This window comes from Achromobacter sp. D7-1, assembly GCF_059760445.1.
The window spans coordinates 56,106-99,740 of the sequence record NZ_JCBAMT010000014.1; the positions used below are offsets into that span (position 1 = coordinate 56,106).

Here is a 43,635-nt window from a genome sequence, read left to right on the forward strand (position 1 = left end):
CTCCTGGTTGCTGACCTCGGGTACGACGGCATGAACGCGTATCCGGAAGGCAGCCTGCGCCAGCGCATGGCCTGGCTGCACACCTGGGTCGGCCTGCTGTTCGGCTGGCTGACGTTTTCAATATTCCTGACCGGCGCGCTCAGCGTCTATGCGCCGGAGATCAGCCGCTGGATGAAGCCCGAGATTTCGGCTGCCGGCAAGGCCAGCCAGGCCCAGGCCCTGGAATTGGCGCAAGACTGGCTGGAGCGGAACGCCGGGGGCGCGGCTGCATGGCGGATCGAATTGCCGGATGCCCGCCGCCCCTTGCTGGCGCTGTCGTGGGAAGATGCAGACGGCGGCGGCGCCGTGATGCTAGATCCGGCTGGCGGGCGCAAGATCGTGCCGCGCGACACAGAGGGCGGCGATTTCCTGGTCGAGTTCCATTACAGCCTGCACGCGGGACAGGCCGGTATCTGGCTGGTCGGCGCCTGTACCGTGGCGCTGCTGGTCGCGCTGGTTTCCGGCGTCATCGTGCACCGGCGCTTTTTCGCGGATTTCTTCGTGTTCAGGCCGCGCGCCTCACCGGGCCGCGCCTGGCTCGATGCGCACAACGTGCTGTCGGTGCTGCCGCTGCCGTTCCATTGCATGATCCTGTTCACCGCCTTGAGCACGCTGCTGCTGGGCTATTTGCCTGCCGGGGTGCAAAGCCGCTATGGCGGCGACGTGGCGGCGATGGTGGCCGAGGTGTTTCCGCAGCCGCCAGCCGCGCCGCGGCCAGGCGGCGCGACGGAGATGCTGCCGTTGAGCACGCTGGCCTTGCGCGCCGAGCCGGAATTGGGCGCGGGCAAGATCGCCGCGATCGGGATCAGGCAGCCCGGCACGCAAGGCGCGCTTGCGGATGTCTGGCGCCGCTACGACGATCGCCTGCTGGCGTTTCCCGACCGCGTGTCCCTGCTGGCGGCGAGCGGCGAGGTCGTCGACGTGCAAACAAGCTATCCCGGATCCTTGCAGCTGATCCGGACGCTGGGCGGACTGCATTATGGCTACTACGCCGCACCGCTATTGCGCGCGCTGTACTTCCTGCTGGCCTTGTCAGGCGCAGCCATGATCGCGACGGGACTGGTGTTGTATACGGTGCGGCCGGTGACGGCCGCCTCCCGCTTCGGTCGGGCGGCGCACCGGCTGAACGTGGCGATGGTATGCGGCCCGGCATGCGCCTGCGCCGCCTATCTGCTGGCCAACCGCCTGGCGTGGCCCGGGTCGGAGGGCTTGCATGAGCGCGAGGTGGCGGCTTTCTTTCTGGCGTGGATCGCCTGCGGCGTGCACGCCTTGGCGCGCGACGAACGTCGCTTGTGGCCGGAGCAATGGGGGGCCGCGGGGCTGCTATGGCTGGCCGTGGCGCCGGTTGATCTGCTGACCATGGCCTCCGACGCCGGCCTGAGGACGGCCCTGGCGATGCCGCTGCATCATGCGGTCTGGGGCGCGAGCATCGCGGCCGCCTGCGTTTTCGCCTGCGTGGCGCATCGTTCCAGAACCAAGCCCATTTCAAGCCTTGGATCCTGAGGCTGGCGACCCGCATTGCAGTTCTTCCCAAGACCAATCCGCCTGGCCATGGCCTTGAGTGGACGGCATCGACTCGGCCTTGCCTTCCTGAATAGAATGGGCTTCCCGTTCCCCGTTCCGGAGTCGTCCCATGAACTTGCAGCTACGAATTTTTTCGTTTTTTGTCATGTCTGTGATGTCAGCCGGCGCCGCGGCTGAAACGCCGCCAGTGGTCCAGTTCATTGCCACGGGCGGGACGATCGCGATGAAGGTGGATCCGGTCACCAAGGGGGTGGTACCCGCCATCTCGGGCGATGATCTGATGCAGACGGTGCCCGACGCCGCCAAGTACGCCCGCATAGAGGTCAACAACTTCTCGGCCATGTCGGCCAACTATGTCGAGCCCAAGTGGTGGACGCGTTTGACCAAGTCGGTGGATGACGCCTTGGCCCGGCCTGAGGTGGCCGGCGTGGTCATCGCCCATGGCACGGACACGATGGAGGAGACCGCGTACTGGCTCGATCTGACCGTGAAATCCGACAAGCCCGTCATCCTGATCGGCGCGCAACGCAATGCGTCGTCTCCGGATTTCGACGGGCCGCGCAATCTGCTCAATGCCATTCGGATCGCCACGGCGCCGGACGCCAAGGGCAAGGGGGTGATGATCGCGATGAACAACCAGATCAACGCCGCGCGCACGGCGACCAAGACCCATACCGCGGATGTCGAGACCTTCAAGTCGGGCGATTTCGGCTTTCTCGGCGAGGTCTGGTCGGATCGCGTGCAATTCTCGCGCACGCCCTTGCGGCGGCAGCACATCGATATCGGCGCGGGCGACATGCCGCGCGTGGAAATCCTGCCGATGTTCGGCGGCGCGGACGGCGATCTGCTGCGCTATGCCGTGGACCAGGGCGCGAAGGGCATCGTGGTCCAGGCCGTGGGCATGGGCAACATGAACGTTTCGATGTTCGAGGCCGTGAAGTATGCGCTGGGCAAGGATGTGCCGGTGGTCATATCGACGCGCGTGCCCAATGGCCGGACGATGCCGGTCTACGGTTTCCCTGGCGGCGGGAAAACCACTTTCGACGCCGGCGCGGTCATGGCGGGCGACCTCAGCCCGCAGAAGGCCCGGCTGCTGCTGATGCTGCTGTTGCATCAGGGGCAGCACAGCAAGGAAGCGCTGCAGGCTGCATTTGATCGTTGATCGTTGCGGGCAGGATTCGCAGCTCCCTCGGCGCTGGCCTTCCGAACCAGGGCCAGGCGCCGCGCGGCTGCGTTCAACGTCTTCTTGTCCTAGGGGATACCAACGTCTGTGTTCAGTCGATCCGCGAATCCCAGATCATCCTTTGGAGCGCAAGACTGGGTGTTGCGCCTGCATCCTGCATTCTTTTCGGCAGGCGGAACGCGGATAGGTGTAGACACCTATTAAGAAAATCCTGCCGCATGCCGTATCGCTAGGAGGTTGCGTCTACTTAAAAAGGATGTGTCATGGTCGCCAGGAATTGCCCGCGCACGGGATGGTTGAAGTCGGCTGCCCTCGTTTTCTACGCGGCGAACTTCGCCTATCCCGCAAACGCCCAATCGGTTTCCGGCACTGGCGACGTTCAACCCGCGCCGGTCCAGACGCCGCATTGGACTGTCAGCAGCCCTCTGACGGGCAGCGATCTGACGGTTGGAGATACCCTCACAGGGGAACTGGTCATCGATGCGGGCGGTTCCGTAGTCAATGACTTGGCATACATTGGAAACTTCAATGGCGCCGTAGGCACCGTGACCGTGTCGGGCCGTGACGGCAATGGCGTCGCTTCCACCTGGACCAGCCTCGGTTCAGTGCAGCTCGGCCTCGACACCGGCGCCAGCGGCACGGTGAAAATCCTGGACGGGGGCTTGGCGCAAAGCGATTCGGCCAGCATCGGCTTCGAGACCGGCGGCGTCGGGAACGTTCTTGTTTCCGGACCGGGGTCCACCTGGAATCTCTCCACGGGCAACGCGTTCGTGATCGGCGGGCGCGGCCAGGGCTCGCTGCGGATCGACAATGGCGGCGCCGTGCACAGCGGCCAGTCGATCATCGGCTGGGAAGCCGGCAGCGAGGGCAGCGCCACGGTGTCGGGCGCGGCAACGGTCTGGGACCCGCTAAACAACATCTACGTGGGACTCGACGGAACGGGCGAGCTTCGCGTCCTGGATGGCGCCACCGTTGGCACGGTCGGATCGACTGCGCCAGGCGCCGCCGCAACGGTTTACATCGGCGAGAGCGCGGCCGGGGTCGGCACGGTGACGGTGTCGAGCGCAACGGCCGATGTTTCGACGCTCTCGGCAAGCGACCGCATCGAAATCGGTTCTGCAGGCACAGGAACATTGACCATCGAAAAAGGCGGGAAGGCCATCGCCGCCAGTGATACATGGCTTACCGTGGCGGCCTCCGCCACCGGCACGCTGAACCTGACCGGCGATGCCAGCGGCCGCGGCATGCTAGAGACCGGCTCGGTGATCAAGGGCGCCGGCGACGCCACTTTCAACCTGGACGGCGGCATCCTGCGCGCCAATCGCAATGAGGCCAACTTCCTGAAAGGCTTCTCCACGCAGGCGGTGGGCAGTGGCGGCGCCGGGTTTGATACCAACGGCCACGAAGTGGGCGTGACGACCGCGTTCTCAGGGACGTCACGCTTGAATAAGCTGGGCGCGGGCACGTTGACCTTGTCGGGCAACAGCGCGGCGTTCACCGGCAATACCGATGTTCAGGCTGGAACGCTGCAGGTGGATGGCATCCTCGGCGGGCCGGTGACCGTGCTTGCGGCAGCGCGACTGACCGGCACGGGACGCGTGGGCGCAACGGCCAACCAGGGCACGATCGCGCCGGGTCCGCGCAGCGGTTTCGGCTCCCTCACGATTGCTGGCAATTATGCGGCGCAGGGCGGCAACCTGGAAATCCGTACACAGCTTGGCGCCGATGACTCGCCGACGGACAAGCTGGTGATTACCGGCGACAGCGCTGGCACCACGCCGGTCACGGTGAAGAACATGGGAGGCGCTGGCGCGCAGACTCAACGGGGGATACAAGTCGTGCAGGTCTACGGCCTGTCGGCGGGAAAATTCGATCTGGCCAATGGCGACTACGTCATCGGGGGGCGTCCGGCTCTGGTCGCCGGCGCCTATGGCTATGTGCTGCAACAGGACCCAGCCGACGGCGGCTGGTACTTGCGATCGTCCCTGACCAATCCAGTCACTACCCCGACGGATCCTGGTACCACTCCGACGGATCCGGGTACGACCCCGACCGATCCAGGCACCACCCCGACCAATCCGGGCACTCCCTCGCCCGGTGGCGGTTCGCCGGGCGCCGAACCGCCCTTGCTCTATCAGCCCGGCGTGCCGGTCTACGAGGCCTATGCCAATACGCTGCTCCACCTGAGCCAGTTGCCTACCCTGCGCCAGCGGGTCGGCAATCGCCTCTATGATCCGGCGGACGCCGGCCGCAATGGCGTATGGAGCCGCGTCGAGGGCACGACAGGACGGCTCGATCCTGCGGCATCCACCACCGGCGCGCGTCAGAACGTCGATAGCTGGAAGGCGCAATTCGGCGTTGACCGCATCCTGGCCGGTAAAGAAGAGGGATCCCGTCTGGTGGGCGGCCTGGCCTTTCACTACGGCAAGGCCGACTCTCGGGTGTCGTCGATCTACGGCAACGGCACGATCGACACCACTTCCTATGGCCTGACGCCGACACTGACCTGGTACGGCAAGAATGGCCTGTATATCGACACCCAGGCTCAGGCGACCTGGTTCGACAGCGACCTGAACTCAGGGCTGGCCGGCAAATTGAAGGGCGGCCAGAAGGCCCAGAGCTATGGCTTGGGTATCGAAGCGGGCAAGGCTTTCGGATTGTCAGAGGAGCTGGCCCTGATCCCGCAGGCGCAGCTGACATACGTATCGACCCGCTTCGACAGCTTCAACGACAAATTCGGCGCGCGCGTCGAAAGCGACAAGGGCGACAGCCTGCTGGGCCGTTTCGGCATCGCCCTGGACTACAAGAGAAATTGGCAAACGGCCGGCGTGAAACGGGAATCCAGCGTCTACGGCGTCGTCAACGTGAAGCATGAGTTCCTGGACGGCACCAGTGTCCGCGTCGCCGGCGTGCCGGCGGCCAGTCGCATGGCGCGAACCTGGGGCAGCATCGGAGCGGGGGCAAATTTTGGTTGGGGGGAGCGCTACGCCATCTACGGCCAGGTCGAAGCCGACGCGGATTTCTCCGGCAGCTATATCGTCACCGCTACCGCGGGTTTCAGGATGGCTTTCTAGAGTGGGCGATGGTGACCGGCCGACGCTCTGCAAATCTGCTTTTCTTCAAGGGAGTCTCCGACTCATGGAGACTCCGCCGGCTGGCGCCTGCCTGAGGCGGGAGCCTACGTCCACTACGGAGCTTTCATCTCCTGCTCCTTCTCCTTCTTCTCCTTTTTTTCTCCATCGTAGTGAGACTTGATGGCGAGAAACATGCCCGTACCCAACACGAGGAGCTTGAACGTACCGAAGACTACAGGGACCCAGAAATTCATCATTTCCTCAAAACGCTGCTTCAGCAGTTTCACTAAATACTCGCGGACTGATCCGCGTCGATGCTAGTGATCGGGCTGCCATGAGCCCCCGACCTGTTGTCGGAGGCAGTATTTCCGGGCGAATTCGCCCGGTGTTAGATCTTTCAAAGCCATGTGAGGCCGAGCGTCATTGTAGTCCTGGCGCCAAGCCTCGCTACGCAACTGCAATTGTTCATCGGCATACCGCCGATAGACTCGGTTGCAGCTGACCTGCCAGCCTGGTCTTGCCCGCCAAAGGGCGCCGTCTTGACCGCGCAGCATCTCGACCAGCGACCTGCTTGTCCTGGGCTATGTCCGTTATCGGCCAGGAACGGTCGCGGGGTCGATCATCCGACGATCGGAGCGAACATCAATCGCCCCCGCGAGGGCATTCAGGCGGTCAGGAAGCGCGTGACTTCGGCCCAGTCGTTAGTCGACAGGGCGACGTCTTCGAAGTCGCCAGCTTCCTCGTCGTAGCGCGAAACGCAGAAGCGCTGGCTTCTGCCGGATTCGCGGTCGGCATAGTTGGCGTAGTCGACATACACCTTCAAGCCGCGCTCCTTGTTCTCGAATGAAGGAGCTGCGTCGATGTAGCTCGACGAGTCGAAATACCCTTCGGGTAGGGGCGGGAGGGTGGTTATGTCGAAGTCAGGAAATTCGCGGCGGAGTCGTTCGAGGTTCATAAGGGAAGCATTTGGAGGCAGGAAGCCTGACATTTTACGTTGCTTGGTGTCGGCTGGTTTTGCCCGCCAAAGCCAAAAGGCGAACCTCAACGCAAAAGGCGAACTTTGTTCCCGCCACTCCGGGTTTTCCCTAAACTTGTTTTCCTTGCGGAAAATCAATCTCCTATAGGACACTTCGTGTCATGATGGTGCCGATAGGCGGCGCCCGTAGGGGGATGACATGAAGATTTCGGGAATTGCCGGCGCGCTGGCGTTGGTTGCGGCCATGGCGGGCAGTGGCGCCCAGGCGGCGTATCCGGACCGGCCGATCCGGTTGGTGGTGCCTTTCGGCGCGGGCGGGATCACGGATATCGTGGCGCGCCAGGTGGGCAAGGGCATGGGCGATACCTTGGGACAGAGCATCGTGATCGAGAACCGGCCGGGCGCGGGCGGGGTGATTGCGGCGCAGGTGGCCGCCACCGCGCCGGCCGACGGCTATACGATCTTCATGGGCACGGTCGGGACGCAGGTGGTCAACCCGCTGATCTACAGCAAGCTCAGCTACGACGCGGACAAGTTCGCGCCGGTGGGCATGGTGTCGGGGTCGCCGTATCTGCTGGCGGTCCGGGAGGGCGTGCCGGCGCAGACCTTCAGCGAGTTCGTAGCCTATGCCAAGGCCAACCCGGCCAAGCTGAATTTCGGTTCGGCAGGCAACGCGAGTTCTCCGCACCTGGGTCTGGAACTATTGAAGCTGACGGCCGGCGTGGATATTGTGCATGTGCCGTTCAAGAGCGGTAGCGAAGCGGTGAACGCCGCCATCGGCGCGCAGGTGGACGTGGTGATGGACGCCAGTCCGGTGATCATGCCGCATGCGGCGTCGGGCAAACTGCGTGCGCTGGCGGTAGCCGCCGACAAGCGGCTGCCCTCCGCGCCGGACGTGCCCGCCAGCAGCGAGGTGGGTGACGCGGCCCTGCAGATCAGTTCGTGGAACGCGTTCTTCGCGCCCGCGGGCACGCCGCCCGAAGTATTGGAAAAGCTGAACGCCGCGCTGCAGAAGACCCTGGCGTCGCCGGAACTGAAGGAGCGGCTCGCGTCCCAGGGCACGCAGCTGTACACGGGCAAGCCGGATGAGTATCAGCGCTTCATCGCCGGCGAAAAGGCCAAGTGGACCGAGATCGTGAAGCGCGCCAACATCAAGATGGACTGACGATGAACCAGACACCGCATCCGCTGGCGGGCAAGCCGCTGGAACTGGCCGATACGCTGCGTTCGGGCAATGCCTGGAAGATCCGGCTGGCTTGCGGCTACATGGGCCTGCCGATCAAGCGGCGCACCTTCGACATCGTGCAGGGCGACCTGGAGACGGAGGCGTTCGCGCGCATCAATCCGTGGCGCCAGGTGCCGGCCCTGCTGACACCGGAGGGCGAGTGGCTGGCCGAGTCGCAGGCCATCCTCTGGTATCTGGGACTGGGCACGCCCTGGCTGCCCGCTGGCCGCCTGGAGCAGTCGCAGGTCAGCAGCTGGCTCAGCTTCGAGCAGACCCAGCACATGCACGCCTTTGCGCAGCCGCGGCTGCTGATCCACTTGCGCCGCACGGCGCAGGTGGATGATCCGGCCATGCAGGCGTGGCGCGAGATCGGCATGAAGGCGGCCGCGCTGATGGATGCGCATCTGGCGGGCCGCGATTATCTGGTGGGAACCGCGCCTACCATCGCCGACATCGCGCTGTTCCCTTATACGAGCATGGCGGCCGAGGGCGGTTACGACCTGTCCGGCTTCGCCCATATCGACGCCTGGCTGGCGCGCATGCGCGCCTTGCCCGGCTTTACGCCGCTGATCGCAGCGGCATGACACGAACACAATCTTAGGAGTGACGACGATGGCCGATACGATGCACCTGGGCAAGGACGAACTGATCGCGCGGGCGAAAGCCGAAATGCAGCGCCAGTTCGAGACGCCCGAATGGAGCCTGCGCGAACGCCTGGCGCTGACCTGCCGCATCCTGTTCGACGGCGGGCATGATTCCGGCCTGGCCGGGCAGATCACGGCGCGCGCGCCGGAGCCGAACCGGTATTTCACGCAGCGCCTGGGCCTGGGCTTTGACGAGATTACCGCCAGCAACCTGCTGCTGGTCGACGAGGACCTGCGCGTGCAGGAAGGCGGCGGCATGCCGAATCCGGCCAATCGCTTCCACTCTTGGGTCTACCGCGCGCGTCCGGACGTGAACTGCATCATCCATACGCATCCACTGCATGTCGCGTCGCTGTCGATGCTGGAGGTGCCGTTGGAAGTCTCGCATATGGACAACTGCACGCTGTACGACGACGTGGCCTTCCTGAAGGATTGGCCCGGCGTGCCGGTGGGTAATGAGGAAGGCGAGATCATTTCGGCGGCGCTGGGTTCCAAGCGCGCCATCCTGCTGTCGCACCACGGCATGCTGATCGCGGCGGGCTCGGTGGAAGAGGCTTGCGTGCTGGCCTTGCAGTTCGAGCGCGCCGCCCGCATGCAGCTGCTGGCCATGGCTGCGGGCAAGATCCAGCCCATTCCGCCGGCCCTGGGCCGCGAGGCGCATGACTGGATCCTGACGCCGAAGCGTTCGCAGGTCGGATTCTCGTACTATGCGCGGCGCGCGTTGCGGGCGCATCCCGACGTGCTGGCCTGATGACCGCTGCGGGCGGGGCCGGCTCGACGGCGGGGCCGGATTAGGGCATGCTTACCGGTCGTATTCCGCGACCGTATTTCGCATCTTCGCCCGCAACCCCGCCGATGATAGACCTGCCGCACCGCCTGCGCGCCCTGCGCCGCCAGCAAACCCTGTCCCTGGAACAGCTGGCGCAGCGCACCGGATTGACCAAGAGCTACCTCTCCAAACTGGAGCGGGGCCTGAGCGAGCCCTCCATTTCCACCGTGCTGCGGCTGGCGGAAGCGTACGGCCTGGGCGTGTCGGAACTGGTGGGCACGGACGACGCCGCGCAGGAGGAAGTCGTCAGCGTGGTGCGGGTGGCGGACCGCGAGGCCTTGCAGCGCCGGGGACTGGGCAGCGAGTATCACTACGAATCACTGGCTGGCCGTCGCAAGGTCAAGGCGATGGAGCCTTTCGTGGTGCATCCGCCGCGCGAATTTCCCGATGCGACCGCGGTGTTTCCGCACCCCGGCGAGGAATTCCTGCTGGTGCTCAAGGGCGCCATCGAGGTTCACGTGGGCGAGCGCCAGTTACGCCTGGAGACCGGGGATTCCGTCTATTTCGATTCCGAACTGCCGCACCGCATGCGCACCGTCAGCCGGGCCATGGCCGAAGTGCTGGTGGTGGCCGCGCACTGAGCAGGCCTCCGGATTCATCATCTATCCGCATACAGGAACCGCCATGAAGAACGACCAATCGCGGCTCGTCCGCATCGACGCCGGCCCCATGAAGAATCCGGTGCCCGGCAAGCCGCGCCGTCCGCTCTCGGGCGACGCCGCGTTCCGCACCGTGACCGCTTTCGAAGGCAATGGTGGCAAGGCAGAGGCCGGCGTCTGGGAAAGCACCGCCGGCGTGTTCCAGTCCAACACCACCGGCTACATCGAGTTCGGCTACATCGTTGAAGGCTCGGCGCGCCTGGTCGACCCGGATGGCACCGTGCACGAGCTGACAGTGGGCGAAGCCTTCGTCATGCCCGAGGGCTATACCGGCCGCTGGGAAGTCGACCAGTTCGTCAAGAAGATCTATTTCATCACCCGCATGTAGCGCCGCGTAAACCGCGGCAGCCAGGAGCCAGCCCCATGAGCGCAATCCCCGCCGTTACCGCGCAGGTGGATATCGTTTCCGTCCAATCCCAGGTCGTGTATGGCTGCGTCGGCAATAACGCCGCCATGCCGGTCTTCCGCAAGGCGGGCCTGCACGCGATCGCGGTGCCCACCGTCATCCTGAGCAACACGCCGCACTATCCGACCTTGCACGGCGGCGCGGTGCCGCTGGACTGGTTCGAAGGGCTGTTGCAGGGGCTGGACGAGCGCGGCGTCAGCAGGACGGCGCGGGCGGTGGTGTGCGGATATCTGGGCCAGCCCGGGCAGGCCGAGTTGCTTGCCGATTGGCTGGCCGCGCTGCGCGCCGCGCGGCCGGACGTGAAAATCCATATCGATCCCGTCATGGGCGACCGCAACGACGGCCTGTACGTGAACGAAGGACTGGTCGAGCAATACCGGGACCTGCTGGTGCCGCTGGCCAACGGTATGACGCCGAACCACTTCGAGCTGGAATTGCTGGTGGGGCGCGCCCTGTCATCAATTGACGACGTGGTGGCCGCGGCGCGCGAACTGATCGCGCGCGGTCCGGACTGGATCGTGGTGACCAGCGCGGCGCCCATGGCCGCCGCGGCCGGCACCTTGCAGCTGGCGGTGGTGACGCGGGATCAGGCCACCGTCGTGACGCATCCGGAGATCGCGATCCCGCCCTCGGTGCACGGCACCGGCGACGTGTTCATGGCCAGCGTCACGGCGCGGCTGCTGACCGGACAGGAGCTAGTGGAGGGGGTGCGCTCCGCCGCCGCCCAGGTCACGGTGGCGCTGGAGCGCACCCGCGAACTGGGCTGGGAAGAACTGGCGATGGAAGGCTAGGGCGCCCCGACGGATCGGCGGGCTTAAGGCACCAGCGACAGGCCGACGCGGAACTGCGATTCGTTGCGCTGGTTGTAGCCCAGCAGCGTTTCGCCGTAGCCGTTGAAGTACTGCAGATGCAGGTAGCCGTTCATGTTCAGCCAGGTGCGCTGCAGCGGCCAGGCGAAATCCAGCTGGGTGGTGCGGCGCTTCTGATCGCCCTGGCGGTACATGGCGGAGATGACGGCGCCGTTGTCCTGGGCCCAGCGCAATTGCCAGTCGACGTGGCCGGCGTAGTCGGCATAGTCGCTGTTCTCGCTGGCGACGCCGAAGTAGGCCTTGACCCGCGGCGCGAAGGTCAGTGTGCTGCCGCCGTCGAAACGGTAGTGGAAGCGCGGTTCGATATAGCCGTCGTTGAGCGAGCGCGAATCCGCGCCGTCCTTGCCGTTGGAGTTGTGCTCGACGCCGGTGTTCATGCCGAAGCGCCAGTTCTGGCTGGCCGACTGCCAGATATTGTCAGATAGCCAGAAGGCGCTGGGATTGAAGGTGGTGTCGATGAAGGGCATGGAATCGCCCTGCAGGTCCCACAGCGACGTCTGCGTGTACGCCAGGTAGAAGTTCTCGTCCCAGGTCGCCGGGCGGTCGCCCGCGGGGCTGAAGAGGCGGTACTTGGCGCTGATCTGGAAGCGCGCGGTGGTCTGGCCGCGCGTGCCGATGTCGAAGTACACAGGCTTGTATTCGGAAACCGAGCTGCGGAAGCGGTCAAAGGCGTTCTGCGGCTGCACGGTAGGCACCGCGGAAGCGTCGGGCGAAGGGCCCCCTTCGGGCGAAGCGCCGACCGCGGCCACGGCGGCGGCGGGCACGGGCTGGCCGCTGCTGGCGTCCACCACCGGGCCGCGCGCGGGCGTGCTGGCCAAGGTGCCGCTGTCGCGGCCGGTGGCGTCCAGCGCCATCATCGCCGGCTGGCCCTCGATGGACACGGCCTGCAGGCCGTTGGCCGTGGCGGGCACGACCGCCGTCCAGGCCATGCGCGCGAAGTTGTTGACCGGCACGCTGAAGCTGGCCGGCCCGCCGCGCAGCTTGGCCAGGCTGCGCACGATCTGGCCGTCCTGGCCGCGCCATTGCAGCACCAGTTCGGGCGGGGCTTCCCAGTTGGAGCGGGCGGTGCCTTCGTTGAAGTACACCGCTTCGATGGTGACGGTCTCGCCGGGGGCGGCCGATGGACGATCCAGCCGGTACGACACGCCCGCGGTGGCTGCGCCCGCCAGACCCATGGCCAGGGCGGCGGCAAGGGTGCGCAGGAGGAGGGCGGATCGTGCTGGACGGCTGATGGTCATCGGCTCATAACGTAGTTTTGTGACCAGGAAATGTAGCATCGACCCCGGCTACAGTTTGTAAGCCAGGCTAATCGTATGTAGAAAGCGTAAGCCCCCGCGCACGGCGGGGGCTTGTGGGGACAGGGCTGCGCGCGGGCTTACTCGCCGAACTTGATGCCCTGCGCCAGCGGCAGCTGGCGCGAATAATTGATCGTGTTGGTCGCGCGGCGCATGTAGTTGCGCCACGCGTCCGAGCCCGATTCGCGGCCGCCCCCGGTTTCCTTTTCTCCGCCGAAGGCGCCGCCGATCTCGGCGCCCGAGGTGCCGATATTGACGTTGGCGATGCCGCAGTCCGAGCCGGCCGCCGACAGGAAGGTCTCGGCCTCGCGCAGGTCATTGGTGAAGATGGCCGACGACAGGCCTTGCGGCACGCCATTCTGCAAGGCCAGGGCCTGGTTGAAATCGGTGTAGCGCATCACGTACAGGATGGGCGCGAAGGTTTCGTGGCAGACCACGTCAGTCTGGCCCGGCATTTCGGCGATGGCGGGGCGTGCGTACCAGGCCTCGGGATACTGCTCGGCCAGCACGCGTTCGCCGCCCGTCACTTTGCCGCCCTGTTCGCGCGCCGCCGTCAGCGCGGCCTGCATGGCGTCGAAGGATACGCGGTCGATCAGCGGGCCGACCAGGGTGCCGCTGTCCAGCGGATTGCCAATGGTGGCGCTGGCATAGGCCTGGTGCAGGCGTTGCACCAGGTCGTCGGCCACGCTTTCATGCACGATCAGTCGGCGCGTCGAGGTGCAGCGCTGTCCGGCCGTGCCGATGGCGCCGAACACGATGCCGCGCGCGGCCATGTCCAGGTCGGCGGTGGGGCCGACGATGATGGCGTTGTTGCCGCCCAGTTCCAGCAGCACGCGGCCGAAGCGCTGCGCCACGCGCGGACCCACTTGGCGACCCATGCGGGTCGAGCCGGTAGCCGACACCAGGGCCACGGCGTGCGAATCCACCAGCGCCTCGCCGATCTCGCGGCCGCCGATCAGTACCTCGGACAGGCCGGCGGGCGCATCGCCGAAACGCTGCGCGGCCTGGGCGAAAAGCGCCTGGCAGGCCAGCGCGGTCAGCGGGGTTTTTTCCGAGGGCTTCCAGATCACGGCGTTGCCGCAGACCAGCGCCAGCGCGGCGTTCCAGGACCATACGGCCACCGGGAAGTTGAACGCGCTGATCACGCCGACCACGCCCAGCGGATGCCAGGTTTCCATCATGCGGTGGCCTGGGCGCTCGGAGGCGATCGTCAGTCCGTAGAGCTGGCGCGACAGGCCCACGGCGAAGTCGCAGATGTCGATCATTTCCTGCACTTCGCCTTCGCCTTCGGCCACGATCTTGCCGGCCTCCAGGCTGACCAGGCGGCCCAGCTCGCGCTTGTGCTGGCGCAGCGTTTCGCCGAACAGGCGCAGCAGTTCGCCGCGGCGCGGCGCCGGCACGTCGCGCCATGCCAGGCTGGCCTGGCGCGCGCGGGTGATGGCGGAATGGGCCTGGGCCACCGTGTGCTCGTGGACCCGGGCCAGTTCGGCGCCGTCTATCGGACTGCGCGCGCGCAGCGTGCCGCCCGTGAGCGATTCCGGGTTCAGCCCGAGCGCGCGCAGGATGTCTTGGGGAGTGTCCATGCCGGTTCCTTGGGTTGCCTGCGAAGAGCCTGTCTTCGCTTAAGGGTTATGCCTAAGTGGCGATTCTGGAAAAAAATTTACTATACGAAACTCCAGCGTGAATTGCGAAACCTTTTTAAACCAAGGCAGCACTCATACGAAGGTGGATCCGTGGCGGAACCTCTGCTGGTCGTCCAGGCAGTCAGCAAGACCTATCAACGCGACGGGCAGGCCCCGCATCTGGCGTTGGACGGCATCGACTGCCAACTCGGCCGCGGCGAGGTCATGGTGGTGGTTGGCCCCTCGGGATCCGGCAAGAGCACCTTGCTGCGCACGCTCAACGGCCTGGAAAGCATAGACAGCGGCGCCATCCGCGTGGACGGCGTGTCGCTCACGGACCCGGCCACCGACGTCAACCGCTGGCGCACCGAAGTCGGCATGGTGTTCCAGCACTTCAACCTGTTCCAACACCGTACTGCGCTGGACAATGTCGCGCTACCCCAGCGCGTGGTGCGCGGCCGCGCCCGCGTCGACGCCGAACGCTACGCCCGCGAACTGCTGGGCCGCGTCGGCATGGGCGACTACGGCGCGCGTTATCCCAGCCAGCTCTCCGGCGGCCAGCAGCAGCGCGTGGCGATCGCGCGCGCGCTGGCCATGGACCCCAAGCTGATGCTGTTCGACGAGGCCACCTCGGCACTCGACCCCGAAACCGTGGGAGGCATTCTTGAACTGATGCGCGCGCTGGCGCGCGACGGCATGACCATGGCCGTGGTGACCCATGAAATGGGCTTCGCCCGCGACGTGGGCGACCGCGCGCTCTTCATGGACGCCGGCCGCATCGTCGAAATGGGTACGCCGGACGAAGTGTTCGGCCATCCGCGGGAGGCCCGCACCCGCGCCTTCCTGGAAAAGATTCTGTAGTCCCTAGCAGCAAGGTAGCAACGGGCGGTCCGCGAGTGCGGCGTCCGGCGGTAACCAGGGCCGGTCCGGCTGATCCGGGCGCTGCCGGCGCACTGTGCTTTGCCCGGAACGACGTGAGTCCATTCACCACAAGGGGTAGGAAATGCTGAAAATCAAACAATGGCTGGGCCTGGCCGGCGTCGCCCTGGCGGCCGCCACGGTGGCCTTGCCGGCGCAGGCCGACGAGCTGGGAGACATCCTCAAGCGCGGTGAACTGCGTGTGGCGGTGCAGACCTCCGGGCCGCTGATGAGCTTCATGGACAAGAGCGGCAAGCGCACCGGCCTGGCCGTGGAAGTGGCCAAGCGCATGGCCGACGACCTGGGCGTGAAGCTGGTGCTGCAGGACTACGAGTGGAAGGGCCTGATTCCGGCGCTGCTGTCCGGCAAGGCCGACATGGTGGCCGCGGACATGACGCCCACGCCGCAGCGCGCGGCCCAGGTGCTGTTCTCCACCCCGATGTTCTATGCCGACACCGTGGCCGTGGTGCCCAAGGACTCGCCCTACAAGTCGTACGAGGAGCTCAACAAGGACGGCGTGACCGTGGGCGTGCTGGGCGCCAGCACCTATGCGGAAGTGGGCAAGAAGATGCTGCCCAAGGCCACCATGAAGGAATTCTCGGGCGGCAGCGCGCCGGTCGGGCAGGCCCTGTCCAGCGGCCGGCTGGACGCCGGCATCATGTCGCTGTCCACCGCCAACCAGTTCCTGGTCGACTTCGGCAACCTGCGTGTGCTGGACGGCATCATGGTGCGCGAGCCCCTGGCCTTCGCCGTCGGTCCCAACGCCTTCCGCCTGAAGTTCTGGCTGGACAACTGGCAGACGCTGAAGACGGCCGACAACACGCTGCCCGAACAGGTGAAGTACTGGTACTCCACCGACTGGAAGAAAGACCACTGAGCCCATGGACTGGCTGCTCGACTTCTATAACTGGCGCATCGTCAGCCAGTACACGGGCCAGTTCGCCACCGGCCTGGCCAACACCCTGATCGCGGCGGGCGCAAGCCTGGTGCTGTCGGTGCTGGCCGGCATCCCGCTGGCGCTTGCGCACATGTCGCCCCGCGCCCTCGTCTGGCGGCCGGTGGCGGCCTATGTGCAATTCATCCGTTCCACCCCCTTGCTGGTGCAGATCTACCTGGTCTATTACGCCGTGCCCATGCTGGTGCCGGGCGCCAAGGGCTGGAGCGAAATGCTGCTGGGCATCATGGCGATGACGCTGCACCATGCGGCCTACATGAGCGAGATCATCCGCGTGGGCATCGAATCCGTGCCGCGCGGCCAGATCGAAGGCGCCAAGGCCTGCGGCATGAATTACGGCCAGCGCCTGCGCTATGTCGTGCTGCCGCAGGCTTTCGCCAACACGCTGCCGCCCCTGCTAGGCCAGACCGCCGTGCTGATCAAGGACACGTCGCTGCTGTCGCTGATCACGGTGTTCGAACTGGTCGCGGCCGGCGTGCAGATGAACAGCGACCGCATCGTGCCCAACGAGAGCTTCCTGACCATCGCGGCCGGCTATCTGCTGATCTACGCCTGCATGCTGCTGCTGTCGCGCGGCGTGAGCCTTTGGCTGGCGGGTCCCGCCTGGAACGCGAGGTAAGCATGCTGGATTCCTATCTTTCCACCGCCGGCGTCGTGCTGCCCTTCCTGCTGAAGGGCTTCTGGGAGACCTTGAAGATCTCCTTCGTGGCCATCATCGCGGGATCGCTCCTGGGCTTCGTGATCGGCGTGATCCGCAGCTACCGCATCCGCGGCGTGCATCAGCTGCTGGGCCTGTACATCCACATCCTGCGCGGCACGCCGTTCCTGGTGCAGCTCTATATTTTCTATTTCGTGCTGCCCAGTACCGGCATCGAAATGCTGCATTGGGATTCCGGCACGGCGGCCTTCGTGTCGTTGTCCGTCTACACGTCCTGCTACGTTGCGGAAATCGTCATGGGCGCGATCCAGGCCGTGCCGCGCGGCCAGACCGAAGGCGCCATGACGCTGGGCCTGAGGCCGTTCCAGATCTTGCGGCTGGTCATCCTGCCGCAGGCCATGCGCCTGATCGTGCAGCCCATGAGCGGCGTCTACGTCATGTTGATCAAGAGCACCGCGATTCTGTCCGTGGTGGGCATCACCGAACTGACGCGGCAAGGCGAGGTCTTCATCATCACCTTTCCGGCCAAGTCGCTCTTCATCTACGGCATGATCGCCGCCATCTACTTCATCTACTGCTACCCGCTGCTGCGCCTGGCCAACTGGCTGGAAAAGCGCCTGACGGGCGGCTTGCAGGGCGCAGGCCTGAACTGATGCCGACCACCATGGCTTCCGAGTACATCGACACCTACTACAAGCGCACGCTGGCCGACGACACCACCCGCTATGCGCCTTTGGCGGAGACCGTCAGCACCGACGTCTGCGTGGTCGGAGCCGGACTGGCTGGCCTGTCCACCGCGGTGGAACTTGCCCGCCGCGGCCGCGACGTCACCCTGCTGGAAGGGCGGCGCATCGCCTGGGGAGCGTCGGGACGCAACGGCGGATCGGTGTCGCCGGCCTTCTCGGCCGGGGCAGACGCCATCAGGAAGCACGTCGACGAAGACCACTACCGCAAGCTCTACCGGCTGTCGATGGAGGGCGTGGAGATCATTCGGAACAACATCCGCGACCTGGACATCGTCGACGCCTGCAAGGTCGACGGCCGGCTGCGCGTGGTGCGTTATGAGGCGACCGACTCCCTGCGGCAGTGGTGCGACAGCCAGCAGCGCGACTTCGGCCGCGACGTGCGCCTCTTGAGCCGCAACCAGGTCCGCGAGCGCCTGCTGTCCGATGTCTACCACCAGGGCGTGGAGGACCCCACGTCCTTTCACTTCCATCCGCTGAACTACGCCCGCGCGCTGGCCCGTGAATGCGCGCGCCTGGGCGTGCGCATCCACGAGGACTCGCCTGTCACGCAGGCGGCCCTGGACGGCGCGGTCAAACGCCTGAAGACGGAGCAGGGCCAGGTCGAGGCCCGCACCGTGGTGCTGGCCACCGGCGGCTACACCGAAGGCGTGGTGCCCGCGCTGCGCCGCGCGATGCTGCCCATCGCCACCTACATCATGCTGACCGAGCCCTTGGGCGACCGGGTGCGCGAAGCGATCCGCACCACCGCCGCCATTGGCGACGACCGGCGCGCCGGTAACTATTACCGCGTACTCGATGGCGGGCGCATCGGCTGGGGCAGTAGAATCACCACCCGTGTCGACGACCCGCCCGATCTGGCGGAGTCACTGCGCCGCGAACTGCTCTCCGTCTATCCCCAATTGCAGGGGCTGCGGGTGGAGACGGCGTGGTCGGGGCGCATGGCTTACGCGCGGCATCTGATGCCGCAGATCGGCCAGCTGTCGCCGGACGTCTGGTACTGCACGGCATTCGGCGGACACGGCATGAACACCGCCTCGATCGGCGGCCGGGTGGTCGCCGAAGGGATCGCGGGCGACACCCAGCGCTACAAGCTGTTTGCGCCGTTCGGGCTGGCCTGGAACGGCGGTGGCTTGGGCACGGCGGCGGTGCAACTAACTTATTGGTCTTACCAGGCGCGCGACTGGTGGCGGGAGCGGCGGTCGCGCGCATGACAGGGTGCATAGATGGAAGGCAACAAACAGAGCGTGTTGGCACAGCGGCTGCGAGCCTTGCGCCAGGCGCGGGCGTGGACCTTGAAGCAGGCGGCCGCGGCCACCGGCGTGTCCGCGTCCACGTTGTCCAAGATCGAAAACAGCCTGCTGTCGCCCACCTATGACAACCTGATCAAGATCGCGGCCGGCCTGGAACTGGACGTGGCCGAACTCTTCACCGCGTCCGACGCCCATATGGGCACCGGCCGCCGCAGTTTGAGCCGCCAGGGCGAAGGGCGCCAATACGACACGCCGTACTACGACCACCGCCTGCTGTGCACCGCGCTGTCGCACAAGCGCATGATGCCTTTCCACACCCGCGTCAAGGCGCGTTCCTTCGACGAATTCCACGACTGGAGCCGCCATCGCGGCGAGGAATTCGTCTACGTCCTGGAAGGCGAAGTCGAGCTCTATACCGAGTTTTACGAACCAGCTCGCCTCAAGGCCGGGGAAAGCTTCTATATAGACAGCCGCATGGGCCACCGGGTGATCAGCCTGAGCCCGGACGACGCCCTGGTGCTGTGGGTGTCGACCCATGCGGACATAGGCGAGGAATAGGGCGCCAGCACCGCCGGCCTGCCAAGCGGGCCACAACAAGGTAAAATGCGCCGCCCGGATAGTTTCCGGGCCATCACCACACCGCGCGGCAGTAGCTCAGCTGGATAGAGCACGGGCCTTCTAAGCCCGGGGTCGGGGGTTCGAGCCCCTCCTGCCGCGCCAGAATCGCCCCTGGAATCAAGCGCTTACAAAGACGCGCACCGCGGCGGGGTAGAAACAAGCAAGCCCCGACACGGATATTCCGGTCGGGGCTTTCTGCTGAGTGAATCCGACTCTACATGCTTCATCAGGCTGTCATGGCGAGATGCGCGATATAGCTGCTGCGGCTTTCACCTGCGGCGCGAGCGCGGTCATCCAAGCGCTTGAGGATGCGGCGCGGAATGGTGATGTTCACGCGCTCAACAGTTTCATCGAGGACCGCAGGATCCACATCGGCAATCGCCCAAATCCAGTTTGCAAATTCCGGATTGGCCTGATGATTGGCAATACTGGTTGCCGGAGGAATGGGATCGCCGGAGTCGATGGCTGTTTCAATCCACAATTCAATGGCTTCCTTGGCGTTTTCGATGGCTTGGTCAATCCCTTCGTCCGCTGCCGAGAAGCAGCCGGGCAGATCAGGGACCACGACCCCCCACGCGTGAGTGTCGCTGCCGGGTTCAATGGCAATGGGATATTTCACTTTAGTGTGCTCCTTGTGTGGCATGGTCTAGCAGACCTCGGATTGCTCCGGGGGCTGTGCCTCACTTCAAACCAGCTGCTTTGAGGATGCTGTTTAGTAGTCCGATGCCGAGGTCCTTTTTAGGGTGAGGGACGCTGATATGTCCGGGGCGCTCCGCGCCATGTCTTGCGCGGGGCTTTTTTATTTACCCTTTCACTACCCAGGGCGCGATGCTCATGGCGTCAGGGGGTGGTCATCCACCGCGGGACAGTGTGCTGCAGGTAGTACCTGGCAAGAACCATCGATGGTGGTAGGCAATCCGACCCCGTTCTTCACAGCAAGTATCTCCGCCATGATGCTCACCGCGATTTCCGCGGGCGTCCTGCTGCCGATGTGAATGCCGACGGGCGCATGCAGCCGTTCCAGGGATGCGGCGGTTTCGCCGAAATGCTCCATGAACCGTTGCCTGCGGATGCCGGTATTGCGGCGCGAACCAATGGCGCCCACGTAAAAAGCCGGGCTGTGTAGCGCTTCCAGGAGCGCAAGATCGTCCAGCTTGGGATCGTGGCTCAAGGCGACGATGCAGGTGCGCGTGTCAGGGGCCAGTGCCAGCACGGCGTCATCGGGCATTTCCCGGGTGATGTGCACGCCGGGCACGGGCCAACTGCCCACGTGTTCTCCCCGCGGATCGCAGACCGTCACGGCAAAGTCGTTGAACAAGGCCATGGTGGCCAGGTATTCCGCCAATGCGCCTGCGCCGATGAGCAGCATCCGGTACTGCGGCCCCAGCGTGGAACAAAGCGTCGCGCCGTCGAATTGCACTGCCGCGGGCGTCGAGGCCGGCGTCAATGTCACCGCTCCGGTGGTTACGTCGACGCTGCGCTGGACCAACTGGCCGGATTCGAGCCGCCGGACCAGGGCGTCCAGCGTTTCGTAGTCCGGCTGGAACTCCAGCAGCAGCTCCAGCGTGCCGCCGCAAGGCAGTCCGAACCGGCGCGCTTCGTCGGCTTCAATCCCGTAGCGCACCAGTTCCGGCGCGCCTTGCGCAATGGCGCCCTCGCCAAAGGCGCGGGTATACCGGTGTATCAGGTCGTCTTCGATGCAGCCGCCGGATACGGAGCCGACGCAACGCCCGTCTTCACGCAGGGCCATCATGGATCCGACGGGGCGCGGGGATGAACCCCAGGTCTTGACCACCGTGGCCAGCAGCAGCCCGTGCCCCTCCGCCAGCCAGGCGCGGGCTTCGCGCAAAACGCGGACGTCGACCGTCTCCATGCCTAGGCTACCCTGCGCACGGGCAGGCTGCGGATCCGTTTGCCGGTGGCCGCAAAGATGGCGTTGCACAGCGCGGGCGCCACGGGCGGTACCGGGGGTTCGCCCACGCCGCCCGGAGGCAGGGCGTGATCGTCGTTGACCAGATGCGTGCGGATCACGCGCGGCGAAGCATTGTGGCGCAGCACTTCATAGTCGTGGAAGTTGCTCTGCTTCACGCGGCCCTGCTCGAACGTAATCTCGCTGGCAAGGGCAAGCCCCAGGCCCATGATGGCGCCGCCTTCCATCTGCGCGCGGATGCGTTCTGGGTTGATTTGCGGGCCGCAGTCCATCGCCATGTCCACGGCCACCACGCGCACCTCGCCCCTTGCATCCACGGCCACTTCGACCACGGTGGCGGTGTAGCTCATGAAGCTGTAGCAGAATGCCAGCCCGAGGCCATGGCCCTGGGGCAGGGTTCTGCCCCATTCCGCGCCTTGGCAAGCCGCTTCGATCACGCCGCGCAGGCGGCCCGTGTCATAGGGGTAGCGCTCGGGGGATTCCGAGTAATTCCAGGTGTCGGCCATCGTGCCCGGGTCGATCCTGCGCGCCGGGCCGATGAGGTCGAGCGCGAAATCCTTGGGGTCCTTGCCCGCGTGGTGGGCCAATTCGGCAATGAAGCACTGGGCCGCGTAGGCATGCGGAATGTTGGCTACCGAGCGGAACCAGCCGATGCGGGCATGGGCTTCCACTTCGGCCGTTTCCACCCGGACGTTGGGAATGCGGTACGGCATGTTGATGGCCGACATGGCCGATTCGAACAGCTGCTGGCCCTTGGCGCCTTCCGCGAAGAGAGAGGCGATGGTGGGGGCGGCGCTGCGGTGCAGCCAGGACTGGACTTGGCCGTTCTGGTCCAGGACGGCCTCCAGGCGTTCGACCGACACGGTATGCAGATAGTCATGATGAATGTCGTCCTCGCGAGTCCACACCAGCTTGACTGGCGTGCCTTCGGGCATGGCACGGGCGACGATGGCGGCCTCGTCCACGAAATCGGGCTTGGACTTGCGGCCGAACCCGCCGCCCAGCAGCAAGACATTGACCGTGACCTTGGCGGGCTCCAGTTTCAGCCGGGCGGCGACGGCATCGCGTGCGGCGATGGGGTTCTGGATCGACGTCCAGACCTCGGCGCGGCCATCCTTGATCCGGACGGTGGCGGCCGGCGGCTCCATCGAGGCATGGGCCAGATGGGGAACGTAGTACTCCGCGGCGACGCGCTCGGCTTCGGGCGCCTTGGCCCAGGCCTGCGCGGCATCGCCCTGGCTGCGCATCGTTTTGCCGGGCTTGCGCGCCGCCAATTCCAGCGTCTGGCGGTAGGCGCTTGAGTCATAGCTGCCGTTGGGGCCATCGTCCCATTCGATTTCCAGCGCGTCGCGGCCTTGACGGGCCGCCCAGGTGTTGCGCGCGACGACCGCGACGCCGCCCAGGGGCTGGAATGCGGGAGCCCCTTGCATCGGCGGAATCTCTACCACCTTCAGCACTCCGGGCACGGCCAGCGCCTTGGCGCTGTCGAGACGGCGCAGCTTGCCGCCGACGACGGGTGGACGCGCGACGACGGCATAGACCATGCCAGGCAGCCGCATATCCATGCCGTAGCTGGCCTGGCCCTTGCCGATGGCCTCCAGGTCCACCAGGCGCACCTGGTCCTTCCCGATGTAGCGGAACTCTTTCCGATCCTTGAGCTTGAGCGCGTCGCCCGTGGGGACAGGCTGTTTGGCCGCATCGGCCGCCAGCTCGCCATAAGTCAAACGGCGGCCGGATGGCTGATGCAGCACCTCATGTTGCACCGCCTTGACCTCGGCCAGAGGAACGGACCAGCGCGCCGCCGCCGCGGCTTCGAGCATCTGGCGGGCGGCCGCGCCGACGCGCCGCATGGGCATCAGGAAGTGGCGCACGCTGCGCGAGCCATCCACGTTCTGGTTGCCATAGCGCGCTTCATCGGCTTGCGCCTGTACGACTTTCACGCGCTCCCAGCGCGCTTCCATCTCGTCGGCCACCACCATGGGCAGGCTGGTGCGCACGCCCGTGCCCATTTCGGCGCGGTGCGCGACGATGGTGACGGTGCCATCCGCGGCGATGCTGACGAAAACCAGCGGATCGTCGACGGTGCCGCCGGGCATGCTGTCAGCGCCGTACTTCTGGGCGGAGGGCTCGGCGGCCCGGGCTGTCGTGATCAAACCTTTGGCCGTGACCGTCAGGGTGAACGCGCCCAAGGCGCCCTGCAGAAAGCCGCGCCGGGAAAGTTGAGCGGTGCGCGTCATTGCTTGCCTCCCTGGGCAAGGAGCTTGGCAGCGTGCTGGATGGCTGCGCGGATGCGGGGGTAGGTGCCGCAACGGCAGATATTGCCGCTCATGGCGTCCTCGATGTCTTGATCCGTCGGCTGCGCCGAGGCCTTGAGCAGGCTTACCGCGGTCATGATCTGGCCCGCCTGGCAGTAGCCGCATTGGGCAACGTTCTGTTCTATCCAGGCTTGCTGCACGGCCCGGCCGACCGCATCCGCCTCTATCCCTTCGATGGTCGTGATGTTGTGGCCAGCCACGGCGGAGAGCGGGGTGACACAGGACCGGATCGGCGCGCCGTCCATGTGCACGGTACAGGCGCCGCACAATGCCATGCCGCACCCGAACTTGGTGCCGGTCATGCCGAGTTCATCCCGTAAAGTCCAGAGCAGGGGCGTTTCGCCCGGGACGTCGATATCCTTAGCCTGGCCGTTGATTTGAAGTTGGGTCATGGAGGAATCCTTGGAGGGCGGGCATGGCCGGAGAAAGCTTGCCTGAACCATGAGTGAATCACTTAATTAAATCGGAATTCTGCCTAAAAATTTAAAAATTCTGCCTAATTGTTCTGGACGAAACTCAAGTGCGAAGGGCCTGAGCCTGTGGCGAGAGTGCGCCACGTCCGGTTGACCTCTTATTGCAGCCGCTGCTTCAACAACTGATAGAGCTCCTGCGGTCGCGATCGGCCTTGCCTCCCGCGCGACCCTAGGCCGGGTCTGTCTGCCGCAAGGTATCCAGGAAATGCAGCGCTGCCGCCGACAAGGAGCGCTGCTTCTTGAGCAGTATGCCGATTTCCCGCGTGGCGCTGGGCGAATGCAGCGCCAAGCTGCACAGGCGCGTGGCGTCCATCAAACGCAGAGCCAACTGCGGGACCGCCGCGATGCCGACTCCGGCGGCCACCATTGCGCCCACCACCGAAATATTGTCGGACACGTAGTTCATCTCCGGCACCCGCCCCGAGGCGGCAAGAATCCGGTCGGTAACCTGGCGGATGCTGCTGGCCGGACCGCTCGCGATATAGGGACGGTCGGCGAAAACACTCCAGTCCACGCGCTTTTTGCGCGCCAGCGGATCGTCGATGGGGCAGATCAGGACGAATTTCTCTTGCAGCAGCGCAGAGAAGGTCACGCTAGCCGGCTGGTCCGGAATTTCGATGGATATGCCGATGTCGGCGGTGCCTTCCGATACGGCCTGCGTGATCTGGCGCGCAGAGACCGCGTGGATGTTCAGCCGCACCTGCGGATGCGACTTCTGGAAGGCGCGCGCTGCCGCGGGCAGCAGGGCGGAGGCGACTGAGGGCAGGGCCCAGACATTGATGCTGCCGCGGCGGCCCGCAATGAACTCCGACAGATCGCTGAGCGAATCGCGGAACTCCGACAGCATGCGCATCGCAATGGGCACCAGTTCCGCGCCGGCGGCGGTAAGCGCGACGCCGTGCTTGTCGCGGTCGAAGAGCCTGGCGTCGAGTTTTTGCTCGGCGGCCTGCACCCGCCGGCTGAGCGCGGGCTGGGAGATGTGCGCGCGTTCCGCGGCCATGCGGAAGTTGAGCGTCTCGGCCACCAGCAGCACGGCCTCCAATTCGGAAATGGTCAGGGTCATTCGCTTGCGTGATGCGTTTGAGTTATTACCAAGATATAAATATATCAATTTCCAGATCAGGAAAGTCGCACGATACTGGTCCGAACCGTAAACACGGACGGAGACAGACATGAATGACCCGCGCAAGCGGCTGCGCATCGGCGTCGGCGCCGGCATGGCCGATGACCGCATCGGCCCCGCCATGCCATTGCTGGAAGACTGCGATATCGACTACCTGGTGTGCGAGTGCCTGGCCGAGCGGACGATCGCGCGCGAAACGCTGTCGCGCAAGCACGACGGGGCTCACGGCTATAACCCGATGCTGCAGGAGCGCATGCGCGCCTTTCTGCCCGCATGCCGGGAGCAGGGCGTGCGGCTGGTGTCCAACATGGGCGCGGCCAATCCGGCCGGCGCCGCTCAGGCGGCACTCGACATCGGCCGGGACTTGGGATGGCATGAGCTGAAATGCGCCGCCGTCGTCGGCGACGATGTGACCGACCGGGTGCGCCGGCATCCCGAGCTGCGCCTGATGGATCGCGACCTGCCGCTGGAATCGATCCTGCCCCGGTTGGCCTCCGCGAACGCTTATTTGGGCGCCGATGTCGTGCGCGATGCGCTGGCCACCGGCGCCCACGTGGTGATGACGGGCCGGGTGGCCGATCCTTCGCTGTTTCTGGGCGTGGCGCTGCATCATCACGGCTGGGGCTATGACGACCTGCCCAGGCTGGCGGCCGGCACCATCATGGGCCACCTGTTGGAATGCTCTGCCCAGATCACGGGCGGCTATTTCGCCGACCCCGGCAAGAAAGACGTTCCAAGATTGGCCGAGCTGGCCTACCCCTATGCCGATCTGTACGGCGACGGCGAGCTCTACATAGGTAAGCCCGCTGGCTCGGGCGGCCGCCTCGACCGCATGACCTGCACCGAGCAGGCGCTGTACGAGATTCACGATCCGGCGGCCTACATCACGCCCGATTGCGTACTGAACCTGGAAGGCCTGCATTTCGAAGAGCAGAACGCTGACCGGGTGGCCGTGCGCGGGTTTCACGCCGCGCCACGCACCGACAGCTACAAGGTCGTGGTCGGCTACTTCGACGGCTGGATAGGTTCGGGCGAGGTCGCCTACGCGGGCGTCAACGCCATCGCCCGGGCCCGGCTGGCGGCCGACACGGTAAAGGAAAGGTTCCGCCTCGACGGCGGCGTGGCCAGCGAGATCCAGGTCGACCTGATCGGCATCAGCAGCCTGCATGGCGACCATGCTCAAGCCCTGGCGAGCCAGCCCTACGAGGTCCGCCTGCGGGTCGCCGCGCGCTGCCCCGACAAGAAAAGCGCCCACCGGCTCGGCGACCACGTGCGGCAGTTGAACATGCAGGGGCCCTATGGCGCAGGCGGCCCGGTCAACCTGGGCGCCAAGGAGGTCATCGCCGTGGATGCCTTGCTGATTCCGCGCGGTTGGGTCACCCCGGAAGTGATTACCTTGGGAGCTTGAGCATGAGCATTCTGGTTTACGACCTCGCGCATGCGCGCGCTGGCGACAAGGGCAATACCTCGAGCATCGCCGTCATTGCTTACGACGACGACGGCTGGCGGGTGCTGCGCCAGGCGCTGACCGCCGAACGCGTCGAACAGGCCTTCGCCCATCTGGGAGCAGGGCAGGTGCGGCGCTACGAGGTGGCAAGCCTGAGGGCGCTGAATTTCGTCATCCCGAACGTGCTATCCGGCGGCGTCACGCGCTCGCTGCGCCTGGATCCGCACGGCAAGTCGCTCAGTTCGCTGATGCTGGGAATCGAGCTTCCAGGCAGCCAACCGCAATCCTGAAAGGACCCGCAATGTATCCTCCCGCTGAACCCATGGGCACCGAGGTGTTCGCCCGGCTGCCCGAATCCCTGCACTTGACCGAACAGCCCTCGACCTGGCTGGCGGCGCGGCACGTGAAGATGCACTCCTTCCTGGAAGGGCCTGCCTTCGATCGCGCCGGCAATCTGTGGTGCGTCGATCTGGCGCACGGGCGCATCCTGCGCGTGGACCCGGCAGGCAACTTCGAAGTCGTCGTCAGCTACGAAGGCGAACCCAACGGCTTGAAGATCCATCGCGATGGGCGCATCTTCGTTGCCGACCACCTCCACGGCCTCATGCTGCTGGATCCCGCAGCCCGCAGCATCCGGCCGTACCTGCAGCATGTGCAGCGCGAAGGCCTGAAGGGCCTGAACGATCTGTTCTTCGCATCCAACGGCGACCTGTATTTCACCGACCAGGGCGAAAGCGCGCTGGAGAACCCGACCGGCCGCGTCTTCCGCCTGCGCGCCGATGGCAAGACCGTGGACCTCCTGATGGACGGCCTGGCCGGGCCCAACGGCCTGGTCATGAACAAGGCCGAGAATGTGCTTTATGTGGCAATCACGCACGACAATGCGATCTATGCGCTGCGCCTGGAGCCCGGCGGCCAGATGAAGAAGGCCAGCCGTTTCATCCAGCTATCCGGCAGCACGGCCGGGCCGGATGGCATGGCCATAGACAGCGCCGGCAACCTGGCCATCGTCCATGCACAGGCAGGCACCGTATGGCTGTTCAGCCCCTTGGGTGAACCCCTCTACCGCATCCGGTCCTGCGCAGGCATGCGCACCACCAATGTCGCCTTTGGCGGCGAGGACATGCGCACCTTGTACATCACCGAAGCGGAGCAGGGCGTCATTCTGCGCGCGCGCCTGCCGCATCCCGGCAAGCCGATGTACTCGCACGGCGATTGACTCGCCTGGCACGCTCCCCATCCACGCAAAAAAAATCACTGCACACCGGAGACAACACCATGATTTCCTACCGATTGATTGCCGGGCTGGCCCTGAGCCTGGCCGCCTTCACCAGCGCGCAGGCCGCCGATGCCTATCCCGCGCGCCCCATCCGCCTGATCGCCACATTTGGCCCGGGCAGCTCCATCGACATCATTGCGCGCCTGGTTGCCAAACCGTTGAGCGAGCAGCTCGGCCAGCCGGTGATCGTCGAGAACAAGCCCGGCGCCGGCGGCGACCTGGGCACCGACCTTGTCGCCAAGTCTGCCAAGGATGGCTACACCATCGGTTTCGCGTCCGCCGGGCCGATCACGGTCAATCCCAATGCCCGCAAAAAAATGCCCTATGACGCGCTCAAGGATCTGGCGCCGGTCGCCCTGGTGGCCACGGGCCCGAACGTCATCCTGGTCAACCCTTCGATCCCGGTGACGAACCTGAAGGAATTGATCGCCTACATCAAGGCCAATCCGAACAAGGTCAATTACGCCTCGGCGGGCGTCGGCACCAGCGGCCATATCGCGGGCGAACTTTTCCAGCACCTGTCCAAGACCGAGATCCTGCACGTGCCTTACAAGGGCAATAGCGACGCCATCACCGACACCCTGGGCGGGCGCACCCAGATGGTCATCAGCGGTGTTCCGCCCATCCTGTCTTTCGTGAAGTCCGGCCAGCTGCGTGCCCTGGCCGTGGCCGACACCAAACGCTCGCCGCTGCTGCCGGACGTGCCCACCGTAGCCGAGGCCGGCCTGCCGGGCGCCGAAAGCGTCGCCTGGTACGGCATCGTGGCGCCCGCCGGTACGCCGCAGGCCATCCTGAATCGCCTTCACGACGAGATCGTCAAGGCGGTGAGCAACCCTGAAACGCAAGAGAAATTCGCCGGTCTGGGCATTGTTCCGACCGCGGACAGCCGCGAGGAATTCGGCAAGCGCATGGCGGATGAGTACGTGCGCTTCCAGCAGCTGTTCAAACAGATCAATCTGGTCATGGACTGAGGGAATCATGTCGCGCACCGTTCTCGTCACTGGCGCCAGCGGCTTGGTCGGCTCCGCTGCCGTCGACTCGTTTCTGAACGCCGGCTGGGAAGTCATCGCCGTCTCCCGGCGGCCCCCGGAAATCATCAGCCAAAGGCCGTTCACCCATTTGCCGGTTGACCTGCAGGATGCGGAGGCCTGCCGCCGCGCCTTCGAGTCCTTGCCGCAAGTCACGCATGTTTTCTATGCGGCCGTCTATGAAAAGCCCGGCCTCATTGCAGGCTGGCAGGACGCGGAGCAGATGTCCACCAACCTGAGCATGATCAGGCACGTGATCGAGCCGCTGAGCCGCAGCGGCGGGCTGCGCCATGTGACGGTGCTGCAAGGCACCAAGGCTTATGGCGTGCACCTGCACCCGATCCGCATTCCGGCGCGCGAGCGTCAGCCTCGGGACGACCATCCGAACTCTTACTGGTTCCAGGAAGACTACATTCGGGAAAGGGCCGCGCAGTGCGGCTTTGGTTGGACGATATTCCGTCCCACCATCGTGGTCGGCCCCAACGTGGGCGTGGCGATGAATACCGTGCCGGTGATCGGCGTCTATGCGGCGCTGTGCCAAGCGGAAGGCAAGCCGTTCGGCTATCCGGGGCATATTTCCTACCCGCGCGAAGCCGTGGACGTGCGCCTCATCGGCGATGCGGGCGTCTGGGCAGCTGAGAACGCGCAATCCTGGAACGAACACTACAACCTGACCAACGGCGAAGTCTTCAGCTGGCGCGATCTGTGGCCGTCGCTGGCGGAGTTCCTGTGCGTCGAAGCGGGTCCGGACCAGCCCGTCTGCCTGGCCGAATATCTGCCCAGCCGCGCGCAGTTATGGGACGAGATCGTCAAGCGGCATGGCTTGCGGCCCTTGACCATGGGCCAGATCCTGGGCGAATCCCATTTTTCCGCCGACGCCCGGTTCGGCTACGGCCTGAAAGCGCCGCCCCCTCCGGCCTTTGTCAGCACGGTGAAGATCAAGCAGGCGGGCTTCACGCAGACCTACGATACCGAAGCTTGCGTCAAGCACTGGCTTGGGGTGCTGATGGAGCGGGGGATACTTCCACCCCGCCTGGTTTGAGAGAAGGGGGGCGTGCTGCCCGCCGCTGCCCGGGGCGCAGCACGCCCCGGGAGTCCATCTTCACTCGATGCCGTATTTGCCCGGGGCGATGACGCCATTCGGGTCCAGCGCGGCTTTGATCGACGCGCAGGCAGACACGAACTCCGGCATGCGCTGGGCCTGATGGAACCCGTGGTACATGGTCGGCGCCCGGCCTACGAAGATCCCGCGCTCGGCGAACAGCTGGGCCAGCGCCCGGTAGCAGGCGTCTGCGCGGGCGGTTTCGTCGGCGTCTTCGCGGTTGTAGATGATCGCGTGGATGGCGCGGGCGAAGCGCGCGCCGCAAACGTTCGACAGCAGGTATTCCAGCCCGTGGTCGTGGCAGATGCGGCGCGCCTGCGCCTGCAAGTCGTTGACGATGTCGCCCGCGACGGGGGAGCCCGCCGACAGCCAGATCGCGCCGCCGCCCGGGCGCCAGCCCAGCATCTTCAATTCGCTGTCGGTCGGCACGCCGGTGTTGGAGTTGATGGCGATGTGCAGGGGGCCGATGTCCTCAGCTTCCTCCATGGGAATCTGGCGTCCCTTGCCCGAGGCCAGGAAATGCTGGGCGATGCGGTCGATCTGGGGCTGTACGGCGACACGGCTGGCGCCGTACACGGCGCCTGATACGGTCCAGGATCCCAGGTCATACTGCCGCCGCAGCGCGGCGCGGCCCTCGTCGGACAGCGCGCGCTTGCCGCCGTTGGCCGTGTATTCCGGGTTGGTGGCCGCCGAGGACAGTAGATACAAGTCATTGGTGGCGCGGATCAGCGTCGGCACGAAGTTGCTCAGCTTAAGCGGACGGATGCGTTCGACGATCTCCCCCAGGTCTTCGTCGTCGGGGAAGGTGAAAAAGAAGGGTTCGATATGCGGCGGCCGCGGCATGAGCCACATGCCCACGCGGGTGACGATGCCGAAGTTGGATTGAGAGAACAGACCGTCCAGCGTCGGGCCGAAGCTGTATTTGGAAACGTGCCAGTTGGGATGCGAGGACCCGGCCAGGCTGCCGTCGCCGGTGCGGATCACGTCGCCATTGCCGAGCACCACCTCCATGCCGCAGCTCATGCCGAAATGATCGGCGTAGGCGCCGCTGCCGCCGCCCTTGTCCAGGGCGTTCGCGAGGATGCTGCCCTGCGACGGGCCCGCGGTGGGCGAGATCATCAGTTTGCTTTCCCGGCGCTGCAGCTCGTCGTGCATGGCGCGGAAGCTCACGCCGGGTTCGAGCACGCAATAGCCCAGCGTCTCGTTGACTTCCAGGATGCGGTTCATGCGCCGGCCCAGGTCCACCACCACCTGGCCGGGACGGATGGGCGAGCGGGTGCCCAGGCCGATGTTTTGGCCATTGCTGATGGGATAGAGCTGAACGCGGAACCGATTGGCCAGGCGCACCAGCGTTTGCACGGCCTCGGTCGAGTCGGGATAGGCGACGGCGCCGGGGCGCACGTCGGCGCTGGGCAGCGTATGTTCGCCGTAGCGTCCGAGGACGTCGTCGCCCAGCGTGATGGCGTCCGCGCCTAGCTCGGCCGCCGCCGCATGGGCGAAATCTACGATAGGGTCATTGGAAGGCATTCGTCTTTCACCACAGAAGATCGCCGCTGCCGGCGGTTGTCGGAACCGGCGTGGCCGCCGGAGTTGGAGCGTTGGCCGCCGCCTGTGGCGGCTTGGGCCGGAAGTCTTCAAGGCCGCGCGGGGGCGGCCCGCCGGTGGCCCAGTCCAGCAACTGGACCGTGTGCGCCACGGGCACGGACGTGAAGCGCGAGATCTGCACCAGGCATCCCATGTTGCCGGCGGCGATCACGTCCGGCTGGCCAGCCGAGGCGTGGCCTGCCTTGCGCTGTCCCAGGCGGTCCGAGATGGCCGGCTCGAGAATGTTGTAGGTCCCTGCCGAGCCGCAGCACAGGTGCGATTCCGCGATGTCGCGCACTTCCATGTCCAGCTTGCCCAGCGCGCGGCGCGGCGGCCGTTCGATCTTGAGGCCATGCTTGAGCGAACAGGAGTCGTGATAGGAAACGGCCAGGCCTAGCGCCGAGCCGCTGGCGGTCAGCGGCAGGCCGGCGGCGATCTGCGCGATGTCCTGGGTGGCATCGACCACGAGGCGCACTTGCGCCGACAGTTCGGGGCGGTCGGAAAGCAGTTCTTCATAACGTTTGATAACGGAACCGCAGCCTGAGGTGGTGCTGATGATGGCGTCGATGTGCCCGGCCTGCAGCGCGGCCGACCAGCTGCGGACGGCCTGTTTCATGTGCCGCGTGGCGGCCTCGCGTCGTCCCATGTGCAGTTCGAGTGCGCCGCAGCATTGCACACCGGGTACCGCGACGACGGCGTAGCCAGCGCGTGTGAGCAGGCGCTTGGCCGAGGCGTTGATCTCGGCGCCGAGCACCGACTGGGCGCAGCCGTCCAGCAGCGCCACGCGGCGCGTCGCGTTGGCGGGCGGCTGTGGTTCGGCCTCGGCCCGCGGCGCGAACGCCGCCAGCGCGGGGGCGCTGGAGAGGGAGGCCAAAGCGCCCAGCGGCCCGCCCAGGCGGCCCGTGACGCCGCGTAGCAAGCGACCTGCGGCTGCGGCGGGACGCAGCAGCGCGGGAGTCGTCAGCACACGGGCCAGCGCTGAGCGCAGCAAGCGCTGAGTCAGCGGGCGCGCCTTGCTTTTTTCGATGTGCTCGCGGGCGCCGTCGATGATGGCGTGATACGAGACGCCGGCCGCGCAAGTGGTTTCGCACGACAGACAGGACAGGCAGCGGTCCAGATGGCGCACGGCGGCCGGGCTGGGCGCATCGCCGCTGTCCAGCATCTCGCGCGCCAGCGCGATCCGGCCGCGCGGTGAATCAAGCTCTTCGCCATCGAGCACGTAGGTAGGGCAGACCGCGGTGCAGAAGCCGAAATGCACGCAACTCTCGGTGGCGGCGCGGACCGCGTCTTGGCGGTGGATGGAGATGGTCTTGGGCATGGTGCGACGGAAGCTTGCCGGCCAGGGCCGGGATGAAGCTCATTCTGCCGTCGGGAGCTGCACGGGGCTGTACCCAGCGCGCCAGTGGACGCCGCCCAGGGCGTCATTCAGCTGCGAGTCTGCCCTTGTTTGAGCAGATTGACGGGCAATTCGCCGTATCGCTCGGAGAAGCGTCGCGTGAAGTGGGAGAGATTGTTGAAGCCGCAGGCGAAGGCGGCCTCGCTGACCGTGCGGGTCTTGCCGGCCGCCAGCAGCTCATGCGCGAGCGCCAGGCGGGCCTGCACCACGTAGGCCTCGAACGACAGCGCGGCATGTCGCGCGAACAGGCGGTGCAGGGTGCGGACCGATATGCGGCAGGCGGCGGCCACGGTTGCGGGCGACAGGTCCGGGTTGGCGATTGCCGTATCGATGTGGCGCTTCACGCCGACGAAGCTCAGTTCGGTGGAAGGGGGCGCCGCGGCGTCCGCCATGGATGAGCACTGCAGCGCGACGATTTCGATGACGGCATCCAGCAGCGTGTCGACGGTGCGGTCCTGGAGCTTGACCTCCGTATCGGTCAGCAGGCGCATGGCTTCGGTGAGCACGGGCGCGAATGGCATGTCGGCCGGCAGGCTGGCCGGCGCGCGCAGCCGCCGCATGCCTGGGGCGCGCGCGCTCAAGGCGTGGCGCGGCAACAGGACCAGCCGGCGCGAGGTCGCTTCCGGGAACGTAATGTCGAATGCGGACCCGGTGTCGAGCAGCCCGAATTCTCCCGGCCGCAGGCACAACTGCTCGTCGCCCTGGGACATCAAGGCGCTGCCCTGCAATTGCAGGCTGAGCATGAGGTGATCGCCATTGAGGCGGCTGACCTGCCGCTGGGAGCGCCGGATCATGTGCGGGGAGCTCGCGAAGTTCACGAGCCGGACTCCCGCGCGGTTCTGGCTGAACATCGTGCCCGCGAATCCGGCGTCGGGTTCGGCGCGGAATTCAGAATCGAGCACACCAGCGCAGACCGCATCCTGCCAGAACGCCAGGGCGTGCTGGCCGTGATCGTGGGTGCTCCAGTTGTGCCATTCAGGTGCCATCTCGGCTCCGGGATACGTTGCGCGCTGTCGCTGCCAGCCGCATCGGCTGGCACCTTGGGTCGTGCCCAATGTAGCGAGGCGGTGGAGAATGGGCCATTCGTGCATTCCCCAGTAACGGCGCACTAGGTTCAACGAATGGAGCGTGTGGCATGAAACGGTTTTTATCTTTGTGGGCAGGTGCTGTGCTCGCAGTGTCGGCTTGTGGCGCCGCGGCGCAAGACTATCCGGCGCGGCCCGTACGCATGATCGTGGGCTTCGCGCCTGGCGGCGGCAACGATATCCTGGCGCGCCTGATGGCCGAGCAGTTGCAACGCCGCCTGGGTCAGCCCTTCATCGTGGAGAACCGGCCGGGCGCCAGCGGCGCCATCGCCATCGGCGCGGTCAAGCGGGCCGAGCCGGACGGCTACACCCTGCTGGTGGGGCCAAGCAGCGGCATGACCGTCAATCCGGCCATCTACAACAACCTGGACTACGACCCCGTCGCCGATTTCGCGCCGATCTCCCTCGTCGGAGACATTCCGATGATCCTGACCGTCAAGGCGGACAGCTCGGCGCGCTCGGTGGCCGATCTGGTGGGCCAGGGCAACAAGAGCGGCAAGCCTCTGTTCGCGGGCTCGGGCGCCAACTCCTTCCAGCTGGCTACCGGACTCTTCGCCAAGCGCGTCGGCCTGGAAACGGAGGTGGTCAACTACAAAGGGAACTCCGCCGTGGTTGCTGCGTTGCTGGCCAATGAGATCGACTTTGCGCTGATCGACACCGCTGCCGTATTGCCGCAGATCCGCAGCGGCCGACTGAAGGCGCTGGCCGTCACGGGGGCGAAGCGCTTTACCTTGCTGCCCGACGTGCCTACCGTCGCGGAGTCCGGCGCGCCGGGCTTCGCCATGTCATTCTGGTCGTCCCTGTACGCCCCGGCGGGTACGCCGCCAGCCGTCATCGAGAAGCTGCAGACCACCGTATCCCTCGCCGTGCGCGAGCCCGCCGTGGCCAATCGTTTGCTGGAACTGGGCATCGATCCCGTAGGGAGCGCGCCGCAGGTCCTGGCCGACACCATGGCCCGGGAGATTCCGATGTATGCCGCAGCGGCGAAGGCGGCGAACCTGTCGCCTGTGCAGTAGGTGGGTGGTAGGGGGCTGCCGGAGAAAAGCCTTCAGGTTGCCGACTATGTGCCGCAATCGGCGCGCGTGGAGCCCTGGGCGCGGACCGGTCGCATCAGCACAAGCCCCACGCTTTCGCCCGTGCAATGGCTGCGACAGAAGGAGGATGCGACCTCCCACCCTGTCACTGCCGGTACCAGTACCTCCGCAGGCCTTCCTCGACGTCCAATCGGGGCTTAGCCTGTCATGCCTTTCATTCCACAACAGGAGACTGACATGGTGACGGCGAAGCGGCTGGGCGAGCCTTATGGTGTCGAGGTAACGAACGGGCAGAATGTCCTGCTCTCGGACACACGCAAGGGCGACAAAGGAGGAAACACAGGCATGCGGCCGCACGAGTTGCTTGAAAGCGCGCTCGCGGCCTGTGTCTGCATGTCCATCGACATGGCCGCGGAGCGGGCGGGCATCGCCTTGCGCGAGAGTACGGTGGATGTCGTCATCGAACGCCTGGACCACGAAACCGGATTCGAGGTCAGCTTGCGCTTCGCGGCGGCGCTGACGGCGGCGCAGCTGGATCTGGTCCGCGGGGCCGCGCAGGCATCGCCGGTCGCGCGAACGCTGGGCAAGGCGCTGCGGGTACGGCCCGCTGTCATCCTGGATGCCTGACCAGAGGGCACCGACACTTGCGGGCAGATCGCGCTTCTGCCCGCGCCTCGGCTACTGGCTGAACTCAAAGACGTAGCTATTCGCCGACCCCGCCGCGCGGTTGTACAGCGGGCACCAGCCGTTGACCGGCGCGACTTCGCAGTAGCGGTTGCGGCCAAATACCTGGGCGATCTTCCAGCCCTGGGTCTGGTCGGCGCGTTCCAGCAGGTACTGCATGCGCACACCCCGTTCCTTGCGGTCGCGCTCGTCATTGTCGACGGGGAAGCCGGGGGTGGAGGGCGTGGTGTTGCGGATCTGGGCGACGACGAAGGCGCGCGTGTCGGATTGGACGTCGACGTTGACGACGCTGCGCTCGTAGGTTTCGAGGCTGCACTTTTCGTCGCCGTTCTGGCGCGCCTGGAGCTGCGCCGTGGACAGGGAGTCTTCGGCCGCGCTGAACGGACGGTACAGCTCGGCCATTTCCTTGCAGGCGGTGGCGGTGTAGCGGTCGTGCGCGTCGCGGACCTGCCACCAGGACTTCACCGCCGCTTCGGGCGTATTGGCGTCCAGCTGCAGTTTCGGCGTGGCGGCTTGCAGCCGTTCCCAGGGTGTTTCTTCCTGCTTGGAGCAACCCGTCAAGGCGATTGCCAGGACGAGCAGTAGGGCGGGCTTGGTCACGGTACTGAATCGGGTAAACAAATCGGGGGCACCATGATAGCGCTTTCGCCGTGACGATCGTCCGTCAGCCGGGGCGCAGCGCGCGCTTGTACGCTTCCAGGGTGCTGAACATCTTGCCCGCCAAGCGGAAGTTCGCATCCGCGTAGGCGCGGGCGTTGCCGACCATGGCCGCAGTCTGCGCGGGGTTGCCGCGGATCTGCATGATGCGGTTTGCGTAAGCGGCGACGTCGCCCGGCGGCGCCAGCCAGCCGGTCTGGCCTGGTGTGACGATTTCCGGCAGCCCGCCGACATCGCTGGCGACCACGGGGCGCCGCGCCGCATAGGACTCGGGCACGACGCGCGACCAGGCCTCGGTGGCCGAAGGCACCAGCACCACGTCGGCGGCGCGGATCATTTCCGCAACATTGTTGCGATGGCCTGCGAACACCACATGCTCGGATATGCCCAGGTCGACAGTCAGTTGATGCAATGCATAGGCATAGGGCTTGGTACTGGCCGTGGGCATGCCGACCACCAGCGCAATGGCGGGCATGCCCTGGGCGCGCAGCTGCTGCACCACGCGCAGCAGGTCGGACTGGCCTTTCTCGGGGCGCAGCATGCCTATGGTGGCGATGACGCAGGCGCTGTCGGGAGCGCGCATGCCCAGAGCTTGCCGGGTGCGCAGGCGCGCCTGCGGCGTGTCGCCGGGCAGGAAGAACTCGTCGGCGGCCCATTCTCCGACCACGCTGATCTGTTCGGGGGCGGCCAGGCGCGCGGCCAGGATTTCCTGTTTGCCCAGCAGGCTGGTCGCGATGACGTGGTCGCAGCCGAGTTTCCATTCCAGCCGGCGCCGCGGCGAGGAGCGCATGGGCTTGGCGAAATGGCGCGTCCTGACGACCGCGCACAGGTCGCGGCACAGCGCGGCCGTCTTGCCGTCCGCCCGGCTGTGGCTGTCGATGATGTCGATGCGCAGCGCCTTGACGGCGCGGCGCAGCTTCAGGACCGTGGCGGGCGAGTAGGCGGAGTCGAAGGCGATGTCCACGGCGCGCAGACCGCGCTGCCGCGCTTCGCGCCCGATTTCGCTGTCCGCGGGAGCGGCAATGGCGACTTCGTAGCCGTGGCGTTGCAGCCATGCCGATTGTTCGAGGACGCGGAATTCCAGCCCGCCCAGGCTGCGTTCAGCCAACGTATGCAGGATGCGCATGATGCTCCAGGACTTTGCGGCAGGCGGCCAGCACGTCGTCGGGCGTGATGGCGTTGATGCCTTCGCGGGGATGGCGGGGAACGACTGCGGCGGAGTAGGGGCGGTCCCAGAACCACTCGGGATTGGACTCGTTGAAAACGCCGACATAGGGCACGCAGGCGCCTTGCGCGATATGCGAGGGGCCGCAATCGTTGGCCACGACCAGGCGCGCGCGCAGCATGATGGCGCTGAGCTCCGGCACGGAGCGGCAATAGGCGATCGAGAACTCCGGGCGCCGCAAGGTTTCGAGTTTGTCGCGTTCGACGGTTTCCTGTTCTCCCAGCACGAACAGGAAGCGGGTGTGCTGGCCCAGCAGGAGTTTGAGCCTCTCGGCCAGGCGCAGATAGTTCAGCAGGCTCCAGCGCTTGAACTCGCCTGAACCGCCGCCGGGTATCAGCACCACGTCGGCGCGCGGCGCTTCATCGATATGCGGGCGCGCCAGCGCCTGGAAGCAGCGCCGCGCCGCGAGCTCGGCGTCGAACCCGCGATAGGACGCCAGCAGGCGCAGATTGGCCAGGCCGATGTATTCGGCAATGTTCTTGCGGTGGCAATGCGTCCAGACCAGATCGCTTACGCGCTCGTTGCGAAAGCCGAAGCGCAAGGCGGGACGGCGCAGCAGATTGAGCAGGCCAAAGCGCTCGCTGCTGTGATGCAGGCTGACGCAGACCGGGGTGTTCTTCTTTAGCGTGCGCAGATAGTCGCCGAAGGTGGCGGCGCGCACGAACTCGTCGACCCAGGGCACGCCCCGGTAAAAGCCGGCCAGGTCGTCGCGGGCGACCACCCGGATCCGCCTGGACGCCCACCAGGTTTTCAGTTGATAAAGCGCCGGCAGGGCGACGATCTGGTCGCCCAGCCGAGGCTGGCTTCTGACATAGACAACGACTTCCGGCATGGGTGGCCTCGTTTGCGCGGCAGCGATTTTTCGGGGTCCAGGGACCGCTGCCGCGCAATGTATCGATCGAGTCGAACGAATCTTTCCGAGGTCTTTTAAGGAGTGTGAAGAACATGCCGGCGCTACTGCACAAAACTAAACAACCTTTTTGGCGGTTGCCAGTTCTGCCGTAGCGGCGGACTTACTTGGAGCCACCGGTGTTGGGATATCCCGCAGGCGGCGTGGCTCCGCCGCCCTTGGTGCCGGGCACGTTGTCGTTGGCCTCGCGGTGACGGCCCTGCTTGTCGGTCGTGTGCTTGTCGGACTTGGTGTGATCGCCCTTGTTCATATTGGGCGGATTGGTCGGCGTGTTGGGCGTCGCATTCGGCGCGGGCGGTATTTGTCCGGGAGGCACGGGCTGGTTCGGGGGAACGGCAGTGCCGTCGTTGGGGGTGTTGGAGGGCGAGGTGGGCATGGCGGACTGCGCCAGCGCACCGGCCGAAGCCAGTCCGGCGGACAGGGCCAGCGCGTAGGTAAGGGCTCGGATTTTCATGAATACGCTCCTATGTGGGATAGCGGGATGCAACCCGCAAGCGCCGTGCCCATTGCCACTTGCCTGATGGGCAGCTGCGTGCATGGGAAAAATGTACCGACCGCAGTCATCGGTGCGCAGTCCAAGGCAGCAAAATCGGCGCAACCGTAGCGTCGGTGCGCGCGGCAAGGGGCGCCTCGGAGATACGGGCGCGGGCGGCGCCCGATGGGCATGGCGCTTGCTGGAGTACTTGTCCCGGATCGGCGCACAGGGTGCCGCCGCAATCGGATTTCAACGTGGGGATCGGCCCCGCACAGGAGAAACGCATGGAGCATCAAACCAATATTGTTGGCGGGCCCAAGGACTCGGCAACCGGGCCTGGCCCGGAAGTCATGGCTGCGGACACCCTGGAGGGCAACGACGTCGTCAACGCGGCGGGCGAGGGGTTGGGATCCATCAAGGACATCATGATAGATGTGCCACGCGGACGAGTCGCTTATGCGGTGTTGTCGCGGGGCGGCATTTTGGGGATGGGCGACAAGCTTTTTGCCATTCCATGGGCGGCATTGACCCTGGACACGGACCGTAAGTGCTTCATCCTGAACGTGGACAAGGAGGTGTTGAAGAACGCGCCGGGTTTCGACAAGGATGATTGGCCCAGGATGGCGGATGAAAGTTGGGCGCTGAGCGTGCACAAGTACTACAACCAGGATCCCTATTGGTAAGTCGGAAGTGATGAAGAGGGCGGCTATCGGCCGCCCTTTTTTTGCGGCAGCCATCGCCTCACGGGGTGAACTGCCCAGGCCGCAGGCACGCCGCTTGCTGATGTAGCGGACTGCTGCATCCCCTTACTTCCAGGAGTAGCGTCATGGACAAGTTCGAACGCGAAACGACGGCGCCTTCCATCGAGATTTTGAGCGAGGGTGAACTCAGGGCGCGGCGCACGCTGGAAGCCGCGCGGCGTCTGCTCGACCCTCACGCGGAGCCAGCGGCGGCGACGGTCTCGCCGGTCGAGGCCGAACTCCAGCGCTACGTCAAGGAAGCGTATCGCCGGCGCTCATACACGTACGGCTGAGCATTAGGGCTGCTGCTCGTCCCAGACAGACATGTGCCGGTATTGTTCGGCGCGCGCCAGCGTGCGGTAGAAATCCGCGCCGACGCGTACCAGCCTTTCCAGTTCCTCTGGCGGCAGCCTCGGCTGCAGCGCGACCAGGCATTCGGCATAGTTGGCCAATACTTCGGGCCAGTCATTGAAGTCCCGGTCGATCGCTGGCGTGGCGATCATTTGTGCCAATAGTTCCTCGCGATCCATATGCATGTTCCGCAGCAAGCGCACTGGTTGCAGATACGCCTGCAGGTCTGCGCATCTAGTGGGGTATCTGGTGTTCACCAGCAATCGCTGTTCCCGCTCATTGCGCCCAGGCGGCTCGGCAGATGCAGCAGGCGTCATGCCTGGCCCTGTCGTGCGTTCGGGGCGCCGCGCCGACTTACCACCCCGCCGCGTAAGCCGGCCGGCGCGGGTCCGCCCCGCCCCAGCGCACGCCGCTGTCCAGGTCATGCCTGACCATGCAAACGGCGCCGGCCCGCCAGCTGTGGCCTTGCCACCATTTGACGGTATGACCCATTTCGGCAAGTTTTTCGCCCGCGCCGCGCGCGATCATGTCTTCGATCATCAGCCGGCCCGGCATGGCGTTGTGCGGTTCGAACGACGAGGGGAAGCTGAAGCTTGCAAAGCGCGGAGCCTCGACCGCCTGTTGCACGTCCATGCCGAACACCTCCATGTTCAGGAAGGTCTGCAGCATGGCCTGGCACTGTACGTCGCCTCCGGGCGTGCCGAAAGGCATGACGTATTGGCCAGGCCGGATGGCCAGCGAGGGGTTGGGCGTGAGCCGCGGGCGGCGGCCCGGCCCGATTGCGCAGGGGTGGCCGGCCTCGGCCCAGGATTGGCTGCCGCGCCCGGAAGCGCAGATGCCGGTTCCCGGGATGACGGGGACGTTGTAGGAACCGTCGCTGGGCGTGGCTGAAAAGGCGTTGCCTTCCCTGTCCACCACCGCCACGTAGGAGGTATCCAGGCGCGGATCCGTGCGCGCCATGTCTTCGGGGCCGGCGGCGCGCAGGTCGATATCGCGCGCCTCGGGCAGCGCGCCCGCCGGCGGCATGTCCGGACCGGCGCGATCCCGGGCGATCATGGCCAGCCGCGCGCGCGCATATTCCTTGGACAGCAAGGCCGCTTGCGGCACTTGGGCATGGCGCGGATCGGCGTAGTGCACCTCGCGGTCGGCAAAAGCCAGTTTGATGGCTTCGGTCAGCAGATGCACATAGGGGGCGGAGTTGTGGCCCAGGCCGCGCAAATCGCAGGGCTCAAGAATGTTCAGCATTTGCAGCAGCGAGGGTCCCTGGCACCAGAAGCCGCAGCTGTGCACCTGCGTACCGTGGAAGTCGGTGGACAGCGCCGGATCGACTTCGACGGAAAAGCCGCGCAGGTCCTCGTGGGTGATCAGCCCGCCTGCTTCCTTGTGATACTTGACGATGGCCGCGGCGATGTCGCCTTCGTAGAACGCGCGGCGGGCGGCGGCCAGGCCGGCCTGCCGGCCGTCGCCGCGATGGGCGCGTTCTTCGTCGGCCATGTACTGGATGCTGCGCGCCAGGTCGGCCTGGCGGAATATCGATCCCGCCGCTGGCGGCTTGCCGCCAGGCAGGTAGATCGCGGCGCTGGAAGCCCAGCGGGCGTAGTTCTTTTCGTTTTCGGCCAGCACCTCGGCCATCAGCGGGTACATGACGAAGCCCTCGCGCGCCAGCCGGATGGCGCCGGCCGCGACCTCGCCGAAGCCCATGGTGCCGAATCGTTCCAGCGCGGTGATCCAGGCGTCGGGCGCGGCCGGAATGACGGTGCGCAGCACGCCTGCCGGGATCGTGCCGGCGTGTTTTTCCAGGAAGGTCTCCAGGCGTGCGGCCTTGGGCCAATAGCCCAACCCGGAAATGCTCCACACCTTGCGGGTCTTGGCCTGGTAGACCAGGATGGGCGCGACGCCGCCGAAGTTGACGATGTCGCTCTGAACCACGCCCAAGGCGATGCCCGCCGCCACGCCGGCGTCGACGGCGTTGCCGCCCGCCTGGAGTACGTCCATGCCGGCCTGCGTGGCCAGGTAGTGGCCGGCCGAGATCATGTGGTTCAGGCCGGCCAGCGCGGGGCGCATGGAAGAGGGGGCGCTGCCGGCGGTCAAGTCGGGGGCGTGGGGGGAATTGGACATCGAGGTCTCCGGTCGGAACAGGTTGCTGCTGGCCTGCGCGGGTTCAAAAGGTCATTGCGGCTTGATGCCCAGCTTTTGCGTCACGTCTTGCCAGCGCTTGAACTCGGATTGCAGATAGCTGCGGAATTCGTCGGGGGAGCTGCCTTCCACCATCACGTCGCGCGCTTCCATGGCGGCGCGCACGTCGGCGCTGGACAAGGCGGTCTTGGTGGCTTTGTACAGGCCATCGACGATCGCGGGCGGCGTGCCCTTGGGCAATAGCAAGCCGTACCAGGAACCGCCGACCAGGTTCGGATAGCCGCTTTCCTTGGCGGTGGGAATCTCGGGCGCCCGGTCCAGGCGCTGGTCGCTGAAGATGGCCAGCGCCTTCAGCTTGCCGTTGCGGATGAAGGGCAGCGTGGTGCCCGGCGTGTCCAGCGTGTACTGCACCTGGCCGGCCATGACGTCGTTGAGCAGCGCCGCGCTGCCCCGGTAAGGCACGTTCGTGGTCTTGATCCCGGCATCCATGTTCAGCTGCTCGGAGAAGAAGAAGTTGGCGGTCATGATGCCCGGCGAGGCATAGTTGACCTCTCCGGGGCGGCTGCGCGCGTACTCCACCAGTTCAGGCAGCGTGTTGGGCGGGAACCCCGGGTTGGCGACCAGGATAAAGGGGCCGCCGCCGATGCGGGTGACCGGGATCAGGTCGTTCATGGGGTCGTAGGGCAGGTCCTTGACCGTGAGCGGCGCCCCGGTCAGCGGCGATGCCGTGGCGAACAGCACGGTGTAGCCGTCGGGCTCGGCCCGCACGACCTGCTGGGTCGCGATGGTGCCGCTGGCGCCGGCGCGGTTCTCGACCACGACGGGCTGCTTGAGTTCCTGGCCCAATTGTTGCGCCAGCATGCGCGCCACCGTGTCCGTGCCGCCGCCGGGTGGGTATCCGACGATCAGGCGTATCGGCTTGGCGGGCCATGCCTCGGCCAGCGCCGCGACCGGGTGTGCGGCGGCCAGCAGGCCGGCCAGGCCGCACAAGGCTGCGAGAGCGCGGCGGCGTGTAGGCAGAATGGCGAGTGCTCGAACAATCATGGATATCTCCTGGACTCTTCTTGCTGGCCGAGGCCCTGGCGGTCCCCGGCTGTTGTCGGATCGTGCGCGGCCCCAAGCCGAATCGGCCCGGCTGCGGCGGCGCAGCCGGGCCGTGGCGCCTTACTTG

At 65.9% G+C, this 43,635-nt stretch carries 45 protein-coding genes, 1 tRNA gene and 1 pseudogene (1 of these 47 cut by a window edge); 26 read left to right on the forward strand and 21 right to left on the reverse strand.

Annotation, left to right across the window (positions count from 1 at the left end):
• From AC6LKD_RS08875 to AC6LKD_RS08890, 4 genes are all read left to right on the forward strand, one after another.
• A protein-coding gene (locus AC6LKD_RS08875; RefSeq protein WP_498115933.1) for a hypothetical protein crosses the window boundary here: on the forward strand, positions 1 to 34 show its final stretch. It extends 239 nt beyond the left edge of the window; only the last 34 of its 273 coding nucleotides appear in the window; its start codon lies off the left edge, out of view; the stop codon is at positions 32 to 34.
• Complete coding sequence (locus tag AC6LKD_RS08880) at positions 31 to 1,542, forward strand: PepSY-associated TM helix domain-containing protein (protein WP_498115934.1); 1,512 nt, start codon at positions 31 to 33, stop codon at positions 1,540 to 1,542. Before AC6LKD_RS08875 ends, AC6LKD_RS08880 begins: the two co-directional genes overlap by 4 nt.
• 175 nt (positions 1,543 to 1,717) lie before the next feature.
• Complete coding sequence (locus AC6LKD_RS08885; protein ID WP_193353257.1) at positions 1,718 to 2,725, forward strand: asparaginase; 1,008 nt, start codon at positions 1,718 to 1,720, stop codon at positions 2,723 to 2,725.
• 284 nt (positions 2,726 to 3,009) lie between these two features.
• Complete coding sequence (locus AC6LKD_RS08890; RefSeq protein WP_498115935.1) at positions 3,010 to 5,820, forward strand: autotransporter family protein; 2,811 nt, start codon at positions 3,010 to 3,012, stop codon at positions 5,818 to 5,820.
• Positions 5,821 to 5,933: 113 nt separating this feature from the next.
• Here AC6LKD_RS08890 and AC6LKD_RS08895 read toward each other — a convergent pair whose 3' ends face one another.
• The 3 genes from AC6LKD_RS08895 to AC6LKD_RS08905 all read right to left on the reverse strand — a co-directional run bounded on the left by AC6LKD_RS08895 (position 5,934) and on the right by AC6LKD_RS08905 (position 6,643).
• Positions 5,934 to 6,107 carry a hypothetical protein gene (locus tag AC6LKD_RS08895; protein ID WP_158307669.1) on the reverse strand — a complete coding sequence of 58 codons (174 nt, stop codon included), beginning with the start codon at positions 6,105 to 6,107 and terminating at the stop codon, positions 5,934 to 5,936.
• A gap of 30 nt (positions 6,108 to 6,137) precedes the next feature.
• Positions 6,138 to 6,374 (reverse strand): integrase core domain-containing protein, encoded by a 237-nt coding sequence (locus AC6LKD_RS08900; RefSeq protein WP_498115936.1) that lies wholly within the window; start codon positions 6,372 to 6,374, stop codon positions 6,138 to 6,140.
• Positions 6,375 to 6,484: 110 nt separating this feature from the next.
• A complete protein-coding gene (locus AC6LKD_RS08905; protein ID WP_242702690.1) occupies positions 6,485 to 6,643 on the reverse strand; it encodes a hypothetical protein in 159 nt (52 codons plus the stop codon).
• A gap of 352 nt (positions 6,644 to 6,995) precedes the next feature.
• Between AC6LKD_RS08905 and AC6LKD_RS08910 the strand changes: the two genes are divergently transcribed.
• From AC6LKD_RS08910 to pdxK, 6 genes are all read left to right on the forward strand, one after another.
• Complete coding sequence (locus AC6LKD_RS08910; protein WP_498115937.1) at positions 6,996 to 7,961, forward strand: Bug family tripartite tricarboxylate transporter substrate binding protein; 966 nt, start codon at positions 6,996 to 6,998, stop codon at positions 7,959 to 7,961.
• A 2-nt stretch (positions 7,962 to 7,963) separates the two neighbouring features.
• Positions 7,964 to 8,605: a glutathione S-transferase family protein gene (locus AC6LKD_RS08915; RefSeq protein WP_013395353.1), complete on the forward strand. Its 642-nt coding sequence runs from the start codon at positions 7,964 to 7,966 to the stop codon at positions 8,603 to 8,605.
• 28 nt (positions 8,606 to 8,633) lie between these two features.
• Entirely contained in the window at positions 8,634 to 9,416 is a 783-nt protein-coding gene (locus AC6LKD_RS08920; protein WP_013395352.1) for an aldolase, read from the forward strand.
• Positions 9,417 to 9,520: 104 nt separating this feature from the next.
• Positions 9,521 to 10,075: a helix-turn-helix domain-containing protein gene (locus AC6LKD_RS08925; protein WP_207471414.1), complete on the forward strand. Its 555-nt coding sequence runs from the start codon at positions 9,521 to 9,523 to the stop codon at positions 10,073 to 10,075.
• A gap of 43 nt (positions 10,076 to 10,118) precedes the next feature.
• Entirely contained in the window at positions 10,119 to 10,481 is a 363-nt protein-coding gene (locus AC6LKD_RS08930; RefSeq protein WP_013395350.1) for a cupin domain-containing protein, read from the forward strand.
• A 35-nt stretch (positions 10,482 to 10,516) separates the two neighbouring features.
• Positions 10,517 to 11,350: a pyridoxine/pyridoxal/pyridoxamine kinase gene (pdxK, locus tag AC6LKD_RS08935; RefSeq protein WP_498115938.1), complete on the forward strand. Its 834-nt coding sequence runs from the start codon at positions 10,517 to 10,519 to the stop codon at positions 11,348 to 11,350.
• 23 nt (positions 11,351 to 11,373) lie between these two features.
• Here pdxK and AC6LKD_RS08940 read toward each other — a convergent pair whose 3' ends face one another.
• On the reverse strand, positions 11,374 to 12,666 hold the full coding sequence (locus tag AC6LKD_RS08940; RefSeq protein ID WP_013395348.1) for a phospholipase A: 1,293 nt from the start codon (positions 12,664 to 12,666) through the stop codon (positions 11,374 to 11,376).
• A 137-nt stretch (positions 12,667 to 12,803) separates the two neighbouring features.
• Positions 12,804 to 14,306 (reverse strand): L-piperidine-6-carboxylate dehydrogenase, encoded by a 1,503-nt coding sequence (gene amaB / locus AC6LKD_RS08945; protein ID WP_498115939.1) that lies wholly within the window; start codon positions 14,304 to 14,306, stop codon positions 12,804 to 12,806.
• A gap of 150 nt (positions 14,307 to 14,456) precedes the next feature.
• On the opposite strand from amaB, the gene AC6LKD_RS08950 reads away from it, so the two are divergent.
• The 7 genes from AC6LKD_RS08950 (at position 14,457) to AC6LKD_RS08980 (ending at position 19,592) form a co-directional block, all read left to right on the forward strand.
• A complete protein-coding gene (locus AC6LKD_RS08950) occupies positions 14,457 to 15,206 on the forward strand; it encodes an amino acid ABC transporter ATP-binding protein (protein ID WP_498115940.1) in 750 nt (249 codons plus the stop codon).
• Positions 15,207 to 15,348: 142 nt separating this feature from the next.
• On the forward strand, positions 15,349 to 16,140 hold the full coding sequence (locus AC6LKD_RS08955) for an ABC transporter substrate-binding protein (protein WP_498115941.1): 792 nt from the start codon (positions 15,349 to 15,351) through the stop codon (positions 16,138 to 16,140).
• Between the two features lie 4 nt (positions 16,141 to 16,144).
• A complete protein-coding gene (locus tag AC6LKD_RS08960) occupies positions 16,145 to 16,837 on the forward strand; it encodes an amino acid ABC transporter permease (protein WP_013395344.1) in 693 nt (230 codons plus the stop codon).
• A gap of 2 nt (positions 16,838 to 16,839) precedes the next feature.
• On the forward strand, positions 16,840 to 17,529 hold the full coding sequence (locus AC6LKD_RS08965) for an amino acid ABC transporter permease (RefSeq protein WP_013395343.1): 690 nt from the start codon (positions 16,840 to 16,842) through the stop codon (positions 17,527 to 17,529).
• An 11-nt stretch (positions 17,530 to 17,540) separates the two neighbouring features.
• Positions 17,541 to 18,833, forward strand: coding sequence for an NAD(P)/FAD-dependent oxidoreductase (locus AC6LKD_RS08970; RefSeq protein ID WP_498115960.1), 1,293 nt, complete (start codon positions 17,541 to 17,543; stop codon positions 18,831 to 18,833).
• A 12-nt stretch (positions 18,834 to 18,845) separates the two neighbouring features.
• Positions 18,846 to 19,430, forward strand: coding sequence for a helix-turn-helix domain-containing protein (locus AC6LKD_RS08975; RefSeq protein WP_424241443.1), 585 nt, complete (start codon positions 18,846 to 18,848; stop codon positions 19,428 to 19,430).
• A gap of 85 nt (positions 19,431 to 19,515) precedes the next feature.
• A tRNA-Arg gene (locus AC6LKD_RS08980) sits at positions 19,516 to 19,592 on the forward strand.
• 124 nt (positions 19,593 to 19,716) lie between these two features.
• Here AC6LKD_RS08980 and AC6LKD_RS08985 read toward each other — a convergent pair.
• From AC6LKD_RS08985 to AC6LKD_RS09010, 6 genes and pseudogenes are all read right to left on the reverse strand, one after another.
• Positions 19,717 to 20,109 carry a type II toxin-antitoxin system HicB family antitoxin gene (locus tag AC6LKD_RS08985; protein WP_041654201.1) on the reverse strand — a complete coding sequence of 131 codons (393 nt, stop codon included), beginning with the start codon at positions 20,107 to 20,109 and terminating at the stop codon, positions 19,717 to 19,719.
• Positions 20,110 to 20,170: 61 nt separating this feature from the next.
• A pseudogene (locus tag AC6LKD_RS08990) lies at positions 20,171 to 20,263 on the reverse strand (type II toxin-antitoxin system HicA family toxin); the annotation flags it as partial.
• 59 nt (positions 20,264 to 20,322) lie between these two features.
• The gene (locus tag AC6LKD_RS08995; RefSeq protein WP_498115942.1) at positions 20,323 to 21,363 is read right to left on the reverse strand and encodes an XdhC family protein; all 1,041 of its coding nucleotides are present in this window, start codon (positions 21,361 to 21,363) and stop codon (positions 20,323 to 20,325) included.
• A gap of 2 nt (positions 21,364 to 21,365) precedes the next feature.
• A complete protein-coding gene (locus AC6LKD_RS09000; protein ID WP_498115943.1) occupies positions 21,366 to 23,657 on the reverse strand; it encodes a xanthine dehydrogenase family protein molybdopterin-binding subunit in 2,292 nt (763 codons plus the stop codon).
• Positions 23,654 to 24,127: a (2Fe-2S)-binding protein gene (locus tag AC6LKD_RS09005; RefSeq protein ID WP_498115944.1), complete on the reverse strand. Its 474-nt coding sequence runs from the start codon at positions 24,125 to 24,127 to the stop codon at positions 23,654 to 23,656. The genes AC6LKD_RS09000 and AC6LKD_RS09005 overlap by 4 nt, the downstream gene beginning before the upstream one ends.
• 250 nt (positions 24,128 to 24,377) lie before the next feature.
• Positions 24,378 to 25,271 (reverse strand): LysR family transcriptional regulator, encoded by an 894-nt coding sequence (locus AC6LKD_RS09010; RefSeq protein ID WP_498115945.1) that lies wholly within the window; start codon positions 25,269 to 25,271, stop codon positions 24,378 to 24,380.
• 109 nt (positions 25,272 to 25,380) lie between these two features.
• Here AC6LKD_RS09010 and AC6LKD_RS09015 point away from each other — a divergent pair, with 109 nt between their 5' ends.
• From AC6LKD_RS09015 to AC6LKD_RS09035, 5 genes are read left to right on the forward strand one after another with little or no spacing between them, the layout of a single operon-like run.
• On the forward strand, positions 25,381 to 26,739 hold the full coding sequence (locus AC6LKD_RS09015; protein WP_498115946.1) for an acyclic terpene utilization AtuA family protein: 1,359 nt from the start codon (positions 25,381 to 25,383) through the stop codon (positions 26,737 to 26,739).
• A 2-nt stretch (positions 26,740 to 26,741) separates the two neighbouring features.
• Positions 26,742 to 27,068 (forward strand): AtuA-related protein, encoded by a 327-nt coding sequence (locus AC6LKD_RS09020; RefSeq protein WP_498115947.1) that lies wholly within the window; start codon positions 26,742 to 26,744, stop codon positions 27,066 to 27,068.
• 11 nt (positions 27,069 to 27,079) lie between these two features.
• Positions 27,080 to 27,997: an SMP-30/gluconolactonase/LRE family protein gene (locus AC6LKD_RS09025; protein WP_498115948.1), complete on the forward strand. Its 918-nt coding sequence runs from the start codon at positions 27,080 to 27,082 to the stop codon at positions 27,995 to 27,997.
• A 59-nt stretch (positions 27,998 to 28,056) separates the two neighbouring features.
• Positions 28,057 to 29,028, forward strand: a complete 972-nt coding sequence (locus AC6LKD_RS09030) for a Bug family tripartite tricarboxylate transporter substrate binding protein (RefSeq protein WP_498115949.1) — start codon at positions 28,057 to 28,059, stop codon at positions 29,026 to 29,028.
• A 7-nt stretch (positions 29,029 to 29,035) separates the two neighbouring features.
• Positions 29,036 to 30,127, forward strand: a complete 1,092-nt coding sequence (locus AC6LKD_RS09035) for an SDR family oxidoreductase (protein WP_498115950.1) — start codon at positions 29,036 to 29,038, stop codon at positions 30,125 to 30,127.
• A 60-nt stretch (positions 30,128 to 30,187) separates the two neighbouring features.
• Here the strand turns inward: AC6LKD_RS09035 and AC6LKD_RS09040 are convergent, their stop codons facing one another.
• From AC6LKD_RS09040 to AC6LKD_RS09050, 3 genes are all read right to left on the reverse strand, one after another.
• Positions 30,188 to 31,714, reverse strand: coding sequence for an FAD-binding oxidoreductase (locus AC6LKD_RS09040; protein ID WP_492276690.1), 1,527 nt, complete (start codon positions 31,712 to 31,714; stop codon positions 30,188 to 30,190).
• 7 nt (positions 31,715 to 31,721) lie between these two features.
• Complete coding sequence (gene glcF / locus AC6LKD_RS09045; protein WP_498115951.1) at positions 31,722 to 33,089, reverse strand: glycolate oxidase subunit GlcF; 1,368 nt, start codon at positions 33,087 to 33,089, stop codon at positions 31,722 to 31,724.
• Positions 33,090 to 33,196: 107 nt separating this feature from the next.
• The gene (locus AC6LKD_RS09050; RefSeq protein WP_013395327.1) at positions 33,197 to 34,153 is read right to left on the reverse strand and encodes a helix-turn-helix domain-containing protein; all 957 of its coding nucleotides are present in this window, start codon (positions 34,151 to 34,153) and stop codon (positions 33,197 to 33,199) included.
• A 149-nt stretch (positions 34,154 to 34,302) separates the two neighbouring features.
• Between AC6LKD_RS09050 and AC6LKD_RS09055 the strand changes: the two genes are divergently transcribed.
• Together AC6LKD_RS09055 and AC6LKD_RS09060 are read left to right on the forward strand one after the other, a co-directional pair.
• The gene (locus AC6LKD_RS09055; RefSeq protein WP_498115952.1) at positions 34,303 to 35,268 is read left to right on the forward strand and encodes a Bug family tripartite tricarboxylate transporter substrate binding protein; all 966 of its coding nucleotides are present in this window, start codon (positions 34,303 to 34,305) and stop codon (positions 35,266 to 35,268) included.
• 255 nt (positions 35,269 to 35,523) lie between these two features.
• A complete protein-coding gene (locus AC6LKD_RS09060) occupies positions 35,524 to 35,913 on the forward strand; it encodes an OsmC family protein (RefSeq protein WP_498115953.1) in 390 nt (129 codons plus the stop codon).
• A gap of 51 nt (positions 35,914 to 35,964) precedes the next feature.
• Here the strand turns inward: AC6LKD_RS09060 and AC6LKD_RS09065 are convergent, their stop codons facing one another.
• From AC6LKD_RS09065 to AC6LKD_RS09080, 4 genes are all read right to left on the reverse strand, one after another.
• A complete protein-coding gene (locus AC6LKD_RS09065; protein WP_498115954.1) occupies positions 35,965 to 36,570 on the reverse strand; it encodes a hypothetical protein in 606 nt (201 codons plus the stop codon).
• 64 nt (positions 36,571 to 36,634) lie between these two features.
• Entirely contained in the window at positions 36,635 to 37,753 is a 1,119-nt protein-coding gene (locus tag AC6LKD_RS09070) for a glycosyltransferase family 4 protein (protein WP_498115955.1), read from the reverse strand.
• A complete protein-coding gene (locus tag AC6LKD_RS09075) occupies positions 37,728 to 38,684 on the reverse strand; it encodes a glycosyltransferase family 9 protein (protein WP_498115956.1) in 957 nt (318 codons plus the stop codon). The genes AC6LKD_RS09070 and AC6LKD_RS09075 overlap by 26 nt, the downstream gene beginning before the upstream one ends.
• Positions 38,685 to 38,865: 181 nt before the next feature.
• A complete protein-coding gene (locus tag AC6LKD_RS09080; protein ID WP_013395321.1) occupies positions 38,866 to 39,216 on the reverse strand; it encodes a hypothetical protein in 351 nt (116 codons plus the stop codon).
• Between the two features lie 305 nt (positions 39,217 to 39,521).
• On the opposite strand from AC6LKD_RS09080, the gene AC6LKD_RS09085 reads away from it, so the two are divergent.
• Together AC6LKD_RS09085 and AC6LKD_RS09090 are read left to right on the forward strand one after the other, a co-directional pair.
• Entirely contained in the window at positions 39,522 to 39,920 is a 399-nt protein-coding gene (locus AC6LKD_RS09085) for a PRC-barrel domain-containing protein (RefSeq protein ID WP_013395320.1), read from the forward strand.
• Positions 39,921 to 40,063: 143 nt separating this feature from the next.
• Positions 40,064 to 40,270 (forward strand): hypothetical protein, encoded by a 207-nt coding sequence (locus AC6LKD_RS09090; protein WP_013395319.1) that lies wholly within the window; start codon positions 40,064 to 40,066, stop codon positions 40,268 to 40,270.
• 3 nt (positions 40,271 to 40,273) lie between these two features.
• Here AC6LKD_RS09090 and AC6LKD_RS09095 read toward each other — a convergent pair whose 3' ends face one another.
• From AC6LKD_RS09095 to AC6LKD_RS09105, 3 genes are all read right to left on the reverse strand, one after another.
• Positions 40,274 to 40,507 (reverse strand): hypothetical protein, encoded by a 234-nt coding sequence (locus tag AC6LKD_RS09095; RefSeq protein WP_013395318.1) that lies wholly within the window; start codon positions 40,505 to 40,507, stop codon positions 40,274 to 40,276.
• Between the two features lie 175 nt (positions 40,508 to 40,682).
• On the reverse strand, positions 40,683 to 42,446 hold the full coding sequence (locus tag AC6LKD_RS09100) for a gamma-glutamyltransferase family protein (protein WP_498115957.1): 1,764 nt from the start codon (positions 42,444 to 42,446) through the stop codon (positions 40,683 to 40,685).
• Between the two features lie 51 nt (positions 42,447 to 42,497).
• The gene (locus AC6LKD_RS09105; protein ID WP_498115958.1) at positions 42,498 to 43,508 is read right to left on the reverse strand and encodes a Bug family tripartite tricarboxylate transporter substrate binding protein; all 1,011 of its coding nucleotides are present in this window, start codon (positions 43,506 to 43,508) and stop codon (positions 42,498 to 42,500) included.
• Positions 43,509 to 43,635: the final 127 nt, after the last annotated feature.

Coding starts and splice junctions, on each gene's coding strand:
- AC6LKD_RS08880 (WP_498115934.1), top strand. CDS start 31: ATGAACGCGTATCCGGAAGGCAGCCTGCGCCAGCGCATGGCCTGGCTG.
- AC6LKD_RS08885 (WP_193353257.1), top strand. CDS start 1,718: ATGTCAGCCGGCGCCGCGGCTGAAACGCCGCCAGTGGTCCAGTTCATT.
- AC6LKD_RS08890 (WP_498115935.1), top strand. CDS start 3,010: ATGGTCGCCAGGAATTGCCCGCGCACGGGATGGTTGAAGTCGGCTGCC.
- AC6LKD_RS08900 (WP_498115936.1), bottom strand. CDS start 6,374: ATGCTGCGCGGTCAAGACGGCGCCCTTTGGCGGGCAAGACCAGGCTGG.
- AC6LKD_RS08910 (WP_498115937.1), top strand. CDS start 6,996: ATGAAGATTTCGGGAATTGCCGGCGCGCTGGCGTTGGTTGCGGCCATG.
- AC6LKD_RS08915 (WP_013395353.1), top strand. CDS start 7,964: ATGAACCAGACACCGCATCCGCTGGCGGGCAAGCCGCTGGAACTGGCC.
- AC6LKD_RS08920 (WP_013395352.1), top strand. CDS start 8,634: ATGGCCGATACGATGCACCTGGGCAAGGACGAACTGATCGCGCGGGCG.
- AC6LKD_RS08925 (WP_207471414.1), top strand. CDS start 9,521: ATGATAGACCTGCCGCACCGCCTGCGCGCCCTGCGCCGCCAGCAAACC.
- AC6LKD_RS08930 (WP_013395350.1), top strand. CDS start 10,119: ATGAAGAACGACCAATCGCGGCTCGTCCGCATCGACGCCGGCCCCATG.
- pdxK (WP_498115938.1), top strand. CDS start 10,517: ATGAGCGCAATCCCCGCCGTTACCGCGCAGGTGGATATCGTTTCCGTC.
- AC6LKD_RS08940 (WP_013395348.1), bottom strand. CDS start 12,666: ATGACCATCAGCCGTCCAGCACGATCCGCCCTCCTCCTGCGCACCCTT.
- amaB (WP_498115939.1), bottom strand. CDS start 14,306: ATGGACACTCCCCAAGACATCCTGCGCGCGCTCGGGCTGAACCCGGAA.
- AC6LKD_RS08955 (WP_498115941.1), top strand. CDS start 15,349: ATGCTGAAAATCAAACAATGGCTGGGCCTGGCCGGCGTCGCCCTGGCG.
- AC6LKD_RS08960 (WP_013395344.1), top strand. CDS start 16,145: ATGGACTGGCTGCTCGACTTCTATAACTGGCGCATCGTCAGCCAGTAC.
- AC6LKD_RS08965 (WP_013395343.1), top strand. CDS start 16,840: ATGCTGGATTCCTATCTTTCCACCGCCGGCGTCGTGCTGCCCTTCCTG.
- AC6LKD_RS08970 (WP_498115960.1), top strand. CDS start 17,541: ATGGCTTCCGAGTACATCGACACCTACTACAAGCGCACGCTGGCCGAC.
- AC6LKD_RS08975 (WP_424241443.1), top strand. CDS start 18,846: ATGGAAGGCAACAAACAGAGCGTGTTGGCACAGCGGCTGCGAGCCTTG.
- AC6LKD_RS08995 (WP_498115942.1), bottom strand. CDS start 21,363: ATGGAGACGGTCGACGTCCGCGTTTTGCGCGAAGCCCGCGCCTGGCTG.
- AC6LKD_RS09000 (WP_498115943.1), bottom strand. CDS start 23,657: ATGACGCGCACCGCTCAACTTTCCCGGCGCGGCTTTCTGCAGGGCGCC.
- AC6LKD_RS09005 (WP_498115944.1), bottom strand. CDS start 24,127: ATGACCCAACTTCAAATCAACGGCCAGGCTAAGGATATCGACGTCCCG.
- AC6LKD_RS09010 (WP_498115945.1), bottom strand. CDS start 25,271: ATGACCCTGACCATTTCCGAATTGGAGGCCGTGCTGCTGGTGGCCGAG.
- AC6LKD_RS09015 (WP_498115946.1), top strand. CDS start 25,381: ATGAATGACCCGCGCAAGCGGCTGCGCATCGGCGTCGGCGCCGGCATG.
- AC6LKD_RS09020 (WP_498115947.1), top strand. CDS start 26,742: ATGAGCATTCTGGTTTACGACCTCGCGCATGCGCGCGCTGGCGACAAG.
- AC6LKD_RS09025 (WP_498115948.1), top strand. CDS start 27,080: ATGTATCCTCCCGCTGAACCCATGGGCACCGAGGTGTTCGCCCGGCTG.
- AC6LKD_RS09030 (WP_498115949.1), top strand. CDS start 28,057: ATGATTTCCTACCGATTGATTGCCGGGCTGGCCCTGAGCCTGGCCGCC.
- AC6LKD_RS09035 (WP_498115950.1), top strand. CDS start 29,036: ATGTCGCGCACCGTTCTCGTCACTGGCGCCAGCGGCTTGGTCGGCTCC.
- AC6LKD_RS09040 (WP_492276690.1), bottom strand. CDS start 31,714: ATGCCTTCCAATGACCCTATCGTAGATTTCGCCCATGCGGCGGCGGCC.
- glcF (WP_498115951.1), bottom strand. CDS start 33,089: ATGCCCAAGACCATCTCCATCCACCGCCAAGACGCGGTCCGCGCCGCC.
- AC6LKD_RS09050 (WP_013395327.1), bottom strand. CDS start 34,153: ATGGCACCTGAATGGCACAACTGGAGCACCCACGATCACGGCCAGCAC.
- AC6LKD_RS09055 (WP_498115952.1), top strand. CDS start 34,303: ATGAAACGGTTTTTATCTTTGTGGGCAGGTGCTGTGCTCGCAGTGTCG.
- AC6LKD_RS09060 (WP_498115953.1), top strand. CDS start 35,524: ATGGTGACGGCGAAGCGGCTGGGCGAGCCTTATGGTGTCGAGGTAACG.
- AC6LKD_RS09070 (WP_498115955.1), bottom strand. CDS start 37,753: ATGCGCATCCTGCATACGTTGGCTGAACGCAGCCTGGGCGGGCTGGAA.
- AC6LKD_RS09075 (WP_498115956.1), bottom strand. CDS start 38,684: ATGCCGGAAGTCGTTGTCTATGTCAGAAGCCAGCCTCGGCTGGGCGAC.
- AC6LKD_RS09080 (WP_013395321.1), bottom strand. CDS start 39,216: ATGAAAATCCGAGCCCTTACCTACGCGCTGGCCCTGTCCGCCGGACTG.
- AC6LKD_RS09085 (WP_013395320.1), top strand. CDS start 39,522: ATGGAGCATCAAACCAATATTGTTGGCGGGCCCAAGGACTCGGCAACC.
- AC6LKD_RS09090 (WP_013395319.1), top strand. CDS start 40,064: ATGGACAAGTTCGAACGCGAAACGACGGCGCCTTCCATCGAGATTTTG.
- AC6LKD_RS09095 (WP_013395318.1), bottom strand. CDS start 40,507: ATGGATCGCGAGGAACTATTGGCACAAATGATCGCCACGCCAGCGATC.
- AC6LKD_RS09100 (WP_498115957.1), bottom strand. CDS start 42,446: ATGTCCAATTCCCCCCACGCCCCCGACTTGACCGCCGGCAGCGCCCCC.
- AC6LKD_RS09105 (WP_498115958.1), bottom strand. CDS start 43,508: ATGATTGTTCGAGCACTCGCCATTCTGCCTACACGCCGCCGCGCTCTC.